Origin of the sequence: Streptomyces sp. NPDC090499, from assembly GCF_044769305.1 — a bacterium.
In the GTDB taxonomy this organism is placed as follows: Bacteria; Actinomycetota; Actinomycetes; order Streptomycetales; family Streptomycetaceae; genus Streptomyces.
Map to the genome: position 1 here is coordinate 55,606 of NZ_JBIVXP010000002.1, position 55,791 is coordinate 111,396.

A 55,791-nucleotide genomic window follows, 5' to 3' on the forward strand; every position below is an offset into this window, starting at 1 on the left:
TGGTCGACGCGGGTACGGAAGTAGCCGAGGCCGGCCGGGTCGATCCACGGGTAGTGGTGTTCGAAGGCGGCGATGCGGGTGCGCATCAGACCGGGTGCGGACAGTTCGGTGAGGGAGGCGGCGACCGCGTCCAGGGCGGGGCGCAGGCGGCAGAAGGTGACGTACCCCTCGACCGCGAAGCGCACCCCGGGCAGCACCCGGGAGCTGTCCCACAGCTGTTCGCGAGGGAGCCCGGCGGCCTCGCCGAGGCACAGCCAGCGCTCGATGCCGCCCTCGCCGTCGGCGGTGCCGTCGTGGTCGCGGATACGGCGCAGCCAAGGACGGCGCAGCTCGGGCCGGTCGAGTTTGGCGAGGATCAGGGCGTCCTTGACGGGGATGTGCCGCTGGTAGTGGAACCGGTTGGTGATCCAGCGGCGCAGTTCGGCCGGGGTCAACTCGCCCCGGTGCATGCGCTGGTTGAAGGGGTGGCGGTCGTGGTACCGGTCTGCGGTGACGGCGCGCAGCCGTTCGGTGAACTCCGCGACCAGCCAGGGGCCGGGGTCCGTCGCCGGGTGGACGGTGGTGGCAGTGACGGTCATGGTGGCCCGCCCAGGGCGGATCAGCGGTCGCCGAGTGCGTAGCCGGTCACTTCCAGGGCGGTCTCCACGATGTGGTAGCCAGGGCTCCGCCAGTCCTTTTCATCCGATGTCTGCGGGGCGGCGGGGGCCGGCTGACGGTCCTCGGAGGTCGTCTCGTTCATGGGGTGGGTACCTGCTTTCCTGAGGTTGGGGGGTCTCAGAGCGCAGAGTGAGACTTCTCGTTCACAGGGATCGATCGGGAAACCCACAGAGATGTTCACATCCCTGGACCGGGTTCAGCGATACGTCCGACGATGCGCACCAGAGTCTCGGCAGTGGCGGGTCCCGGTCAATGGTCCGGACCCATAACGTCGGATGCATTTCCGGCCAATCTCCGCCCGCGGCGGCTGACCCACCGGTCAGTTCCGGCGGATTCCGCGGTCAGGAATGCGTCGGGGCCGGTGATCGTTGACGATGGGAGTACCACCTGTCGACAACCTAAGGATCGAGAGCTCGTGAGCAGCAAGGTCCCCCCGAAAATCCTCAACAACGGCGTCGAGATGCCCCAGCTGGGCTTCGGCGTGTGGCAGGTGCCCGACGACGAGGCCGAGCGGGCCGTCGCCACGGCGCTGGAGGCCGGGTACCGCAGCATCGACACAGCGGCGATCTACGGCAACGAAGAGGGCACCGGCAAGGCGATCGCCGCGTCCGGCGTACCGCGCGAGGACATCTTCGTCACCACCAAGCTCTGGAACGCCGACCACGGGTACGAGGCCACGCTGCGCGCCTTCGACGTGTCGCTGGCGAAGCTGGGTCTGGACTACCTGGACCTGTACCTGATCCACTGGCCGCTGCCGGCCCGGGGCAAGTACACCGACTCGTACAAGGCGTTCGAGAAGCTGCACGCGGACGGCCGTGTCAAGGCGATCGGTGTCTCCAACTTCCTTCCGGAGCACCTGGAGCGGCTGATCGCGGAGACCTCCGTCATCCCGGCGGTCAACCAGATCGAGCTGCACCCGCACCTGCAGCAGCACGCGGCCCGGGAGTTCCACGAGGAGCAGGGCATCGCCACCGAGGCCTGGTCGCCGCTCGGCCAGGGCAAGGGCCTGCTGGAGGTCCCGGCGATCGTCGCGATCGCGCAGAAGCACAACCGCACCCCGGCCCAGGTCGTGCTGCGCTGGCACGTCCAGCTCGGCAACGTCGTGATCCCGAAGTCCGTGACCCCGTCCCGGATCAGGGAGAACATCCAGGTGTTCGACTTCGGCCTGGACACCGAGGACCTCGCGGCGATCAGCGCGCTCAACGAGGACCGGCGCATCGGTCCGGACCCGGCCACCTTCGACGTGGGCTGAGCCGGAGCCCGGCCCGCGAACGGCCGTTCCGCCCTGCACGGGGCGGGACGGCCGTTCGTGTTCCCGGACTCCCGCGCGGGGCGGGTCAGCCGGCGCGGACGTCCGCGTGCAGGACCTCGAACTCCTCCAGGCCGACCACGGTCACGCGCGCCTTGGCGGCGTCCGCGCGCCGGGCCTCGGCCTGTCCGGCACGCGAGGCGGCCATCGAGGCGCGGTCGACGAAGAGCGAGCCGGCCATGCCCCGGCCCCGCTGCCGGTCGACGAACAGGGAGCACTGGGCGAAGCCGGGCAGTCCTTCCAGCCGGGGGACCGCCGAGGAGCGGAAGGTCTCGGCGAACAGATCCGTGTCGGCAGGGTCGAACTCCACCCGGGTGGAACGCAGACCACCGCCCGTTCTCGGCTGCTGCACGGCACGGTAGACGGCGACCTCGTAGTTCTCGACGGCGACGGTGCCCGCGAACGGCTCCAGCATCGGCCTGCGCCGCTCGCGCATCACCTGGTCGCTGTTGCGCCGGGCCGCCTCGGTGCCCCACCAGCTGACCGCGAGCAGTTTGCCCAGCTCCCGGTCGATGAAGACGCCCGCGCCCCGGTACTCGGGACGTTCTTCGAGCAGTTCGCGCCCCTCGCTGTTCAGCGCCCTGACGGCCGCCTCGAGTTTCGCCGGATCGCCGGTGACGTACACCGCGCGTACGAACATGACCCCTCGCCTTCCAGGAGCCACCGGAGCCACCGCCGACCCTCCGCACGGCTCCTGCGCAAATATCCGGAATGTCCTGCCCCACCAGTCTTCCCCGGCTGACAAATCACCGCAATGCGCAAGAAATCACCGAGTTGACATCCAGGGGTTGACGCGGACATGCAGCCGGGTCCACCTTGTACGACACCCGGTCAGGAAACTTTCCTAACAGAAGGGGACCCCCCACAGTGCGCATCCGAACACTGACCCTTGCCGCGGCCTCCGGGGCCGCACTGCTCGCCGCCGGAGTACTGCCCGCGAGCGCGTCCGGCGCCGTCCCGAAGTCCGCCCAGGAGGGCTCGGTCAGCGCGGCCGACCTGCTCGCCAAGGTGACGTCCTGTTCCCAGATCTCCAGCGGCAAGTACAAGACCGACGACGAGACCTCGGCCACGATCCCCGTCTGCGGAAAGAACGGCGCGGTCTTCTGGAAGGCCGACATGGACATCGACTGCGACGGCCAGCGCACCACCAACTGCAACGAGGACCGCGACCCCTGGTACCAGGACGACACCGCGTTCCACCAGTCCGACGGCAAGCCGCTGAAGGCCGAGTCGCTGCCGTACATCGTGGTCCCCAGCTCCAGCAGCATCTGGAACTACTCCGGCGCCGGCATCAAGGGCGGCGGCGTGGTCGCCGTGATCTACAACAACAAGGTCGAGTACGCGGTGGTCGGCGACACCGGCCCCACGAAGATCATCGGCGAGGCGTCGTACGCCACCGCCAAGGCGCTCGGCATCGACCCCGACCCGGCGACCGGCGGCGCCGACTCCGGCGTGACCTACATCCTGTTCAAGAACTCCAAGGTGTCCCCCATAGAGAGCCACAGCGCGGCGGTGACCCTCGGCGACTCGCTGGCGAAGCAGTTCCTGGCGAACAACTGACCGAGGCGCTTCCGCCCTGCCGCCGGCCCGGGGAGGGCGGACGGCCCGGTACCGCACGGTACCGGGCCGTTGCGGCGCATCGCCTCCGGCCGCACGGAGCCGTCGCGGTGCTCGCCGCGGGCAGGATCCCGTCCGCCTGGAACGCCGGGGCCGACTACGTGTTACGTGTTCCCGGCGGCCCGGCCCGCGACAGCAGAGGGTGCCGTGGGTCCGGCGGCTGTCAGGAGCGCCTCCGCCGTCGCGGGGTCGGCCGGCAGGAACGCCTCCAGCTTCAGTTCGGCGAGTGTCACGTCGACGGCCGTGGCGAAGGTCGTCACGGTCGTCATCAGGCGCAGCTCGCCGTACGACGACCGCAGACGGAGCGGAACCGCGAAGCCCAGCGCCCCGGCGGACGGCTCCAGGTCGGGTACGTATCCGGTGAGTTCGGAGCGCAGCTCCTCCAGGTGACCGAGGCCGGCCAGGATGTGGCGCGCCCATTCGGCGAGGTTGACGATGCGGGGGGCCACGCCGTCGGGGTGCAGGGCGAGGCGGTAGATGTTCGTGCCCTCGCCCACCAGGTGGGCCGCCGCTCCCTCGGTGATCAGGCCGAACGCGGCGTTCGCGGCGATCAGGCCACCGCCGCGGTCCGCCACCAGCGCCGGATACGGCAGATGCCCGCGCAGGATGTGGTCGATCGCCGTGCGCACGGGAGCCAGCGCCGGGTCGCCGAACGCGCTCTCGGGGTAGGCGGGGGCGTATCCGGCGGCCGTCAGCAGTTCGTTGCGCTCCCGCAACGGCAGTTCCAGCGACTCGGCCAGGCGCACGACCATGTTCCGGCCGGGGACGGACCTGCCGGACTCGATGAAGCTGAGGTGTCGTTGGGTGGTGCCCGCCCTGAGCGCCAGCTCGAGTTGGCTGAGATGACGGCGGGTACGACGTTCGCGGAGCGCACGGGAGAAGTCCACCCGCCTGTTCTAACGGTGCCGGAGAGTCCCGGCCATTCCCTGCAGGGAATTGCCCCCGTTCCCGTCGCTCGTGAACATCGCCGACATGGACATCGGTGTACTGCTTCCGACCGGAACCGCCCAGTGGGGCCCGGCCGACGACCCTCGCGAGCTGGTCTCCCTCGGCCGCCGGGCCGAACGGCTCGGCTTCTCCTCGCTCTTCGTCAACGACTCCCTCGTCAGCCCACGCATCGAGGCGCTCACGATGCTGGCCGCGCTCGCTCCCGCGACCGGGAACGTGACGCTGGGTACGGCGGCACTGATGCCGTTCCTCCGTCGTCCCGTCCAGGCAGCCCAGTCCCTCGCATCGATCGACCTGCTGTCCGGAGGCCGACTCGTCGTGACCGTCGGCGCCGGCTTCCCCGGCCGCTTCGGACGGCCCCTCTACGCGCTGTCCGAGCTGCCGTGGGGCAGGCGCTTCGCCCGCCTGGACGAGACCGTCGCCCTGTGGCGGGCCCTGTGGGGCGGTGCCGGTGCCTTTCACGGCGAGATCCTCCGGTTCGACGACATCCCGCCCACGACCAAGCCGTTCCGGCCCGGCGGCCCGCCCGTCTGGCTCGGCGGCGCGACCCCTGCGGCGCTGGCCCGCACCGGTCGGATGTACGACGGTTGGCTGCCCTACCCACCCGATCCGGCCGACTACGCATCCGGCCTCCGCGACATCCACGGAGCAGCGGCCGATGCCGGACGCGCCGCCGCGGACATCACCCCCGCGCTGTTCGTCTCGGTACGGATCGACGACGACGTCGAGAGCGGCCGCCGCGCACTGGACGGCTACGCACGGGCCGCGTACGGCATGCCGCTGGAGGAACTGGAGAAGATCCAGGCAGTTGTCACGGGCTCCGCCGACCAGGTGCGCGAGCGCCTCGGACGGTACGTCGCAGCCGGCGCCCGGCACATCGTCGTACGCCTCGGCGCCCTGGGCCTCGCCTCCCACCTCGACCAGCTCGAACGAGCCGCAGACCTGATCCCGGCCGTACGCGCGGCGGCGGACCACACCTCCCTCTCCGGCGGCACCTGAGCCCGGCCGGGCCGGCTGCACCGGGTTCAGGGCGTGTCGTGCGGGCAGGCGCCGGTGGCTGCCGAGCGCCGGGTGGTCGTCCGGCTGAAGGTGGACCGGCTGTACGGCACGGTGCTCGGCCTCGACGGCCGGCACCGTCGCCTAGGCAGGCCGTACCGCCGTGTGCACCGTGCGGGCGCCGAGGACGAACAGGTCGGACCTGCGGTGCAGGCTCGCCGGGTCGGTGGGGTCGAGGAGGCGGTCCAGGGTGGCGCGGTCCTCGGCGTGGAGCTCGTCGGTGAGGGTGTCGCGGAAGCGGGAGAAGATCTCGACGGCGTAGGCGCGGGCCCGGTCGGAGGCGGGCGCGGGCAGGTCGATCAGGAAGCTGCGGGTACGCGCGTGCTTGAGGCCGGCGGAGGCAAGCAGTGTCGGCCAGTCCTCGGTCTCGGCGACCGAGCCGGGCAGTTCGGCGCGCATCTGCGCGAACCACTCCTCCTGCAGCGCGTCCAGGCGGGCCTGGAGCCCGGGGCGGCCGATGCCGATGTCGCGGGGCAGGAAACGGCTGGGCAGGCCCCCTTCGAGGACGGCCAGCGTGCCGCCGGGCGCCAGCCGCTCGGCGAATGCGGTGAGCGCGGCCCGCTGGTCGCCGAGGTGGTGCAGGCTGTGCCCGGCCCACAGCAGGTCGGCCGGGTAGTCCAGCTCGTCCAGCGCACCGGGAAGTTCACCGGCGAGCACGCCGAAGCGGTCGGCCACGCCCAGCCGCTCGGCGCGGGCCCTGGCCCGGTCGAGGAGCGGCTCGCTGCCGTCCACGGCCAGCACCCGCGCGCCCGGGAACGCCTCGGCGAACAGACACGACACCACTCCCGGCCCGCTGCCGACGTCGACGACCAGCCCCGGCTCGGTGACCTCCTTGCCGAGCCAGCTCAGCACACTCTCGTACAGCGGCGCGAAGAGCTCCGCCTGCGACTCCAGATGACCGGCCATCTCGGCCCAGTCGATGTCGGTGTGGGAGTGAGCGTGGTCGTGGTCGTGGGTGCGGGTGTGCTTGTGGGTGTCCGTGGTGTGGTGGTCGTGCGCCATGGGGTCAGCCTCTCGTCCGGGTGCCGCCAGGGTGCGACGGCGCACCGCCCGGAGGCCAGCCCTGTTGCCGGTGCGGCAAAAAACCGGATGCGGACGGCAAGGTGGACGCGCCACGATGAGCGCATGGACGACGAGCTGGTCGAGCGCTTCCTGACCGACGGTTTCGTGAAGATCGAGGGCGCGTTCCCGCAGCGCGTCGCCGAAGGGTGCGCCCGGCTGCTCTGGCGCGAGACGGGATACGACCCCGAGGACCCGGGCACCTGGAAGGACCCGGTGGTCTGGGTGGGCGGCAAGGCGGACGGCCCCTTCGCCGCCGCCCCCAACTCCCAGGCCCTTCATGACGCGTTCGACCTGCTGGTCGGTGCGCGCCGCTGGGACCCACGATATTCGCTGGGCGCCTTCCCGCTGCGGTTTCCGCACGAGGAGGAGCCGGACGACGCGGGCTGGCACATCGACACCAGTTTCATGCCGGAGGGCGCCACCGAGTGGTACGCCAACGTGTGGTCCCGTGAGCGGGCCCTGCTGATGCTGTTCCTGTTCAGCGAGGTGACCGAGGAGGACGCGCCGACCCGCATCCGGGTCGGCTCGCACCTGGACGTGCCGCGGATCCTGGAGCCGTACGGCGAGCGGGGCGCCACCCTCCACGAACTCGGCCAGAAGGTCGACGCGGCGTCCGCGCACCGCCCGCTCGCCTACGCCACCGGGCACCCGGGCGACGTCTACCTCTGCCATCCCTTCCTGGTCCATGCCGCCCAGCCGAACCACGGCACCCGTCCCCGTTTCCTGGCCCAGCCCCCGCTGTACCTGCGGGCACCGCTGGAGCTGGACCGCCCGGACGGCAACCACTCCCCGGTCGAGCGTGCGGTCCGCCGGGGCCTGTCCATGACGGACTGACCCCGGCGCACACCCGCGCCCCGAAAGGGGCGCGGGGCTGTACCTGTGTGCGGCTCCGCCGCGCGGGCGCGACCAGCCACCGACGGGCCCGCAGCTTCGATCCGACCTCACCCGGCGCTTACGACAACGGCGGGTACGCGTTCGCCATCAGCTGCTGGAACTGGGCGGAGAACCAGTGCCCGGACAGCGGCGCGTTCGGCAGGGCGCCCGACATGTTGTTGCCGTTGCGGGCGTTGCCCGTGTACGTCGGGTCGCACATCTGGTCGAAGCCCTTGCCCTCGTCGTTCGGGATGGCGGTGCTGGAGCCGTCGGACTCACCCGGAGGCTTCATCCAGACGTAGGCGTCGATCCCGGCTGCCGGACTGGCCTGCGGGCGCTCGCCGAGGCCGGCTCCGGCCTGGTTGCACCAGTTGCCGACGTGGATCCGGCGGTCGTAGCGGCCGCCGTCGACATACGCGTCCACGCTGGTGGTCGGGCCGGGGCCGGCCGGGCGGGCGCTGCCGCCCCAGCCGTTGCGGGAGGTGTCGATCAGCATGCCGATGCCGGAGTTGAAGCCGACCGAGACCAGTTCGGTGCGGAAGGCCTGGGCGAAGGACAGCTCGTCGACGTACCGGTTCCAGTCGACCCACTTGGACTGGCGCACGGAGGTGCCGTTCACCGTGTCGTTGATGGTGAAGTTGTTCTCCTTCAGGGCGCTGTAGTTGGCCGTGTTGGTGATGAAGCCCTGCACGTCGTCGACGGTCGCGCCCTCGCTGGTGGCCGCCTGCTTGAAGATGTTGGCCGCGGGGGCGAAGTTGTCGTCCCACCCGAGCCAGCCGTGGTGGCCGGCGTCGAGGTAGTTGTAGACGTTGGGGATCGCGCCGAGCTTGGCGAGGGCGTAGCCGACGCCCTTCACGTAGTTGCCGTTGGCCAGCATGGTGTTGCAGTTGGCGGTGGCGGTGGCGCGGCTGCCGGTGTTGGTGACCAGGTTGGGCAGCGAGTCGATCTCGATCGTGGTGACGATCCGCAGCGAGGCGTACTTGCTGTCGGAGAGGATCGCCGCGATCGGGTCGATGAACTGCGTCTTGTACTTGTCGATCTCCGTCGGGCCGAGTTCGCCGTTGGAGGCGAGGGCCGCGCAGTCGCGTCCGGGCAGGTCGTAGACGACCAGCTGGACCACCTCCTGGCCACTGCCCTGCTGGGCGAGCGCCGCGTCGAGGTGGGCGCGCAGGCCCATGCTGGTGCTGGTGCCGTTGATCGCGGCGATCCGGTCGAGCCAGACGCCGGTGGGCTGGTTGGAGATCCGGCTGCCGCCCGTCTCCGCGGCGGCCTTCGCGGACCACTCCGGGTTCACGTACACCTTGGCACCGGCGTACGGGTTGTCGACGCGGGTCCCGGTGCCACCGCCGTTGCCGCCACCGCCTCCCCCACCGCTGCCGTCGTCGACGTTGCAGGTGACGCCGTCGAGGGTGAAGGCGGTGGGGACCGCGTTCGTCCCGCTGTACGACCCGTTGAACCCGAAGCTGACCGAACCGCCGGTCGCCAGGGTGCCGTTGTAGGTCTCGTTGCTCGCGGTCACGGCGGTGCCGCTCTGCGCGATCTTGCTGTTCCAGTAGCTGGTCACCTGCTGGTTCCCGGCGTACGACCACTTCACCGCCCAACTCGACTTCGCGGCCGAGTTGTTGGTGACGGTGACGGCGGCGGTGAAGCCGGCGCCCCAGTCGTTCTGGATCTTGTAGTCGACGGTGCAGGGAATCGCGGAGATCGCCGCCTGGGCGGAGGGGGTCACGGCGACCGCCGGACCCGACACCCCGGCGACGAGCGCCAGGGCGGCCAGTACCGCTGTTCTGGTACGACTCATGAGTGCGGGTTCCTTCTTCTTCGGTGGGTGTGGCTACGGGTTGACGGCCCGTAGGTGGTCGCGCAGTCCGGCGCCGTACGCCGTGGGCGTGCCGCTGTAGTCGGAGATCAGGGACGGGCCCGAGGAGCAGTCCCAGGTGTTCCAGGTCCAGCCCAGGTAGGAGAGGCTGCGGTCGTCGAACCACTTCATGACCTGGTCGACGAAGGCGTGCGAGCAGGTGTTCTCGCCGATCTCCCCTGCAACCAGGGGAACTCGGGCCGCGACCGGAGCGAGCGTGGAGTTCCAGCAGCTCTCGCTCGCGCAGGTGTTGAAGTTGTAGCCGTGGTAGGCGGCGACGAGGTTGCCGGCCGGGTCGGTGGGCTTGTACGTCAGCCACTGACCGAGGTCGTTGGAGTACGCGAGCCCGCCGATCATGATGACGTTCTTCGCGCCGGCGCCCCGGACGGCGTCCACCAGGTCCTGCATGCCGGCGACCTGGTAGCCGATCCCGGAGCAGGTGCCGCCGTCCCGCCAGCACTCCCAGGCCTGGGTGACGGTCGAGGTCGCCCGGTCCGGGTACGGCTCGTTGAACAGGTCGAACACGGCCGCCTGGTCGTCCTTGAAGGTGCCGGCCACCGAGGACCAGAAGGACGGGCTGTACTGCGCGTCCGGCATCGGCTTCTGGCAGGTGGCGTGCACGTCGGAGCAGCCGGCCGAGTTTCCGGTGTACTGGCCGTAGGACCAGTGGAGGTCGAGGACCGGGGTCAGGCCGTACGACTCGACCCGGGTCACCAGCTCCTTGACGGCGTTGATGTAGTTGGCGCCCGCGTACTCGGGTTTGACGTTGGAAAGGCCCAGCCAGCACTCCTCGTTGAGCGGGATGCGGACCGTGTCGGCCTTCCAGTCGGCGATCGCCTTGATCGCCGCGTCGTCCACCGGGCCGTCCCAGATGCCGTAGCCCTGCACGCACATGAACTCGCCGCCGGAGCGGTTCACGCCGAGGAGGCGGTGGGCCGTGCCGCCGGCGTCCACGAGTTTGGTCCCGGAGACGTGCAGGGCCGGGGCCGAGCCGGTGGCGGGCGGCTGAGTCGGCGTCGGGGTCGGGGTGGGCTCCGCGTCGACGTTGCAGGTCGTACCGTTGAGCCTGAAGGCCGTCGGTACGGCGTTACTGCCCGACCACGAGCCGAGGAACCCGGCGCTGACGCTCGCGCCGGTGGCGAGGGAGCCGTTCCAGCTCTCGTTGGCGGCGGTGACCGCCGTACCGGACTGGGACCACTTGGCGTTCCAGCCCTGGGTGACCTTCTGGCCGTTCGCGAAGTCGAAGCCCAGGCTCCAACTGCTCACGGCGGCCATGTTGTTGGTGATGGTCACGGAGCCCTGGAAACCGGTGTCCCACTGACTCGTGACCGCGTACTCGACCGTGCACGCGGGTGTGGCGCCGGACGCCGACACCACCGGCACCAGCGCGGCCCCGACCAGGGCGGCCGCACCGGTGACGGCTAAAAGAACTGAACGCGGGGGGTGTCGCATGAGCGACTCCTTGCAGCTCGGGCACGTCGTGACGGACGCGTCGACTGAACGGAATCGCTCCCACTGGTGCGAAGGAAGGTAGCGCCAAGTGCGGGCAAAGACCAGGGGAGTTGCTTGACTTTTCTCCAGCGGGGTCCGTCGAATCTTTTCGACTCTTCAACGCCCTTGACCGCGCCATGCCACGTCTCCACTATGGGAGCGCTCCCACTGGTTCAAACCTTGACTTCTCCCCGAGCCGCAGGCGCAAGGAGGAACCAGCACATGCAACCCGGACATGCCTTACACCCCGGGCGGAGGCGCAGAACCGTGCGACGGTTGTGGACGGCCGTCGTCGCGGCCCTCGCCCTGCCGCTGTCCATGCTCGCCACGGGGACCACGCCCGCCCAGGCGGCGACGGTCCAGTGCAGCGTGGACTACGGGACCAACGACTGGGGCACCGGCTTCACCGCCGACCTCACGATCACCAACCGCGGTACGGACGCGATCAGCGGCTGGACGCTGACGTACGCGTACACGGGCAACCAGAAGCTGTCGAACGGCTGGAACGGCACCTGGTCCCAGTCCGGCACCTCGGTCACCGTGCAGAACGCGTCGTACAACGGCACGATCGCGGCCGGCGCGGCGGTGTCGACCGGCGCCCAGTTCTCGTACACCGGCAGCAACGCGGCGCCGACCGGCTTCGCGGTCAACGGCACGACCTGCGCCGGCGCGCACCAGCCGCCCATCACCGTGCTGACCAGCCCGAACGCGGGCGCGGTCTACACGCAGGGCGACGCGATCCCGCTGGCGGCGACCGCGGCGGCGGCCGACGGCGCGACGGTCAGCAGGATGGAGTTCTACGACGACACCACGCTGCTGGGCACCGACACGTCGGCGCCGTACACCCTCTCGGTCTCCAGCTTGGCCGTGGGCAGCCATTCTCTGGTGGCGAAGGCGTACGACAGCCTGGGCGCGTCCGCGTCCTCGACGCCGGTCGGCATCACGGTCGCCTCGGGCCCCGCGGTCGTGGCCTCGCCGGCCCAGCTGGGCATCCAGCAGGGCGCGACGGGCCGGTTCGGGGTGAGCCTCTCGAAACAGCCGGGCGCCGACGTGACCGTGTCCGTGGCCCGCACGGCCGGCAACACGGGGCTTTCGGTGAGCGCCGGTTCGTCGCTGACGTTCACGCCGTCCAACTGGAGCACCGCGCAGAACGTGACCGTGGCCGCGGACTCCGCGGGCACCGGCACCGCGACCTTCACGGCCTCGGCGACCGGCTACACCGCCGCCACGGTCACCGTGACCGAACTGGCCGCGTCGAGCGCGTACGACGCGCGGTTCCTGGACCTCTACGGGAAGATCACCAACCCGGCGAACGGCTACTTCTCCCCCGAGGGCATCCCCTACCACTCGGTCGAGACGCTGATCGTCGAGGCCCCGGACCAGGGCCACGAGACCACGTCGGAGGCGTACAGCTACCTTCTCTGGCTGCAGGCCATGTACGGCAAGGTCACCGGTGACTGGTCCAAGTTCAACGGTGCGTGGGCCCTCATGGAGAAGTACATGATCCCGACCCACGCCGACCAGCCGACCAACTCCTTCTACAACGCGTCCAGACCGGCCACCTACGCACCGGAGCAGGACACCCCGAACGAGTACCCGGCGAAGCTGGACACCTCGGTGCCGGTGGGCTCGGACCCGATCGCGGGTGAGCTGAAGTCCGCGTACGGCACGGACGACGTGTACGGCATGCACTGGCTGGAGGACGTCGACAACGTCTACGGCTACGGTGACACGCCCGGCGGCGGGTGCGAGGCGGGGCCGGCCGCGGACGGGCCGTCGTACATCAACACCTTCCAGCGCGGGCCGCAGGAGTCGGTGTGGGAGACGGTCCCGCAGCCGACCTGCGACGCCTTCAAGTACGGCGGCACGAACGGGTACCTGGACCTGTTCACCGGCGACTCGTCCTATGCCAGGCAGTGGAAGTACACGGACGCCCCGGACGCCGACGCGCGTGCGGTGCAGGCCGCGTACTGGGCCGACGTGTGGGCGAAGGAGCAGGGCAAGGGCACCGACGTCTCCGCCACCGTGGGCAAGGCGGCGAAGATGGGCGACTACCTGCGCTACGCGATGTACGACAAGTACTTCAAGAAGATCGGCAACTGCGTGGGCCCGACGACCTGCGCGGCCGGCACCGGCAAGGACGCCTCGGACTATCTGCTCTCCTGGTACTACGCGTGGGGCGGGGCGACCGACAGCAGCGCCGGATGGGCATGGCGGATCGGCTCCAGCCACGTGCACGGCGGCTACCAGAACCCGCTGGCCGCCTACGCACTGAGCTCGTACGCCGACCTGAAGCCCAAGTCGGCCACGGGGGCCGCGGACTGGGGTACCTCCCTGACCCGGCAGCTGGAGTTCTACCGCTGGCTGCAGTCGTCCGAGGGTGCCATCGCGGGCGGTGCGACCAACAGCTGGCAGGGGCGGTACGCGAGCCCGCCGTCCGGTACGTCGACCTTCTACGGCATGTACTACGACTGGGAGCCGGTCTACCACGACCCGCCGTCCAACCAGTGGTTCGGTTTCCAGGCCTGGTCGATGGAGCGGGTCGCCGAGTACTACCAGCAGACCGGCAACGCCACGGCGAAGGCGATCCTCGACAAGTGGGTGGCGTGGGCGCTGTCCAGGACCACGATCAACCCGGACGGCACCTACCTGATCCCGTCGACGCTCCAGTGGTCGGGGCAGCCCGACACCTGGAACGCGTCAAGTCCCGGCTCGAACAGCGGACTTCACGTCACGGTCGCCGACTACACGAACGACGTGGGGGTCGCCGCCGCGTACGCGAAGACGCTGACGTACTACGCCGCCAGGTCCGGTGACGCGGCGGCGAAGTCCACGGCCAAGGCGCTGCTCGACGGCATGTGGAACAACTACCAGGACAGCCTGGGGATCGCGGTGCCGGAGACGCGGGCCGACTACAACCGCTTCGACGACGGCGTGTACGTCCCGAGCGGGTGGAGCGGGAAGATGCCGAACGGCGACGCGATCAACTCGTCGTCGACGTTCGCCTCGCTGCGGTCCTTCTACCAGAACGACCCGGCGTGGTCGAAGATCCAGAGCTATCTGGCGGGCGGGGCCGCGCCCGTGTTCACGTACCACCGGTTCTGGGCACAGGCGGACATCGCGCTGGCCATGGGGTCCTACGCGGAGCTGCTGGAGTAGTCCGGCCGCCGGTTACCTCGTGGCTGGTCACACAGTTCCCCACGCCCCCTCGGGGCGCTCCGGTGGGCGGCCCCTACCCGCACCAGGGGCCGCCCTTCCCTCCTCCCGGACACGACTTCCTCCCGTACGAAGAACCCGTATCGCCACCGCCGTCCTGACCCTCGCCGCCGAGGCGGCCGCGTCCGGTCTGATCGACGAGTACCGGATCAGGGTCCACCCGGTACTCGTCGAGGCCCGCACCTTCGGCTCGCGAGTCGTCTGGCTCCGCTACCGCGTGACCAGCCCCCTTGACTCTCAAGCCGCTTGAGATCCCATAGTGGCGGCTGTGAACGAGCTCTACTCCATCGGGGACGTCGCCCGCCGCACCGGCCTGAGCGTGAGCGCGATCAGGTTCTACGCCGACGAGGGCGTCGTCACGCCCACCGGTCTCACCGACGGCGGCTTCCGGCTGTACGACGTGCACGCCATCGCCCGGCTCGAACTCGTGCGCACCCTGCGTGACCTGGGCGCCGGCCTGGACGACATCCGCCGGGTGCTGGCCGCGGAGACCACCCTGCACGACCTGGCCGTCACGCATCTGCGGCTGGTGGAGGACCAGTTGCGGCAGTTCCGGGCACGTCGTGCCGTGCTGCGGACCATCGTGCGGCAGCACAACACAGCGGAGCAGGTGAGCCTGATGTGCAAGCTCGTGTCGATGTCCGACGACGACCGGGACCGGCTCGTCGACCGGTTCTGGGACTTCGTGACCGACGGCCTGGATGTCCATCCCGGCTATGCCGAACGGCTGTACCGCCTGCGGCCGCACCTGCCTGAGGAGCCGTCCACCGAGCAGCTGGAGGCCTGGATCGAACTCGCCGAGATCGTGCAGGACAAGGAGTTCCGCACGGCACTGCGGGACTTCTTCCACCGCACCTTCGGCACCGAGCAGGGCAGGCTGATGGCGTCACCGGAGATGATGGCCCGCATCGAGCGGCATCGGACGCTTCTCCTGGAGGCACGGGCCTTCCAGCAGGCCGGCGTGCCCGCCGACTCACCGCAGGCCCGGGACATCGCCGAGCGGGTGGCCGCCGACTCGGCCGAGTTGGTCGCCGCCATGACAGGGGAGCACGACGTCGGCAGGGCCCGGCGCAGCATCGTCGAGTTCGACGGGAACGGCGAGGCGGCGCAGCGGCTGGCCGCGGTGACCGGTCTGAAGCTGCTGACCAGGTACCAGTCCTTGGTGGCAACGGTCAATGGCACGCCCGAGCCGGACCCGGAGCAGGCGGCGGCAATCCGGGAGTGGATGGCCGCCGCCCTGCGCCAGGGCGCGTAGTGAGTGTGATCGGTCCAGGAATGCCGCCCTCTCGGTCTCAGGGCGTGCAGACCACCGGCCGAGGTGCGGTCGGCATCTCGTCGCCGTTGCTCTGCGCCAACTTGGCGTTGATTCCAGTCGGTTGGGCGCGCAGTCTCAGTCGGCCACCGGTTTCCGGTACGCCCGTACGCCGAAACGGGGGTCGGGGCGGCGGCGGTCCTGGTCGGGCAGGGACGCCAAGCGCTCGGCGAAGTCCTCGGCGCGCGGGTCGTCGGGCGGGAGCATCGTGAACCAGCCGCGCCGCAGGTCGGCGAGGGTGGAGCGGGGGCTGCGGCCCTGGCCGACGCCGGTGAAGGCGGCCTGTCCGGCGGGCAGCAGGCCGCTCGCGCGGGCGTGCGCGGTGACGTCCGCGCAGGCGTCGGACGCCGGGCGGCGCGGGCGGGCGGCGAGGACGGCGTCGATGTCGCTGCCGACGTCGTGCGCGGCGGCCTTGTCGACGGTGGTGACGTACACCCCGCCGGGCCGCAGCACCCGCGCGCACTCGGCGACGACCGCCCGGACCGCGGCGCCGTCGGCCATGAGGTGGAGCAGCCAGACGGTCGTGGCGGCGTCGAACGTGGCGTCGGCGAAGGGGAGTCGGCGGCCGTCGGCGAGCAGCACCGATCCCGGCAGCCGGGCCGCCGCCATCCGGGCCATGCCGGGTGCGCGGTCCGCGCCGGTCACCCGGAGCGCGGGGCGGGCTGCGGCGAGCCGGCGGGTGACGATGCCGGTGCCGCAGGCGAGGTCGAGGAGACGGGCGGGGCGGGCGGGGCTGCCGAGGCTCTGGGGGATCAGGGTGAGAACGGCCGCCGCGGCAGCCGCCGCGCGGGCCTCGCCGCCGCGTGTCGCGTCGTAGGCCCCGGCTTCCTTGTCGTAGTCGAGCACACGGCTCAGTGTGCGCCGTGGCCTGGGGCGATGTCCTCCACCCTGTGGGCGAGTTCGAAGTCCTTGGCGGTGACGGCGCCACCCACGCTGTGGGTGTTCACGGTGAGGGTGACGGTGTTGTAGCCGAGGGTGAGGTCGGAGTGGTGGTCGAGTTCGTCCTGGATGTGGGCGATGTGCACGACCAGGGCGACGGCGGCGAAGTGCGAGTCGAGGCGGTAGGCGCGGGCGAGCCGGTCGCCGTCCAGCGACCAGCCGGGCAGCTCGGCCAGCCGGTCCTCGATCTCCTGCTGCGACAGCGGTGCGACGGCCATGGTGCGGCTTCCTTCCCGGGGACCGGCGAGTGGCGTGGGCGTAGCTGCGTTCAGCCTGCCATGGACAGGCCTTCCGGGCCGCGCGCCCGCAGGCGTGTCCGGTCACCGGCCGCGGTCCTCGGCTACGGTCGTCGGCATGACCCTTGTCGCCTCCGGCCCCGCCCCCGCCCGCACCACCGCACCCGACGGCCAGGGCGTGGGCCCGCTGCTGCGCGCGTGGCGGGAGCGGCGGCGGGTGAGCCAGCTGGAGCTGGCACTGCGTGCCGACTCCTCGGCGCGGCACATCAGCTTCGTCGAGACGGGCCGGTCGCGGCCGAGCGAGGAGATGGTGCTGCGCCTGGCCGAGCACCTGGACGTACCGGTGCGCGAGCGCAACGCGCTGCTGCTGGCGGCCGGTTACGCCCCGCACTACCCGGAGACCCCGCTGGACGACCCGGCGCTGGACGCGCTGCGCGACGGCATGGAGCGGCTGATCCGGGGCTACGAACCGTATCCGGCGCTGGTCGTGGACGCCACGTACACGGTGGTCGCCGCCAACCGGGGCATCGCGATGCTCCTGGCGGGTGTCCCGGAGTCGCTGCTGGCGCCCGCCCCGAACGCGATGCGGCTGACCCTGCACCCGGAGGGGCTGGCGCCGCGCATCCGCAACCTGCGCGAGTGGCGCGGGCATCTCCTGGAGCAGATGGAGCGCCAGATCGCGCTGCACCGCTCCGACGCGCTGCGGGAGCTGTACGAGGAGGTGGCCGCCTATCCGCTGCCGGCCGGCGCGGACGACGGGGAGTGCGCCGAACCCGGCGAGCCCGGCGAGCCCGTCGCGTACTTCGCGCTGCCGATGCGGATCGAGCACGCGGGGCGGGTGCTGTCGTTCGTGTCGTCGATCTCGACGTTCAACACGCCGATGGACGTGACGGTCGCCGAGCTGGCCATCGAGACGTTCCTGCCCGCGGACCCGGCCACCGCCAAGTACCTGAACTCGTTGGTAAGTTGACGGAAGCAGTTCTCTCGACCAGGTGTGCGACGCGGCATCGCGTGGCACACTGCTCCCCGTACTTGGGCACGTTGGGGAGGCGTGGCGTGAGTGAACGGCGTGCTGCGCCCACAGTGGGGCAGGTCGTGCTCGGCAAGCGGCTGCAGGAGCTGCGCGAGGCGGCCGGCCTGGGCCGCGACGAGGCGGCGCGGGTGCTGCGGGTGGCCCAGGCGACCGTGCGGCGGATGGAGATGGCCGAGGTCGCGCTGAAGATCCCGTACATCCAGGTGCTGCTGGAGACGTACGGGGTGGCCGAGGAGGAGCAGGCCGCGTTCGTACGGCTGGCCGAGGAGGCCAACCAGCCGGGCTGGTGGCAGCGGTTCCACGACGTGCTGCCGGACTGGTTCAGCCTGTACGTGAGCCTGGAGGGCGCCGCCCGGGTCATCCGCTCCTACGAGCCGCACTTCCTTCCCGGCCTGTTGCAGACCGAGGCGTACGCGCGGTCCGTGATGGAGTCCGGGACGATCGGCCACAGCGATCCCACGGCCGTGGAGCGGCACGTGGCGCTGCGCATGACCCGGCAGCGGCTGCTGGAGCAGGACGATCCGCCCCACCTGTGGGTGATCATGGACGAGACGGTGCTGCGGCGCCCGGCCGGCGGCGCCGAGGTGATGCGCGACCAGGTGGACAAGCTCCTCGCCTACCTCGAACGGGACCGGATAACCCTGCAGATCGCCGAGTTCGCGAGTGGCCCGCACCCGGGGACGTACGCGCCGTTCACGCTGTTCCGGTTCGGCGAGCCCGAGCTGCCCGACATGGTCTTCACCGAGTACCTGACCGGCGCCCTGTACCTGGACTCCCGCGACGAGGTCGGGGCGCACCTGGAGGTCCTGGACCACATGACGGCCCGCGCGGCCTCGGCACAGCGGACCGAGGACCTGCTGCGGGAGTACCGCGACAAGCTCTGAGCGGGAGAACCGCGACAGACCCTGATCCGAGGAGTACAGACTGTGAGCGCACCCGAGCCCGCCCCGACCTCGATCGACACGAGCCGGCCGCATCCGGCGCGGGTGTACGACTGGTGGCTGGGCGGCAAGGACAACTACCCGGTGGACGAGGAGCTGGCCCGGCGGATCCTCGCCGTGGACGGCACGGTGCTGCGCGGGGCGCGGGCCAACCGCCGGTTCATGCAGCGGGCCGTGCGGACCGTCGCCGAGTCCGGCACCCGGCAGTTCCTGGACATCGGCACCGGCATCCCGACCGAGCCCAACCTGCACCAGGTGGCGCAGGGCGTGGCGGCGGAGTCGAAGGTGGTGTACGCGGACAACGACCCGATCGTGCTGCGCCACGCGGAGGCACTGCTGCGCGGCACGGACGAGGGCAGCACGGCGTACGTGCACGCCGACGTCCGGGACGTCGGCACCCTGCTGGCCCAGGCGGCCGAGACCCTGGACTTCGAGGAGCCCGTCGCGCTGTCGCTGGTGGCGCTGACCCACTACCTCGACGACGACCCGGACGGCGACGACGTGTACGGGCTGCTGCGCAGGTACGTCGACGCGCTCGCTCCCGGCAGCCATCTGATCCTCTCCCAGGTCACCCCGGATCTCAGCCCCGAGGCGATGGAGCAGGCCGCGGCGAACTTCCGGCGCAGCGGTACGCCCTTCCACCCGCGTGCGCTGCCCGCCTTCTACCGGTTCTTCGAGGGCCTGGAGCTGCTCGGCCCGGGGGTGATCCCGGTCTCCGGCTGGCGCCCGGAGCCGGAGGACGTGGCCGTCCAGGCGGAGGGCATCGTGCCGGTGTACGGCGGGGTCGCCCGCAAGGTCTGACCCGTCCGGGCGCCCTGAACAGGTGCGTTCCCCGGCCCGCCCCTAGCGTCGAAGCGACGGGTGAGCGAGGGAGCGGACGTGACCGACACGCGGACACCGCCGAAGGAGCCGGGCGCGGCGCTGCTGAGCGCCGCCCGGTTCTTCCGGCCGGGCACGCCCGCGCCCGATCTGCACAGCGTGGCCCTGACCGGCGGCCGGGAGGCGGACGCCTTCTACCGGGACCGCTGGAGCCACGACAAGGTGGTCCGCTCCACGCACGGGGTGAACTGCACCGGCTCGTGCCGCTGGAAGGTGTACGTCAAGGACGGGATCATCACCTGGGAGACCCAGGAGACGGACTACCCGTCGGCCGGCCCCGACCGCCCCGGGTACGAGCCCCGCGGCTGCCCGCGGGGGGCCGCGTTCTCCTGGTACACGTACTCGCCGACCCGCGTCCGCCACCCGTACGTCCGGGGCGTGCTCCTGGAGCTGTACCGGGAGGCCAAGCGGCGGCTGAGGGACCCGGTGCTGGCCTGGGCGGACCTGCAGAACGACCCCGAGCGCCGCCGCCGCTACCAACGGGCGCGCGGCAAGGGCGGCCTGGTGCGGGCGAGTTGGGACGAGGCACTGGAGATCGTCGCCGCCGCGCAGGTGCACACGATCAAGACGTACGGCCCGGACCGGATCGCGGGCTTCTCCCCCATCCCCGCGATGTCGATGGTGTCGCACGCGGCCGGCGCCCGCTACCACTCCCTGATCGGCGCCCCGATGCTGTCGTTCTACGACTGGTACGCGGACCTGCCGGTGGCCTCGCCGCAGGTCTTCGGCGACCAGACGGACGTGCCGGAGTCGGGCGACTGGTGGGACGCGGCCTACCTGATGATGTGGGGCTCGAACGTCCCGGTGACCCGCACCCCGGACGCGCACTGGATGGCGGAGGCCCGCTACCGAGGCCAGAAGGTGGTGGTGGTCTCCCCGGACTACGCGGACAACGCGAAGTTCGCCGACGAGTGGCTGCACCCGCACCCGGGCACCGACGGCGCGCTGGCCCTCGCGATGGGCCACGTGATCCTCAAGGAGTTCTTCGTCGACCGCGAGACCCCGTTCTTCGCGGACTACGTACGGAAGTTCACCGACCTGCCGTTCCTGGTGACCCTCACCGAGCGGGACGGCGGGTACGTGCCGGGCAAGTTCCTGCGCGCCGCCGACCTCGGCCAGGACGGCGAGGGCGCCGAGTGGCAGACGGTCGTCCTGGACGCCGTCTCCGGCCGCGCGGTGGTCCCGAACGGCTCCCTCGGCTTCCGCTGGACGGACTCCGGCAAGGGCCGCTGGAACCTGGAACTCGGTGACATCGAACCGCAGTTGTCCTTGTACGGGAGTGAGGTGGCGGCCGGGGTCGAGGTGCTGCTCCCCCGCTTCGACACCGACGGCGGCGAGCACGGCCAGGGCAGCGGGGACGTCCTGCGGCGCGGGGTGCCGGCGACCCGCCTCGGCGGCGCGCACGGCCCGCTGGTGACGACCGTCCACGACCTGCTGCTCGCGCAGTACGGCGTGTGGCGGCACGGGCTGCCGGGCCGCTGGCCCACCCACTACGAGGACGCCGACGCACCGGGCACCCCCGCCTGGCAGGAGCGGCACACCTCGGTCCCGGCCGCCAAGTGCATCAAGATCGCGCGGGAGTTCGCGCGGACCGCCGAGCGGTCCAAGGGCCGCTGCATGATCCTGATGGGCGCCGGCACCAACCACTGGTTCCACTCCGAGACCATCTACCGTGCCTTCCTGGCGCTGCTCCAGCTGACCGGCTGCCAGGGCCGCAACGGCGGCGGCTGGGCGCACTACGTCGGCCAGGAGAAGTGCCGCCCGGTGACCGGCTGGGCCTGCCTGGCCTCGGCCAACGACTGGTCCCGGCCGCCGCGCCAGATGATCGGCACGGCCTACTGGTTCCTCAACACGGACCAGTGGCGCTACGACCTGTTCGGCGCCGACGTCCTGGCGTCGCCGCTGGGCGAGGGCAGGTTCGCCGGGATGACCGGCGCCGACTGCCTGGCGCTGTCGGCCCGTTCGGGCTGGATGCCGTCGTACCCGACCTTCGACCGCAACCCCCTCGCACTCGGCGAGGTGCCCGGCGACCCCGTGGCCAGGGCGGTGGCCGAACTCCGGTCGGGCACCCTGAAGTTCGCCTGCGAGGACCCGGACGCCCCGGAGAACTGGCCGCGGGTCCTGACCCTCTGGCGGGCCAACCTGCTCGGCTCCTCGGCGAAGGGCGCCGAGTACTTCACCAAGCACCTCCTCGGCACGCACTCCTCCCTGCGGGCCGAGGAGGCGGACCCGGGCCGGCGGCCCCGGGACGTGCGGTGGCGGGACGAGGCACCCGAGGGCAAGCTCGACCTGCTGCTCTCCCTGGACTTCCGGCAGACCTCCTCCACCCTGCTGTCGGACGTCGTGCTGCCTGCCGCCACCTGGTACGAGAAGCACGACCTGTCGTCGACCGACATGCATCCGTACGTGCACGCCTTCACCCCGGCCGTGGACCCGCCCTGGCAGGCCCGCACCGACTTCGACACCTTCAAGGCGCTCGCGGAGCGGCTGAGCGAGCTGGCCGTGCGCCATCTCGGGGTGCGCAGGGACCTGGTGGCCGTCCCGCTCCAGCACGACACCCCGGGCGAGACCGCCCAGCCCGGCGGGGTGGTACGGGACTGGAAGCGCGGGGAGTGCGAGCCGGTGCCCGGCCGGACCATGCCGAACCTGGTCGTGGTCGAGCGGGACTACCCGGCGGTCGGCGCCAGGTTCTCGGCGCTCGGCCCACTGGTGGAGCAACTGGGCCTGCCCGTGAAGGGGATCACCCTCAAGCCGGACCAAGAGGTCGCGCGTCTGCGGCAGTTGAACGGCACCGGATACCAGGGCCGGCCCGCCCTCGACACGGCGGTGAAGGCGGCCGACGCCGTCCTCGCGCTCTCCGGCACCACCAACGGCCGCCTCGCCACCCAGGGGTTCCGCACCCTGGAGCAGCGCACCGGGCAGGAGCTGGCCCACCTGGCCGCCGAGCACGAGGGCAGGCGGATCACGTACGCCGACACGCAGGCGGCACCGGTCCCGGTGATCACCTCGCCGGAGTGGTCGGGCAGCGAGTCCGGTGGCCGCAGGTACACGGCGTTCACCCTGAACACCGAGCACCTCAAGCCCTGGCACACGCTCACCGGCCGCCAGCACTTCTTCCTCGACCACGACTGGATCCACGAACTCGGCGAGGCGCTGCCCGTCTACCGGCCGCCGCTGGACATGAACAAGCTGTTCGGCGAACCACGTCTCGGCCCGGACGGGCAACCGGAGGTGACGGTCCGTTACCTCACCCCGCACAGCAAGTGGTCGATCCACTCCGAGTACCAGGACAACCTGTTCATGCTGGCGCTCTCCCGGGGCGGCCAGAACATCTGGATGTCCCCCGAGGACGCGGACGCCATCGGGGTCGGGGACGACGACTGGGTGGAGGCGGTCAACCGCAACGGCGTGGTGGTGGCCCGCGCGGTCGTCTCGCACCGGATGCCGGCCGGCACGGTCTACATGCACCACGCCCAGGAGCGCACGGTGGCCGTCCCGAAGACGGAGACCACCGGCATGCGCGGCGGCATCCACAACTCGCTGACCCGGCTGATCCTCAAGCCCTCGCACCTGATCGGCGGCTACGCCCAGCTGTCCTGGGCCTTCAACTACCTGGGCCCGACCGGCAGCCAGCGCGACGAGGTGACGGTGATCCGGCGCCGCGCCCAGGAGGTCGAGTACTGATGCGCCCGATGGCCCAGATCGCGATGGTCATGAACCTCGACAAGTGCATCGGCTGTCACACCTGTTCGGTCACCTGCAAACAGGCGTGGACCAACCGGCGGGGCATGGAGTACGTCTGGTTCAACAACGTCGAGACCCGCCCCGGCCAGGGCTATCCGCGCCGCTACGAGGACCAGGAGCGGTGGCGCGGCGGCTGGGAGCTGAACCGGCGCGGCGCCCTGAAGCTGAAGGCGGGCGGCCGGCTGCACAAGCTCGCCGGGATCTTCGCCAACCCGAGGCTCCCGGAGATCAAGGACTACTACGAGCCCTGGACGTACGAGTACCGCAACCTCACCGACACCCCGCTCGGCGACGACTACCCGGTGGCCCGCCCGGTCTCCCAGCTCGACGGCAAGCCCATGAAGATCGAGTGGTCCGCGAACTGGGACGACGACCTGGCCGGCGCCCCCGCCCACGGCGACCTGGACCCGATGGTCGAGCGCGCCCGCCGGCACGCCTCGGACAAGGTGCGGTTCGAGTTCGAGCAGACCTTCATGTTCTACCTGCCCCGCATCTGCGAGCACTGCCTCAACCCGTCGTGCGTGGCCTCCTGTCCGTCCGGAGCGATGTACAAGCGGACCGAGGACGGCATCGTGCTGGTCGACCAGGACCGGTGCCGGGGCTGGCGGATGTGCGTGACCGGCTGCCCGTACAAGAAGGTGTACTTCAACCACGCGACCGGCAAGGCCGAGAAGTGCACCCTGTGCTATCCGCGGATCGAGGCCGGCCTGCCGACGGTCTGCTCGGAGACCTGCGTGGGCCGGCTGCGCTACCTCGGGGTCGTCCTCTACGACGCCGACAAGGTGACGGCGGCGGCCGAGACCGAGGACGAGAAGGCGCTGTACGAGGCCCAGCTGGGCGTCTTCCTCGACCCGGAGGACCCGGCCGTGCGGCTGGCCTGCGCGGCGGCGGGCATCCCGGACGACTGGACGGAGGCGGCCCGCCGCTCCCCCGTCCACGCGCTGATCAGCAGGTACCGGGTGGCCCTGCCGCTGCACCCGGAGTACCGCACCCTGCCCATGGTCTGGTACATCCCGCCGCTCTCCCCCGTCGTCGACGCGCTCTCCGAGACCGGCCACGACGGCGAGGACGCCGACAACCTGTTCGCCGCGATCGACACCCTGCGCATCCCCCTCGCCTACCTGGCCGAGCTGTTCAGCGCGGGCGACCCCGCCCCGGTCCGCGCCTGCCTGGAGAAGCTCGCGGCGATGCGCTCCCACATGCGGGCGCTCAACCTGGGCGAGGACCCGGACCCGGCGATCGGCTCCGCGGTCGGCATGCGGCCGGAGGAGATCGAGGCGATGTACCGGCTGCTGGCGATCGCCAGGTACGAGGACCGGTACGTGATCCCCACGGCGGCCGTCGGCGACGCCCGCCGCCTGGAGGAGTCGGCGCTGCCCGACGGGTGCAGCCTCGACTTCGACGGCGGCCCCGGCATGGGCGGCGACGGCCCCTTCGGCCAGGACTCGGGGCGGAAACTGCTCCCTGTGGTGTCGGTGCAGAACTTCCACGGTCTGCGCAGACGGCAGACCGCCGACACTCCCGACGAGGCGAAGGAGGACTGATGCCCTCGGACGCGGTGTTCTACCAGGCGGCGGCGCTCTGTCTCACCTACCCGGACGACGACTTCGTCGCCCGGCTGCCGCTGCTGCGCGAAGCCGCCCCGCAACTGCGGGAGTTCACCGACCACGCGACGGTGACCCCACCGCAGGAGCTGGCCGCGCACTACGTGCAGGTCTTCGACTTCAAGAACCGGCACAGCCTCTACCTCAGCTGGTGGCGGGACGGCGACACCCGGCGCCGGGGCATGTCCCTCGTCCGGTTCCAGGACATCTACAAGGCGTACGGCATGGAGTTCACCGGCGAGGAGCTGCCGGACTTCCTGCCCGCCGTCCTGGAGTTCACGGCCCGCACCGGCAACACCGACCTGCTCACCGAGCACCGCGACTGCCTGTCACAACTCCGCGGCCGGCTCGCCGACTTCGGCACCCCCTACGCGTGCGTCCTGGACGCGGTCTGCGCCGCCCTGCCGACCGCGCCCGGCGGAGTACGCCCATGACCACCCTCCTGTGGGGCGCCGTTCCCTACGTCGCCCTCGCCCTCCTCGCCACCGGCCTCGTCTGGCGCTACCGCTACGACAAGTACGGCTGGACCAGCCGCTCCTCCCAGGTCTACGAGTCGCGGCTGCTGGACATCGCCTCCCCCGTCTTCCACTACGGCATCCTGTTCGTCCTGGCCGGCCACCTCGTCGGCCTGTTCGTCCCGGCCTCCTGGACCCGGTCGCTCGGGGTCGGCGAGCACACGTACCACCAGTTCTCCCTCTACGGCGGCACGCTCGCGGGCGTCCTCACGGTGGCCGGCCTGGCCCTCCTCGTGTACCGCCGCCGCACCCGGGCCCCCGTCCTGCGCGCCACGACGACGAACGACAAGGTCATGTACCTGGTCCTGGTCGCCGCGATCGTGCTGGGCATGACGGCGAAGCTGAGCCACGGCTCCGGCGACGGCTACGACTACCGCGCCACGATCGCCCCCTGGGCCCGCAGCCTCTTCACCCTCCGCCCGGACACCGCACTCATGGCGGACGTCCCGGTCCTCTACCAGGTCCACGCGGTCGTCGGCATGCTCCTCATCGCCCTGGTCCCCTACACCCGCCTGGTCCACATGTTCAGCGCGCCGGTGCAGTACCTGTTCCGCCCGTACCTGGTGTACCGCTCAAGGGACCCCCGGCAGCTGGGCCCCCGCCCGGAACGCAGAGGCTGGGAGACCACTCGCAACTGATCTCCCGCCCCGCCCGCAGCCATTCCTCTTTCCGCCGCAACGGCGATCAGCCACGACGGCGGAACCCTGCGGTGCCTCACCCGGCCGCACCCTTCTCGTCGTCCACGATCTCGGCGTCCACCACACCCTCCTCCTCGGCCTGGGGCGCCCGCTGTTCCTCGGCCGAACCGCCGGAGGCCGCCGCATACATGGCCTGCCCCATCTGCTGGCTCACGCTCGCCAGTTTCTCCACCCCCTGCCGCAGCTCCCCGGTGTCGGCGTCCCGCTCCAGCAGCGCCTTCAGCTCGGTGATCGCCGCCTCCACGTCGGCCTTGGTACCGACCGGCACCCGCTCCTCGTTCTCCCGCAGGAACTTCTCCGTCTGGTAGACGAGTTGCTCGGCCTGGTTCCGCGTCTCCGCGGCCTCGCGGCGCCTGCGGTCCTCCTCGGCGTACTGCTCGGCCTCCCGCATCATCCGGTCGATGTCGTCCTTGGGGAGCGCGGAGCCGCCGGTCACGGTCATCTTCTGCTCGCGGCCGGTCGCCAGGTCCTTCGCGGAGACGTGCATGATCCCGTTCGCGTCGATGTCGAAGGCCACCTCGATCTGCGGCACCCCGCGCGGTGCGGGCGGCAGGCCGGTGAGGTCGAAGACGCCGAGCTTCTTGTTGTACGCGGCGATCTCCCGCTCCCCCTGGTACACCTGGATGCCCACCGAGGGCTGGTTGTCGGCCGCGGTCGTGAAGATCTCCGAACGCCGGGTCGGGATGGTGGTGTTGCGCTCGATGAGCTTGGTCATGATGCCGCCCTTGGTCTCGATGCCCAGGGACAGCGGGGTGACGTCGAGCAGCAGCACGTCCTTCACGTCGCCGCGGATGACGCCCGCCTGGAGGGCCGCGCCGACCGCGACCACCTCGTCCGGGTTGACGCCCTTGTGCGGGTCCTTGCCGGTGAGTTCGCGGACCAGGTCGGTGACGGCGGGCATCCGGGTGGAACCGCCGACCAGGATGACGTGGTCGATCGCCGACACCTGCACGCCCGCGTCCTTGACGGCCTGGTGGAAGGGTTTCTTGCAGCGGTCCAGCAGGTCGGCCGTGAGCTCCTGGAACTGGGCCCGGGTCAGCTTCTCCTCCAGGTGCAGCGGCCCGTCCGCGGAGGCGGTGACGTACGGCAGGTTGACCGAGGTCTCCGTCGACGACGACAGCTCGATCTTCGCCTTCTCGGCGCCCTCGCGCAGCCGCTGCACCGCCATCTTGTCGTTGCCGAGATCGACGCCGTACTGCCCCTTGAACCGCTTCACGAGATGCTCGACGACCCGCTGGTCCCAGTCGTCGCCGCCCAGATGCGTGTCGCCGTTGGTGGCCTTGACCTCGATCACCCCGTCGCCGATCTCCAGGAGCGACACGTCGAAGGTGCCGCCCCCGAGGTCGAAGACGAGGACGGTCTGCTCCTCGCCCCGGTCGAGGCCGTAGGCGAGCGCGGCGGCCGTCGGCTCGTTGATGATCCGCAGCACCTTCAGGCCGGCGATCTCCCCGGCCTCCTTGGTGGCCTGCCGCTGGGCGTCGTCGAAGTACGCGGGTACGGTGATCACCGCGTCGGTGACGTCCTCTCCGAGGTAGGCCTCGGTGTCCCGCTTGAGCTTCTGCAGCACCCGCGCCGACAGCTCCTGGGCCCGGAAGCGGGTGCCGTCGACACTCCCGCTCTCCGGGAACCGCCAGGCCGCGTCGCCCATGTGCCGCTTGACCGAGCGCGCGGTGCGGTCCACGTTGGTCACCGCCTGCCGCTTGGCGACCTCGCCGACCAGTACATCGCCGTTCTTCGCGAAGGCCACGACCGACGGGGTGGTGCGCGCCCCCTCGGCGTTGGCGACGACGGTGGGCTCACCGCCCTCCAGCAGGGCCACCACCGAGTTCGTCGTACCGAGGTCGATACCGACCGCACGTGCCATGTCCGTCCCCTCTCCGCCCAGGGCGCTTCCCCGACTCCAGCACAAAACTTGAGCGAGCCGTTGTCAATGCCGGGTACCCCGTGAACGACGATGCCGCGCCCCCCGGAGGAAGGGGCGCGGCATCGCAGCAGGTACGGCGATCAGGCGAGCTTCGCGTCCAGGGTGATGGTGGTGCCGGTCAGGGCCTGGCTGACCGGGCAGTTCTTCTTGGCGTCCTCGGCGGCGGCGGTGAAGCCGTCCGCGTCCAGGCCGGGGACGGTGCCCTCGACGGTCAGGTGGATGCCGGTGATGCCGGTACCCGGCTGGAAGGTGACGTCGGCGTTGGTGACCAGCTTGGTGGGCGGGGTGCCGGCACCGGTCAGGGCGTGCGACAGCGCCATGGAGAAGCAGCTGGAGTGGGCGGCCGCGATCAGCTCCTCCGGGCTGGTCTTGCCGTTCGCCTCCTGGGAGCGCGAGGCCCACGTGACGGGCTGCTCGCCGATACCGGAGGAGTCGAAGGTGATGACACCGTTGCCCTCGGTGAGGCTGCCTTCCCAGACGGTGTGTGCGGTGCGCGTGGTAGCCACGGTTGTTCCTTTCGGCGATGAAGGCGAATGAACCGGTTCGCTCGCCCCCATCCGATCACATCAGGGCTCACCGCACCCGGAAGACCGGCCCACGGGGAGTGAACGGCAGGCGACGTCCGTCCGGGATCAGATAGGCGTGTTCGCGGCGGACCCGCAGGACGTCGCACCAGCCGTCGGTGATCACCAGGACCGGCGCGGCGGGCGGGAAGTCGTCGGCGCGCTGGAGCAGGTCGACGCCAGGCTGCAGGACGGTGCCGCCGCGGCCGTGCACGCGGACCCGGCCGGCGATCTCGGTGGTCGGGAGATAGCCGGCGTCGTGCGGGGCCGCGTCGCAGAAGACGACGCGCGCGGCCGGTACGTCACGGGCCTCGGCGTAGGAGGCGATCGCGCCGAGGGCCTTGCCGAGCAGGGTGCGGTCCATGGAGCCGGAGGTGTCGAGGACCACGCCGAAGGTGCACCGGGCGACCTCCTCGGGCGGGAAGTACCGGCCGGCACGGGGGATGTCCGGGGTGGACGACTGCCGGCGCGAGGGGCGGGCGTAGGACCGTACCGCCTCCGGGCGCGGCACGTACTCGTCGAACCAGCGGGCGAGCCGGGCGTCCCAGGGCAGCGGCGGATGGCTGAGCGCGCGGATCTCCTCGACCAGGCCGCCGGGCAGCAGGCCCCGGTCCTGGGTCTGGTGCAGGTCGAGTCCCTGGCACAGTCCGCGCCGGTAGAACTCGTCGAGGTCGACGTAGGCGCCGGGCGGCCCGAGCGGTGCGCCGAGCACGTCACCGCGGCCCTTGCCGCGCAGCGTGGCCAGGCGTCGCATCCTCCGCAGGTCGACGGCGATCCGGTCGTACACCTCCTCGGCCGACAGCCCCGTCAACTCCGGGTCGTACAGCAGCCCTTCGGGCATGGTGCCGACGTGCATCTCGACCAGCCAGCCGTTGATGACGTAGTCGCAGGCGATGTTGAAGAGGTAGTGGTCGCGGGCGCCGAGGCGGTCGCCGTGGCGCAGGGCGGCGTGCAGCATCTCGTGGGCGAGGACGAACCGCCACTCCTCCTCGTGCATGGTCCGCAGCGGGTTGACGTAGATCTCGCCGGCCTCGGGGTTGACCGCGGCGACGGCGATGTCGTGGGCGCGGGCCAGTTCGGCGTCGGCGACCAGTGTGATGCCGGCCGCGATGCCGCCGAGCAGCGGGTAGGAGGAGACGAACCAGCTCAGCGCCCGCTCCCAGGGGCGCTGCGGGGTCGGCGGCCCCGACATGGAGGTGCGGCGGCCGCCGGCCAGGTCCATCGCCCGGGACATGGTGCGGGTCAGCGCGTGCGCGAACCCGATCTGCCAGTCGGGGACCTGACCGGCCCACTTGCTCCAGGAGAGGAGGAGCTGGTCGGGCTCGCCGCCGTTCGTCCCGCCGCGCTCGTAGGCGGCCGGGATGCCGCCGGTCCGGCGCCAGCCGGCGGCGAGCCGCTCCTCGTCGCCCTCCGGGTAGGAGGCGGGCAGGTGGTCGGGGGCCTCGCCGATCGGGAAGGTCTCCAGGAAGCGGTTGACGACGGTGCAGCGGGCGGCGAGGTCGTAGCGGTCGGGCTGATCGCGCGGCCCGGTGGCGGCCGGGAGGTGGCCGAAGCCGAGATGGATGGTGCAGTGCGCCAACGCCCAGGCCCACTCGGCGGGTTCGGCCCGCCGGGTGGCGTGCGCGTGCAGGACTCCGTCGGAGTCGGCCCGTACCAGCCCGTCCCGGGGCCCGAGTTCGCACTTCTCGTGCCGGCAGATCGTGAACTCCACGGCCCGCAGGGCGGGGTTGGCGCGGAGGAGTTCGACGCCGGCCGCGAAGTTCTCGGCGGCCGGGTCCTGCTTCTTGCGGGCGGCGGGCGCCCGGCTCATCGCCGGGCCTCCACCAGCCGGGGCATGTCCCGGGCGGCCTCGATCAGGAACCAGGCGGGCAGCACCGGATTGCCGTCGGCGTCGGAGGCGATGACGGTCTGGGCGACCTCGACGGAGATCTCGGCGAGCTGTACGAGCAGCGACTTGGCCCGGTAGGCGGTCTGCCTGCCGTTCGCCGACATGTGCTCCTTGTCGACGGGCAGTTCCTTGACCAGCCGCCCACGGAACGACTCGGCGAGGTAGTAGAGCAGGTCGCGGTCCTCGGTCCGCGGCGGCCAGCCCGCGTCGCCCTTCAGGATGGCCTCGATCCCGAACCGGCTGCGCACGATCTTGACGTATCCGCAGAAGGCGGTGGCGTGGGCGGGGGTCAGCGTGCCGTGCGCCAGCACCTTCAGCGTCGCCTCGTCCAGGTCGCGTCCGAAGGAGTGCAGGGCGTCGGAGAGCATGTGCCAGGAGCGCGGGGTGGAGAACGGCTCCTCGGTCTTCGGCGGCTTGGACCACAGGTGGTCGGGCCGGTCGGTGAGGTGGTCCAGGACCCACGGGTGGATGCCGTTGGCCCCGGCCCAGGCGAGCCAGTCGTGCACGGAGGCCTCCAGGTGGACGTGGGCCAGCCGGTTGACGAGCGCGGAGGCGATGGGCCGGGCGAGGGCGTTGTCGGTGGACCTGTTCCCGGCGCCGATGACGATCGAGCCCTTGGGCAGCTCGTAGTTGCCGATGCGCCGGTCGAGGATCAGCGAGTAGAACGCCTTCTGCACGTCGGGGGTGGCCGCGTTCAGCTCGTCGAGGAAGAGGCAGTAGGGCTCATCACGGGCGATCGACTCGGGGGGACAGAACACCGACCGCCCGTCCCTGATCTGCGGAACCCCGATCAGGTCCTCGGGCGCGAGCTGCGTACCCAGCAGGCTCACGCACTCCAGCCCGAGCGACTCGGCGAACTCCCGCACCAGGGAGGACTTCCCGATGCCGGGGGCGCCCCAGATGAACACCGGCCGCACGGTGGCGAGGCCGAGGAGGAGTTCGGGGATACGGGAGGGCGTGACGGTCACGGCTGCCTGCAAGAGGCTGCTCCTTGGGGGTGTTCGAGAGGCTTACGACTCGAACAGTGTGAGCCGCGAACGAAAGGTACGCAGCCGATTTTCTGCCGCCGGGGACGCGCTCCGTCAGGGGCGCTGGGGCCCCGGCCGAAGGCTGGGGGAGGAACTGCGCGACCAGCCCCCACGCACCCGCGGCCAACGAACTACGCGGCCCTCTCCCCCTCCGCGGACAAGGGAACCTGGGGCCCGTCCGCCTCCCGCAGCCACCGCCGCAGCACCCCGTGCACCGCCTCGGCCCCCACCAGCTCCTCCCCCTCCGCCACCGGTTCGGACACACAGACCGGCGACAGCAGGAACGGCCGCCCCTGCGCGCCCCCCAGCCCTCCGTGCGACCCGATCTGCTCCTCGAACGCGAGGACTTCGCCGCTCTCCGGGTCGTACCAGGAGTTGACCATGATGTCGGCGGTGTGCGGAAAGGAGTGCGTGCGCCGTACGGCGTCGGCCGCGCCCGCCCCGAAACCCGCCAGCGGCCCCGCGTGGCCGTCCAGCCGGTCGAGCGGGATCTCCGCGCCGTACGCGCCGAGCACCACCCCGCCGTGCTCCTCGCTGCGCACCAGCAGGAACCCGATGCCGGGATGGTTGGCGAGGGTGGTGAGCAGCGCGGGGTGACGGGCGTCCAGCTCCTCCCTGGTCATGCGGTGCGGCACGTCCGGGAAGGAGACCAGGCCGAGGTTGCCGGAGGCGAGCACGACCGGTTCGGAGTGCCGGGTCGGGCGGTGCTTCTCGCCGCGCTCCTCGACCGGCCTGCGCAGCGCCGCGCGCACGGCGGCCCGCGCCTCCGTGCCGCTGTGGGTGCTCCCCCACTGCTTGACGCGTGGGGGGACCCCCATGGCCCTGCGCGGCACGTGCAGTCCGCAGCCGGCCCGGACCAGGTCGCCGAGGCCGAGTCCGTAGCGGGTGTGGAAGGTCTCGCCGGGGCTCTGGCCGTGGTCGGAGAGGACGACGATCCGGTACTGCCGGGGGGCGTGCTCGGCGGCCTTCTCGATCAGGGCGAGGGCGCGGTCCAGGCGTTGCAGCACCTTGTCGGCGTCCCGGCTGTGCGGTCCCGAGTGGTGGGCGACCTCGTCGTAGGCGACCAGGTCGGCGTAGACGGCGGTGCGGCCGACGAGGAGGTCGCCCATGACCGCGGCGGCGACGACGTCCCGTTCGACGACGGTCGCGAAGGCGCGGACGAAGGGGTAGAGGCCGCCCCGTTTGACGCGCGGGCGCTGCCTGCGGAGCCGGGCCGCGGTGGACTGGCCGATCTCGCGGCCGACCTCGGCGAAGAAGGAGAGCGCGGTGCGGACGGCGTTGGCCGGGTCGGCGAAGTACGCGAAGTAACCGGCGCGGGATCGGTTCTCCCGGCCGCGGCGGCGGGTGGCTATGGACAGCACGAGGGCCTGTTCGTCGGCGCCGCCGCCGAAGAGGTTGCCGCGGCTGGCGCCGTCCAGGGAGAGCAGTCCCCCGTCGGCGGTGCGCTCGACCGCCCGGCGCTGGAGTTCGGCGGCGCTGGTCGGCCGGTTGCAGACCATCACCTCGCGGCTGTCCTTCTCGTACCAGCGGAAGGCGGGGACGTCGAAGTTGGAGCCGTGCAGGATGCCGAGCTGGCTGGCGCCGGTCTGGCTGGACCAGTCGGTGCGCCAGGGGGTGAGCCGGTGGGTGGGCTGTGCCCCGCCCGCGCCCAGCCAGCCGGCGACGGTCGGCATCAGGCCCTTGGCGACGGCGGCGGTCAGCACGTCGTGGCCGACGCCGTCGAGCTGCAGGAAGACGGTGCCGGGGGTGGCCCGGCAGGGCGGCTGGGATCTGCGGCGGCGGATGGCGAGCCGGGAGAGCCGGTGGCGGTAGGCGTCGTCGTCGCGGACGGCGAGGGCACCGCCGGTGGCGGAGGCGACGGCGGACATCACGGCGGCCACGATCACGGCGGTCTCCGGCGCGGCCTCGCTCTGCCCGGAGGGGTTGATGCGCAGGGCGACGAGGAGCAGGGAGCCGTTGAGGAAGAAGACCAGCAGGCCGAGGACGAGGGCCGGCACGAGCAGCAGGAGCCGTACGAGGAGGGGCCAGACGACGGCCGAGAGCACACCGAAGGCGCCGGCGCCGAGGGCGGCGGTCATGGCGATGCGGGTGGCGCTGTCACCGTCGGGGGACTGGAGCTGGAAGTCGGGCAGGAGGCCGGCGAGGACCAGCATGGTGACGGTGGACACCGCCCACACCGTGACGCTCCGCCCGACCTGACTGACGATCCGCCGCCACCGCACGCCCCACCGACCTCACGTCCGCGCCCCGCGCCGGTCGCGGGTCTGCTCGCGCCAACACTGTCACATGCGGGCAGGCCGGAAACGGTCGGTCACGGTGGGTTCGGCACCGCCGGACACCGCCGCGGGAGCTGTCCGCCATGGCGGCGGACGCAGGGCAACCGATGTGTTCGAAGAGCCGGTGCGGGGTCGGTTCGCCTGATCCTCCGCGGCGGTGCTCGCCACGACGGCGGTGTCCGGCCGCACCGTGCTCACGCCTGCCCGACCGGCGGGGCACAGCTCCGCTGCTCGACGGCCCCGGGCCCTACCGGCCGTCGTACCCCGCCGTCGGCATGGACAGGCGGCGGTGGACCATGGCCTTCATCCGGGCGTCGTAGCGGGGTTCCGCGCGGCCCACCGTCTCCACCCGGACGCCGCGCCGCGCGCACTCCGCCATGAAGTCCTCGACCGACGACAGCGCGCTCTCCAGGACGCGTCTGCTCGGGGCGACGAAGAGGTCCAGGCCGGGCCGGACGCCGGTCCACAGGGCGCTGTGGTCGGGGCGCAGGCCGCGGACCAGGAGTTCGCGGGCGATGACGTAGCCGTGTTCCACGGCCCAGCGCGCGCACATCGCGTGCTGGCTGCGGGAGTCGACCAGGAAGGGGTCGATCTCCAGTTCCTCCAGGGGTGTCAGACTCGCGATCGCGGTCACCCGCACCGGCGCGATCCCGCCGGAGGCACCCCGTACCTGTCCCATGGCGTCCCCCCTCACCTCCGGGTTTCGCCGCCGACCCTACTCCTGCACGTAGGCTTCGGGGAGTCGCGCGAAGGAGGCAAAGAGGTGCCGGTGGAGATCACCTGGTGGGGTCACGCCACCTGCACGATCGAGGATTCGGGCATACGCCTGCTCACCGATCCTCTGTTCGCGCGCCGGCTCGCCCACCTGCGGCGCCGCCGGGGCGCCCCGCCGCCGCCCGCGGCCCGCCGCGCGGACCTCGCGCTCGTCTCCCACCTGCACGCGGACCATCTGCACGTCCCCTCGCTCGCCGGGCTGGCCCCGGGCACGCGCCTGCTCGTGCCCCGGGGCGCACCACGGACGGTCCCCGCGCTCCGTCGCCTCCGTCAGCTGCGGATCACCGAGGTGGGCGTCGGGGACGAGATACACGTCGGCCCGCTCGTCGTACGGGCCGTGCCCGCGCTGCACGACGGCCGCCGGCTGCCGGTGGGACCGCACCGCTCGCCCGCCCTCGGATACGTCGTCGAGGGTGCGGCGCGGACGTACTTCGCCGGGGACACCGGGCTGTTCGACGAGATGGCCGAGGCGGTCGGGCCGGTGGACGTGGCCCTGCTGCCGGTCGGCGGATGGGGCCCGTACCTCGGGGAGGGCCACCTGGACGCCGGGCGGGCGGCACGGGCGCTGGCGCGGCTGGCACCGCGCAGCGCGGTGCCGGTGCACTACGGGACCTACTGGCCGATCGGCATGGACGGGGTGCGCCCGCACGAGTTCCACGCGCCCGGCGACGAGTTCGTGCGCCTCGCGGCCGAGTACGCGCCGCAGGTGGCGGTGCACAGGCTCGGTCACGGGGAGAGCGTGCGGCTGGAGGTCGCGCGGTGAGACTGCTGGTGGTGATGGCGGCCGCCGCCGGCTCCACCGCGGCCACCTCGTCGTCGACCGAGTCGGCGCAGCAGGCGATCGGGTATCCGACGCTGTTCCTGCTGGTGCTGATCGGGGCGTTGGTGCCGGTGGTGCCGACGGGGGCGCTGGTGAGTTCGGCGGCGGTGGTGGCGTTCCATCAGACGGCGCCGTTCGCGCTGGCGCTGGTGTTCGTGACGGCGTCGCTGGCGGCCTTCCTGGGGGATGCCGCGCTGTACTGGCTCGGGCGGCGGGGGCTGCGGTCGAAGAACGGGTCGCGGTGGCTGGGGGCGATACGGGCGCGGGCGCCGGAGGAGCGGCTGGAGCAGGCGCAGGAGAAGCTGGCCGAGCACGGGGTCGCCGTGCTGGTGCTGTCCCGGCTGGTGCCGGCCGGCCGGATACCCGTGATGCTGGCGTGTCTGCTGGCGGAGTGGCCGTTGCGGCGGTTCGCGCGGGGGAACGTGGCGGCGTGCCTGGCGTGGGCGGTGACGTATCAGGTGATCGGGATTCTGGGTGGGTCGCTGTTTCCGGAGCCGTGGGAAGGGGTGGTGGCGGCGGTGGGGCTGACTGTCGTCATCGGTGTGGCGCCGAGTGTGTGGCGGCGGGTTCGGGCTGCCGGGTGACGCTGCCTTGCGGGGCGCGGGTGCGTCGTGGTTGCCCGCGCGGTTCCTCCCCCGGCGCCCCTGAAAGGGCTCGCTAGTCGAGGGCGTTTCGGGCTGAGGTCCGCTCCAGGACCCTCGACCCTCCCACCGGCAGGTCCCAGAGGTCCTCCCTGGCCAGCTCCGCCCGCTCCCAGGCCGCCCGCACCCGCGTCAGCGGTTCCAGGACCGGCTCTGCCGAGAGGATGAAGGTGCCCCAGTGCATGGGGGCCATCCGCCGTGCCCCGAGGTCCTGTGTCGCCCGTACCGCCTCCTCCGGGTCCAGGTGGACGTCGCTGAGCCACCAGCGGGGGTCGTAGGCGCCGATGGGCATCAGGGCGAGGTCGATGCCGGGGTAGCGGCTGCCGATGCGGGAGAACCAGTGGCCGTAGCCGGTGTCGCCGGCGAAGTAGACGCGGCCGCCGTCGGGGGCGGTGAGGACCCAGCCGCCCCAGAGGCTGCGGCAGGTGTCGGTGAGGGTGCGCTTGGACCAGTGGTGGGCGGGGACGAAGTCGAAGCGGACCCCGGACAGTTCGGCCGCCTCCCACCAGTCCAGCTCGGTGACGGTGGTGAAGCGGCGGCGCCGGAACCAGCGGCCGAGCCCGGCCGGCGCGAACACCGGTGTGTCGCGCGGCAGGCGGCGCAGGGTGGGGGCGTCCAGGTGGTCGTAGTGGTTGTGGCTGATGACGACCGCGTCGACGCGCGGCAACGTCTCCCAGGGGACACCGACCGGGGTGACGCGGGCGGGGGTGCCGAGGATGCGGTGGGACCAGACCGGGTCGGTGAGGACGGTCAGGCCGCCTGTCCGGACGACCCAGCTGGCGTGTCCTGCCCAGGTGACGGCGACGGTGCCGGGGTCGGTGCGGGGCAGCGGGCCGGGTTCGCAGGGCAGCCGGCCGACGTCGGCGAGGCCCTCCCGGCCGGGGCGGACGGAACCCTCGCGGGCGAACCGGGCCATGGCCTTGAGGCCGGGCAGCGGGGCGGTCAGGCGGTCGTGGAACGTCCGCGGCCAGACCCGGAGTTCGCCCAGCGGGCGGGGGTCGGCGAGCGGCGGGAACGGCTGCGTGCGGGTGGCGGCGGCATCGGCTTCACCGGTGGCCGGGGCAGGCGTCGTGGTGGCGGTCGTCGTCGTGGACCCCGGCTCATGCGTCTGCTGCGTCATCGAGGAGGCTCCCATCGCTGAGCGTCGTCGCGGAGATCGTCGAGTACCGACCCCAAGGACATCAACGCGCGTTGCACGTGTGGCAGTTCCAACGGTGCGGGTGACGTGAGGCATTCCAGGCGCTCGGCGTCGGTGCCGCCCAGCAGCGGGCCGGTGGCGAACCGGACGCGCAGCGCGCCGAGGTCGTCGCCGAAGCGGTGGCCGCCGGGCGCGGGCATGCCGAGGCGGGCGGTGAGGAAGTCCTCCAACTCCTGTGCGTCGCCGACCCCGTGGGCGCCGAGGGCGGCGCGCAGCGGTTCCAGGTCGGCGTACAGGTGACGGCCGGCCTGCGGGGGCCGGGCCAGGGCTCCGCCGGCGACGACCGCGGCGTGCGCGGCGGCGGCCACGCGCGCGTGCAGCCGTACGACGGCCTCCCGGCGCGCGGTGACGGGCACGGGTTCGTCGAGCGCGTACCGCGTGGCGACCGCGACCGGTCCGGCCAGGCGGGCGCCCAGCGCCGTGAGGATGTCGAGCACGCGCGCGTGCAGTGCCGTACCGGTGGCGCCCTCCGGGAACCGGGCGACGGCGGCGGGCCAGCCGGCCGGCAGCAGGGCGCCGGCCAGGTCGGCGACGACGGTGACCCGGTCCGGGAGCATCTCGGCGGGGCTGAGCAGCACCGTGGCGTCCGGGGAGTGCAGGGTGTCGCGCCAGGTCTCGTCGCTGACCAGGTGCAGTCCGGCGCCGGCCGCGGCCTCCACGGTCTCGTGCAGCAGTTCGGGCGGGGCGACGGTGGCGGTGGGGTCGTCGGCGACGGAGAGCACGAGCAGCCGGGGGTCGCCGCCCTCGTCCCGGACCCGGCGCACGGTCTCCAGCAGCGCGTACGGGTCGGGGGCGCCGCCGGACTCGGCCGGGGTGGCCACGTGGAAGACGGGCCGGCCGAGGAGCCGGGCGTAGGGCGCCCACCAGGCGGCGCAGGGGCGCGGCACCAGGACGTCGCCGCCGAGCGCGGCGGTGAGCGCGAGGAGCAGGGCGGGGGCGCCGGGTCCTGCGGTCACCCGGCCGGGCGGGGCGGACAGCCCGCGGCGTTCCCAGTAGCCGCGGGCCGCGTCCAGCAGCGCCGGTCCGCCGCCGACGGGTTCCTCCGCGCCCAGGTTCGCGGCGGCCGCGAGGACGGCTGCGAGTTCGGGCAGGACGGGCAGGCCGTCGTCGGGCAGGGGCGGGCCGTAGCGGACGGGTCCGTGGCCTTCGGGTGACGCCGGTCCGCGCTGCTCCGTGGCGCTGCCGTCCGCCGGTCCGTGGGCCCCGGGATCCGTCCGCCGCATGTCCGCCTCCGCGCAGTCCGTGGTGCCGTGTGCTGTCCGGTCCGGGCCGTGTTCGCCGGAGCGGTCGCGCCGGGATACCCGGCGGTGTGCCCGGTCACCCGTCCGCGCCGGACCTCCCGGCCCACAGCCGGTACGCCCGCCCGCCCCACAGCCGGTACGCGGCGCCGCAGCAGGCCGCCGCGATCAGCATCCCGCCCGCCACCAGCGCCGGTACGGACGTGCTGTAGGCGCCCCCGTCCCCGGCCGCCACCCCGTGCTGCACCCCCGTCGCGGGGCACGAGCCGTCGCCGTCCCGGGCCGCGCCGCACTCCTGCCCGCCGACGTCCCCGCCCCCGCCGCCGCACGGCTGCTGCCCTCCGGAACAGGGCCGCTCGCCGTTCCCGTGCGGGACGGCACCGTCCTCGCCACGGGGGTCCGCGGCACCGACGTCACCGCGGGCGGCCGCGTCGCCGTCACCACGGTCACCGCCCAGGGCCGTGCCGTCGTCACCACGATCACCGGGAGCGTCCGTACCGGCGTCCCCACGGACCCCGCCGCCCTCGTCGCCGCGGGCCGACATGCCGTCGCCCCCGCGCGGGGCCGTACCGCCGTCCCCGCCGGGGACCGTCCCGCCGTCCACCGGGGGCACCGAGCCGTCGTCGATCCCGGGCACGGCCGCGCCCCCGACCTCCGGCACGGCCGCGCCCCCGACCTCCGGCACGGCCGCGCCCCCGACCTCCGGCAGGGCCCCGCCGCCGGCCTCCGGCGGGGCGCCGCCGCCCTGGAGGAACGTGCCGCCGGCCTCGGGGGAAGCCGCACCGCCGCCGTCCGGCGTGACGGCCTGCGGCGCGTTCCAGGTCCGTCCCTGCTGTCCGCCCGCCGCCGGGCAGGTCCCGTCGACGGTCCGGGTGCCGTCCTGCCCGGCGCCCGCCGCGTCCCGGGCCACGTCACCCGCGGCCGCGTCCCCCTCCGTGTAGGTCGCCGGCCGGTCGCCCGAGCGGACCGGTGCGGGTGCCTGCCCGCCGCCGCGGCCGCCGGCGCCCGTCGCGCAGGTCACGGAGACGGTGGCCACGGCGCCGGGCCGGGCGCTGCCGGGGCTGGTCCCCGCGGCGGGGCCGGCAGCCGCGACGGCCGTGCCGGTGGCGCCGAACGCGGCACCCGCCAGGACGGCGACGGACAGGGTGCGAACGGTGCGGCGCATGGGACGAGCTCCTTGCACGGACGGCTCGGAGGCACGGGGTCCGTACCCCCGCAGCCATCACAGCCCGGCCCACGCCGGGCCGCGCGCGGCCGGACCCATTCGCGGGACACTCGCCCCCTTTCGGGTGACGTCACGGCCCCGTCCCGGCGGGTCGGGAACGGCCGGGGGAATCCCCGTGTCGGCCACCTGTCCCCGGGTACGCGGTCCGCACCCCCTGACGTACCTGGAGGGAGAACGTGCAGCGAGGTGTACCGCGCTGCGCCGGTGCCGGGAACCGGTGAGCGGCAGGGAGTGAGCCGGGCCCGGAGAACGGACGAAGGCGCACGCCCTCGGGCCGCCCGCCCGTCGGCGTGCCCCGGAGGGAGTGAGCATGATGCGTGTCGCTTTTCTGTCCGCGCCCGAGGGCGTCGAGCAGGTGGAGCTGACCGAGCCGTGGAAGGCGGTCTCCGACGCCGGGCACGAACCGGTGCTGGTGTCGACGGAGCCGGGGCGGATCCAGGCCTTCGACCACCTGGACAAGGCGGAGACGTTTCCGGTGGACGAGGTGGTCGGCGAGGCGTCGGCGGACTCGTTCGGGGCGCTCGTGCTGCCCGGCGGGGTGGCGAACCCGGACATCCTGCGGACGGACGACGGGGCCGTGGCGTTCGTGAAGGGCTTCTTCGACGGCGGCCGCCCGGTCGCGGCGATCTGCCACGCACCGTGGACGCTGGTCGAGGCGGACGTGCTGCGCGGCCGGACGCTGACTTCCTGGCCGAGTCTGCGGACCGACATCCGCAACGCGGGCGGGACCTGGGTCGACGAGCAGGTCAAGGTCTGCGACAGCGGCCCGAACAAGCTGGTCACGAGCCGTAACCCGGACGATCTCAAGGCGTTCTGCGAGGCCTTCCTCGACGTGCTCGCCGAGTGATCAACGACCGGGCGGCCGTAACCAGGGGGCCGTGGCCTCAGCCGGCGGCGCCCGGCGTCGCCGTCTCGGCGCAGTTCCGCTCCCGGGCACCCTCCCGGGTCCGGCCGGCGGCGACGACACGGCGCGGGTTGCGCCGCAGGTACTCGCCCTCCAGCTGGGCCATGCGCTCGTTGTGGGCGCGCAGCGCGTCGTTCGAGCCGTACAGCAGGGTGTCGTGGCGCGTCCGGTGGATGGTCTCCAGCTCCTTCATGAGCTGCTGGTCGTCCAGCCGGCTGGGGTCGACTCCGGTCATGGTGGTACCCCGCTCGTCGTGTGGGTCCCGGCGGTCCGGATTCCTGCCTCCACTGTACGAACATCCGGCCCGGCGGGCCTCCCTGGGACGGCGGCCCGCCGCGCGGCCCTACCGCACCCGCTCCACCCGGCGCTCGTCCCACACCGGCTCCGCGGTCTCGCGGACCCGGCCGTCGCTGCCGAAGACCAGGTAGCGGTCGAAGGAGCGGGCGAACCAGCGGTCGTGGGTGACGGCGAGCACGGTGCCGTCGAAGGCCTCCAGGCCTTCCTGGAGGGCTTCGGCCGACTCCAGGTCCAGGTTGTCGGTCGGCTCGTCCAGGAGCAGTGCCGTCACGCCCTGCAGCTCCAGCAACAGGATCTGGAACCGGGCCTGCTGGCCGCCCGACAGTCGTTCGAAGTTCTGTTCGGACTGCTGGGTGAGTTCGTAGCGGCGCAGCCGGGACATCGCCGCGCCGCGGTCCTGGGAGTGCTCCGTCCACAGGATGTCCAGCAGGTTCCGGCCCTCCAGCTCGGGGTGGGCGTGGGTCTGCGCGAAGTGTCCGGGCACCACGCGCGCGCCCAGCTTCCACAGCCCCTCGTGTGCCACCTCCTCGCCGGCCAGCAGCCGCAGGAAGTGCGACTTGCCGGATCCGTTGGAGCCGAGGACGGCGACCCGTTCGCCGTAGAAGACCTCCAGGTCGAAGGGTTTCATCAGGCCGGTGAGTTCGAGCTGTGCGCAGGTCACGGCCCGTACGCCGGTACGGCCGCCCTTGATGCGCATCCTGATGTCCTGCTCGCGCGGCGGCTCGGGCGGCGGCCCGGCCTCCTCGAACTTGCGCAGCCGGGTCTGGGCGGCCGCGTACCGGGACGCCAACTCGTGCGAGATGGATGCGGCCTGACGCAGGCTCAGCACCAGCTTCTTCAGCTGGGCGTGCTTCTCGTCCCAGCGTCGGCGCAGCTCCTCGAAGCGGGCGAAGCGTTCGCGGCGGGCCTCGTGGTAGGTGGCGAAGCCGCCGCCGTGCACCCAGGCGTCGGCGCCGGTCGGCGAGGGCTCCACGGAGACGATCTTCTCGGCGGCGCGGGCGAGGAGTTCGCGGTCGTGGGAGACGAACAGGACCGTCTTGCGGGTCTCCTTGAGCTGCTGTTCCAGCCAGCGCTTGCCGGGCACGTCGAGGTAGTTGTCCGGCTCGTCGAGCAGCAGCACCTCGTCGGTGCCCCGGAACAGGGCCTCCAGCACCAGCCGCTTCTGCTCGCCGCCGGAGAGGGTGCGCACCTGCCGCCACTGGGCCTTCTCGTACGGCACCCCGAGGGCAGCCGTGGTGCACATGTCCCAGAGCGTCTCGTGCTCGTAGCCGCGCACCTCGGCCCAGTCGGCGAGGGCCTGCGCGTACCTCAGCTGGGCCGCCTCGTCGTCGACGGTCATGAGGGCGTGCTCGGCCTTGTCGACGGCCTGCGCGGCCGTGCGGATGCCGGGCGGCGCGACGGAGACGAGGAGATCACGCACGGTCGTCTCGTCCCGTACGGAGCCCACGAACTGGCGCATCACGCCGAGGCCGCCGCTGACGGTCACGGTGCCGCCGTGCGGCTTCAGCTCGCCGGAGATCAGCCGCAGCAGGGTGGTCTTGCCGGCGCCGTTGGGCCCGACGAGGGCGACGGCGGCGCCCTCACCGACCCGGAAGGAGACATCGCCGAGCAGGGCCCTCCCGTCGGGGAGGTAGTACTCGAGGTGTGCGGCTTCCAGATGTCCCATGGTCAGGGATTCTGCGGGGCGGGCCCGGGATGGGGCAAACCGTTATCAGGCCGCCGTCCTCGGGTGCGGGCCCGGTGGGGGCTGGTCGCGCAGTTCCCCGCGCCCCTGTCAGGGGCGTCCACTGGGCGCCCCTGAAAGGGGCGGGGAACTGCGCGAGCAACCACGACGCACCCGCGGCCGAAAACGGCGCCCCCTACTCCACCGGCTCCCCCGTCGGCCCGCTCGCCCCCGTCGGCTCCACGACCGCGCCCTCCCAGGAGAGCGCCTTCCAGCCGTCGGCCGGGGTGCCCTCCAGGATCACCACGCCCGTGTTGGCGAGGAGGCGGGACGCCGCGTAGGGCACGTCGACGTTGTCGGCGCGGGCGGCCGTCCAGAGGCGGATCACCGCGCCGTGGCTGACCATGGCGACCGTCCCGGCGCCGCTCGCGGCGGCCTCGGCGACCACCGCGTCGTAGCGGCCCAGGACCTCGTCCCCGGTCTCTCCGCCGGGCATCCGCGGCGCGGTGTCCCCGGCCGCCCACGCGAACACGGTCCGCATGTACTCCTCGCCCCGCCCGGAGTGGCCGGGCAGCATCTCCAGGTCGCCGGCGGACACCTCGCGGATGCCGTCGCGGACGACGGGGTCGAGGCCCCGGGCGGCGGCCAGCGGGGCGGCGGTGAGCCGGGTGCGGGTCAGGGTGGAGACGTAGACGGCCTCGATGTCCTCGTCGGCGAGGGCTTCGGGGAGGGCCGCCGCCTGCTGCTCGCCGAGGGCGGTCAGACCGGGGCCCGGCACCGCGGTGTCCAGGAGGAAGTCGACGTTGGTCGGGGTCTGCCCGTGGCGTATGAGGAGCAGGCGCATCCAGGGGTTCCTCTCACTCGGCTCACTCGCCCGCGGCGCGGGCCGGCAGGAAAGTGCCACTTCAGGGTAACCGGACCCGCATGAGCCCAGACGTCGACCTCACCGTCCCGAAGCCCGGCCGGCACGCGCTGCGCGACCGGCTGCTCGCCCTCGACAGCCGTCTGTTCGAGATCGCCGCCGAACGGAACTGGCCGTTCGCCGAACCGGTGCTGCCCCGGCTGAGCCGGAGCGCCAACCACGGGGTGCTGTGGTTCGCGACGGCCGCCGCGGTGGCCGCGACCCGCACGCCCCGGGCGCGCCGGGCCGCCGCCCGCGGCCTGGCCTCGCTCGCCCTGGCCTCCCTGACCATCAACACCCTCGGCAAGCGCTCGGTGCGCCGCCCGCGCCCGCTCCTGGACCCGGTGCCCGCGGTACGGCACCTGAAGCGGCAGCCGATCACCACGTCCTTCCCCTCCGGGCACGCCGCGTCGGCGGCCGCCTTCGCGGCCGGGGTCGCCCTGGAGTCCCCGGCGTGGGGCGCGGTGGTGGCGCCGGTGGCGTTCTCCGTCGCCATGTCGCGGGTGTACACGGGTGTGCACTTCCCGAGCGACGTGCTCGCGGGCGCGGCGCTGGGGGCCGGTGCCGCGTTCGCCGTGCGGGGGCTGGTGCCGACCCGGGCGCAGACCGGTCCGCCGCCCCGGCCGCGTGCCGAGGCCCCGGCACTGCCGGACGGCGAGGGGCTGGTGGTGGTGGCCAACCGGGCCTCCGGCAGCGCCGACCGGATGCGGGTGCTGCACCGCGAGCTGCCGGCGGCGGAGCTGGTGGAGTGCGAACCGGGCGAGGTGCAGGAGGAGTTGGCGAAGGCGGCGCTGCGGGCGCAGGCGCTCGGGGTGTGCGGCGGCGACGGCACCGTGAACGCGGCGGCGGAGATCGCGCTGCGCCACGGGCTGCCGCTCGCCGTGCTGCCCGGCGGCACCCTCAACCACTTCGCCCACGACCTGAGCGTGGAGGACGGCCGGGGCATCGGCCGGGCCGTGCGCGAGGGCGAGGCGGTCCGGGTGGACGTCGGCCGCTTCACCTCCGGCGGCCTGGAGGGCGTCTTCCTGAACACGCTGAGTCTGGGCGTTTATCCGGAACTGGTCCGGGAGCGGGAACGCTGGACGCACCGGATCGGCGCCTGGCCCGCCGAGGTGCTCGCCGTGCTGCGGGTACTGCGCACGGACCGGCACCCGCTCCGGGTCGAACTGGGCGGCGAGACCCACCCGTTGTGGCTGCTGTTCGTCGGCAACTGCCTCTACCACCGGCTGGCCCTGACCCCGGGCCGCCGTACCGACCTGGCGGACGGGCAGCTCGACGTACGCGTGGTGCACGGCGGCCGGCATCCCGCGCTCCGGCTGCTCTCCGCCGCCCTCGCGGGCCCGCTCACCCGGTCCCCCGCCCACGCCGAGGCCCGGGTGCGCCGGCTGCGGCTGACCGGCATCGCGGCCGGCACTCCGCTCGCGTACGACGGGGAAGTCACCGACGTGGCGGGCGAGATGACCGTGGAGAAGCTGCCGGAGGCACTGACCGTGTACCGGCCGATGCCCTGACCCGTAGCACGCTCATGACGAACCGTCAGTCCACATGGTAAAACGCGAGTCTCAACATTCGGCATGCGCGCGTAGCGTTGCGGAATACCGCGGGACGGGGCCGTCCGGCCCCGTCCGCCGGTGTGACGCGAAGGGGTTGAGCCATGTCGAAGCCACAGGAGACCGCCGTGTACACGCACGGTCACCACGAGTCGGTGCTGCGTTCCCACACCTGGCGCACCGCCGCCAACTCCGCCGCCTACCTGCTCGGTTCGCTCAAGCCCCACATGCGGATCCTGGACATCGGCTGCGGACCGGGGACGATCACCGCCGACCTGGCGGAGCTGGTCCCGGACGGCCGGGTGACCGGCGTCGACCACGCGCCGGGCATCCTGGAGCAGGCCCGCGCGACGGCCGCCGGGCGCGGGCTGACGAACGTGGACTTCGCGGTCGCCGACGTGCACGCGCTGGACTACCCGGACGACACCTTCTGCGTGGTCCACGCCCACCAGGTGCTCCAGCACGTGGGCGACCCGGTGCAGGCGCTGCGCGAGATGCGCCGGGTCACCAAGCCGGGCGGTTTCATCGCCGTACGCGACTCCGACTACGCGGCGATGACCTGGTACCCGGCGGTGCCCGGCCTGGACGACTGGTCCGAGCTGTACCGGCGGGTGGCCCGCGCCAACGGGGGCGAGCCGGACGCCGGGCGGCGGCTGCGGTCCTGGGCGCTGGCGGCGGGGCTGACCGACATCACGGCCACCTCCGGTACCTGGACGTACAGCACGGACGAGGAGCGGGCGTGGTGGGGCGGGCTGTGGGCGGACCGTACGGTCGCCTCCGCCTATGCCGACCGGGCCACGGAGGGCGGTCACGCGACCGCGGAGCAGCTGGCGGCGGTCTCGGCGGCCTGGCGGGAGTGGGCGGGCCGGGAGGACGGCTGGTTCGCCGTACTGCACGGAGAGATTCTCTGCCGCAAGTGAGCGAGTTCCGCGGGATTCGGGAACAGGTGGTGACTCCGCCGACGGCGGCGGGGTCAGTCGCGGGGCAGCAGCGGTCCCAGCGGCCCGAGGTCCAGGTTCAGGTCCTCGGGCCGCAGTCCGTACCGGTCGCGCAGCTCGGCCATCCGGTCCTCCAGCAGCATCAGGGTGAGCCCGATGCGCTCCTCCTGCTGCTCGGTGAGGTCCCCGGTGTCGACGCGGCGCAGTGCCTGCCGTTCCATCAGCTGGCGCAGCAACTCCACGACGGTCAGCACGAGTTTCACCAGATCACGCTCCACCGTGTCCGGTTCGAGGTCCAGCCGGTTGCGGTGTCTGCTCACGTCGGCTCACCCCAGGGTGCGGGCACTTGGGCGCTGACCGAGCTGATCAGTGCGTTGAGGTCGATGCGGACGAGGTCGACGTCCGCGATGCGCAGGGTGACGTCGCCGGTGATGACGACCCCGCCGGCCAGCAGCCGGTCGAGCAGGTCGACCAGGGCCACCTGACGGCGTTCGACGACGGTCACCGCTGCTCCCCCGCCCGCACCGGCGCCGGCGGTCCGGTGACCGGCTCGGTGGTCGGCTCGGTGGTCGGCTCGGCGGTCGGCTCGGTGAAGGAGTAGGCCGCCCACGGCCCGGTGAGTTCCACCCGCATCGCAGGCGTCTCGTCCTTCGTACGGTCGACCAGTTCCACGAATTCCTCGGAATCCGCGCGGGACACCAGATAGGCGGCGTTCAACAGGTTCTGCCCGGGGACTCCCGAAAGCGTCGCGTTCTGCGGAGGGTGCAGCCGGCATGCCTCGGCGCGCCCGGAAAGCCGTTCGTGCAGAGTGCGCGCGAATTCCTCGGCGGCCCGCCGCTTCTCCTCGTGAGCCCGCGTGTCCGTCCGCCGCTGCCGCAGATACTCCCGCCCGGTGGCGGGCCGGCCGGCGGGCGGGGGCGGCTGCTCGGGCGGGTCGGCGTACAGCTTCACACCCCACTCGACCCGCCCTTCCAGCCGGTCGAGGGTGTGCAGGAAGTCGGCCTCGCGGGCCTCCATCATGGTCCGTACGCCGCTGTCGTCCCGGAAGACCGTGGCCAGCCGGAGCGGCAGCGGCGTGGTGACCGTGGTGAGCGCGTCGATCACGCCCTGGTGGGCACGGGCGGTCGCGGCCAGCCAGTCCAGGTCCTCCAGGTGGTCCCGCAGCGGCTCCTCGGCGAAGTCGCCCTCCGGGACGGTACTGACGACGGCGACCAGCCCGTGGTGCCTGAGCAGCCCCGGCGGGACCCCGGCCACGCCGGAGAGCTGGGTCTGCAGGGCCGCCGCGAACGGACGGCAGACGGCGTACACGTACCGGAGTCCGCCCTGTGCGGTCATCTGTCCTCCTCCTGGCGCTGTCCTCGGCCGGCCTCCAGTGCCTCCAGGGCGGCCAGCCGCTCCCGCAGCTCGTGGTTCTCCCGGGTGAGCTGGTCGCGCCGGGCGCGGGTGGACAGCTCCGGGTCGTGTTCCCACCAGTCGATGCCCATCTCCTTCGCCCGGTCGACGGAGGCGACGACCAGGCGGAGCTTGACGGTGAGCAGTTCGATGTCGAGCAGGTTGATCCTGATGTCCCCGGCGATGACGATGCCCTTGTCCAGGACGCGCTCCAGGATGTCGGCGAGGTTGGCGCCCCCGCCGTCACGTCCGTAGGGCTCGGGCAGCCGGGCGGCCATCGTCATCGACGGCTCCCGGAACCGGCGTACTCGTCTTCTTCCTCTTCCTCGGCCTCGTACTCGTCCTCGGGCTCTTCCTCGGCCTGGTCGTCGTCCCGGTACTCCTCATCCTCCCCCTGCTCGGCGTCCTCCGCCTCGTCGTAGGGCTCCTCGTCCTCGTACGACTCCTCGTCCGACTCCTCGTCCGGCGTCTCGTTCTCCGCTTCCTCCTCGGCCACCGCGTCGTCGTGGCTGCGGACCACCTCGCCGTCGCGGATCTCGCCGCGCCAGCCGTCGTCGACCTCTCCCTTGATGGAGATGTGGCGGGCGTAGTGCTTGAGGTCGAGGCGGGTCCGGCGGCCCGAGGCGCGCCAGACGTTGGCGGTCTTCTCGAAGAAACCGCTCGGGTAGTACTCGATCACCAGCAGCACCCGGGTGAGGCTGTCGCCGAGCTCGTGGAAGGTGACGACGCCCTTGTGACTGCCCTTGGCCCCCTGAGCCGACCACTGGATGCGGTAGTCCGGGATCTGTTCGACGGTCTTGCCCTTCCAGCTCCGGCTGGACCACCAGATCTTGCCCTGCCAGTCCGACGAGGTGTCGTCGGCACGGCTGGCGCTCTTCACGCCCTTGGCGAAGGTGCTGAAGTCCTGGTAGCGGGTCCACTGGTCGTAGGCGGTGCGCACCGGCACGCCGACGTCGACGGACTCGATGATGACGGTCGGCTTCTGGCCGCCCCCCTTGCCTTTGCCCTTGCCGCCCCCCAGGCCCTTCACCTTGTCCATGACGGTGTCCTTGGCGTGGGTCAGGCCGAGCTCCAGGGCGGAGCGCACCGGACCCTTGCCCTCGGCGACCTTGCGGCCGGCGTCGAGTGCGAGCCTGCCGAAGCCGGGGCTGTTCCCCTCGGCTATGTCGTTGAGCTTGCCGGTGGCCTCGCCGAGCTTGCGGCCGGCGCCCGACAGCAGGCGTTCGGCCTGGGCGGCGAGGTACTCCTGCAGTTCCGCCTTCAGACGGTCGGCGGCCTCGGAGCGGGCCGCGTCCCCGATCGGTCCGGTGTTCATCGGTCCCCGCCTCCCTTCGACCGGGCCTGGCCGGCCTTCTTCCTGGCGGCCGCCCGGCCCTGCGCGGCCTTCTTCGACGGCGCCTTCTTGGCGGGCGGCTTGCCGGCCGACGCCTTCCTGGCGGCAGCCTTCTTCGCGGGGGCCGTGCGGTCCCGTGCCGTGCGGTCCGGTGCCGTGCGGTCCCGTTCCGTGCGCTCCCGTGCCTTACGGTCCGGTGCCCTGCGGTCCGGTGCCTTCCGCTCGGGCTGGTCCTCGCCCTCGTCCTCGCGCTCGTCCTCGCGCTCGTCCTCACCCTCGTCCTCGTCCTGCTCTTCCGAATCCTCGCGGTCGGCTTCGCTCTGCTCCGCCGGCTCCTCGTCGTCGTCCGGGCCGCCGCTGCCGGGCACGACGCCCGCCAGCTGGTCGCGCACCTCGGCGGTACGGCCGTGCAGCCGGTCGGCGAAGGCGTCGAGCTGCCGTTCGACCATGGCATCGGACGCGGCCTTGCCGACCCCGCGCAGGTCGTGGCGCAGCTGCTCCCCGATCTCCTTGAACTGCGGGTTGTCGCGCAGTTGCTGGTTGGCCAGGTCGAGCACTGCCTTCGGGGTCAGGTTCAGCTTCTTGCCGGCCACCAACGACCCTACGGCGCAAGCCAGTTTCAGCTTCCTGGTGCGGCCCAGCAGGTATCCGGCCCCGATCGCGAGGCCCAGTCCCATGCGGTTCATGTATGCGTCCCATTGCCGTGCCCCGCGTCTCTGCGCAGGGCGGTCTCCAGCCGGTCGAGAAGTTCGTCCTCGGCCTGGTCGAACTCCTCCTCGTCGATCTCACCGGCCTCCAGCCGCTCTTCCAGCCGGGCCAGTTCGGCCCGGATCGCGGCGGGGTCGTAGTAGATCCGCTCCGCCTCCTGCACCACCTGCTCGATGACCCAGGCGCTGCCGCGCACGGGCGCGAAGGGCAGTAGCAGCAGCTCCTTGACCAGTCCCATGGGCGCCTGCTCCTTCTGTTTCTGGGCCTTGCCGGCTGTTCCTCGGCCGGCCCGCTACCTCTCGGCCCGGCCGGCCGTGCTGACCGCCGGTTCGGCGGGCCCCGGTTCGACGAAGCTGTACGGCGGGAGCGGTCCGTTGACGCTCAGGTCGAGGTGCGGATGGCTCTTGCGCAGCCGTTCGACCCCGGCCAGGAAGGTCTCGGCGGAGTGCCGGTCCACCAGGAAGGACACGTTGACGAGCCATCCGGTGGAGCCGGGCCCCACGCCGACGGCGGCCGACTCGGGTTCGAGCGCCTGCCGTACCTCGGCCGCGTCCTCGGCCTCCCGGGCGCGTACGGCGCCCACCACCAGTTCACCGAGCCGCAGCCGGCTCTCGTAACTCCCGCCGCCCGCCTTCCGGTTGGCCTCGGCCAGGGCGCGCAGCTCGGGGTTCTCGGACATGACGCGGTGCAGCACCGCGTCTTCGATGTGGCTGGCCTTGACGTTGTACTCGACCTTGCCGTCGAGGGTGCGCAGCCGTTCCCGGTAGTGGTCGGCGCGTTCGGCGAGGACGCCGGTGACGGCGCCGTCGTCCGGGGCCACGCTGCCGAACCGCATGGGCAGCACGCAGCCGCCGCCCCCGGCCTCCGCCAGCACGTTCTGGTGGGCGAGCAGGTCCCGGCGCTTGGGCCGGAGTCCCTCGGGGGCCTCACTGACCAGTGCGGCCAGGTCACCCTCCGTGAGCACCCGCACCCGGCCGGGCGGGTCGCCGACCCCGTCCATGCCCTCGGGCAGGGCGGGATGTCCGGCGGCCGTGATGCCGTAGACGTACGTACTCACTCCTGCTCCTCCCTCTCCTTGTGGCGGGCCGGGGCCCTGCGGGCGCGCGGCCGGGACTCTGTCTCACCCGAGCCCGAGTGTTCGTCGCGGGCCTGCTGGAAGGCGTCCGAGACCGTCTGGGCGGCGCCGGCGAGCGCGCCCTTCGACTTTCCCCGGGCGCCGGACTCGGTGACCTGGCCGACGATGTCGGGCAGGCCGGGGTCCTTGTGCGGGCCCGACTCGAGGTCGAGCCGGTTGCAGGCCTCGGCGAAACGCAGATAGGTGTCGACGCTGGCGACGACGACCCGTATGTCGATCTTCAGGATCTCGATGCCGACCAGGGAGACCCGCACGAACGCGTCGATGACCAGCCCGCGGTCGAGGACGAGTTCGAGCACGTCGTAAAGACTGCCGCCGCCTGCGCCGCCGGTCTGCTGTGCCGGTACAACGGTCATGCCGTTCCGACCTCCTTCGCGTGGTGCCTGTCCGTGGGTGCCGACGGGCGGCCTAACGGCCGCCGGGCCGGTGCGGGTCGGCGCGCCCGCGTTCGTAGCGGCTGACGCGCCGGTAGCCGGTGAGCTGTCCCTGCGGGTCGAGTTCGACCTGGTAGCTCGCCATCAGGCTCATGGTGTCGGGCACCCTGGACAGTTCCAGGACTTCGATCTCCAACGCCCAGCCGTCCTCGCTCTGTTCGAAGGACGACACGGACTCGGCGGCCATACCGGTGAGCTCCGCGAGCTGGGCGCGCGCCTGGCTCAGTACCGCCATGGGGCTCGGCCGGTCCGGTGCCGCGTCGGGTCCGTCGTCACGTTTACGGTCGTTCCGTGCACCCTGCGTGTGTGACGTGTTCTCTGTGTTCGTCATGGCCACCTCGCAGACCGAGTGGCCGAAGGAATAGCGGTCAAACATCGACATTTCGGACATTACGCAGCACATCACTCAACGCATCCGCCCGCCGCCGGACCGGACCCGGCGACGGGGCGCCCGGCCCGGCCCGCACGGTGCAGGGGGCCACCACGGTCAGGGCACAGGCGCTGCGCCCCAGGTCGAGGGCCGGCCGGCCGGGACGGCCGCCGACGCGGGGGCGGGAGCAGGTAGGGACCCGCAGTGGTCGACGAGGCCGGCTCCGGTCCATTCCTTCGCGGCGCCGTCGCCGCCCGGAAAGCGCAGGTTGCCGGGCCGGTGGCCCGCCCGCACCGGCCGCACCTCGCCCTTGGTCACCGCACGACCGCCTCCTCGACCAGCAGCCGCCCGGCCGCCGCGATGGCGTCGGCGTCGATGCCCGCGGCGTGCAGCTGTTGGTCGGGGGCGGCCGAACCCGGCATGGTGCGGACGGCGAGCCGTACCAGCCGCGGCACCGGCCTGCCGTCCGCGAACGCCTCCGCCACCGCGTCGCCGAGCCCGCCCTCCTCGTGGTGGTCCTCGACGGTGAGCAGGCAGCCGGTCTGCTCGGCGGCGGTGCGCAGCGTCTGCCGGTCCACCGGCTTCACGGAGTAGAGGTCGACGACCCGGATCCGGATGCCGTCCTCGGCGAGCGCGTCGGCGGCCTTCAGCGCCTCGTGCACGGTGACCCCGGCGGCGACCACGGTCAGCCGGTCCTCCTCGGAGGAGCGCAGCACCTTGCTGCCGCCGACCGGGAACTCCTCGTCCGGGCCGTAGATCACCGGGCCCGCCCCGCGCGAGGTACGCAGGTAGCGGATGCCGTCGAGCCCCGCCATGGCGGCGACGAGCCTGGCGGTCTGGTTGGCGTCGCACGGGTAGAGCACGGTCGAGCCGTACACCGAGCGGAACATCGCCAGGTCCTCCAGACCCATCTGGGAGGGCCCGTCCTGCCCGATGGCCACGCCCGCGTGCGAGCCGACCAGGTTGATCCCGCTGCCGCTGACGGAGGCCATCCGCACGAAGTCGTAGGCCCGGCTGAGGAAGGCGGCGAACGTGGCGGCGTACGGCACCCACCCGCGGGTGGCCATGCCGACGGCCCCGGCCACGAGTTGCTGTTCGGCGATGTAGAACTCGAAGTAGCGGTCGGGGTGTTCCTTGCCGAAGAGCTCGGTGCGGGTGGAGTCGCCGACCTCGCCGTCCAGCGCGACGACGTCGGCGCGGGCATGGCCCAGCGCGACCAGCGCCTTGCCGAAGGCATCGCGGGTGGGAACCTCTTCCCCCAGGTCGTAGCGCGGGAGTTCGAGCGCGCCCGTGGGCACCGAGTGCAGCGCGCGGGCCGCCGGCGGCTCCTTCACGTGGACGCGGAGATCCCGTACCCCGCCGAGTTCGGCGATGGCCTCCTCGGGGTCCGGCAGCGGCTTGCCGTGCATGCCCTCGCGGTCCTCGACGGCGGCGACGCCCCGGCCCTTTCGGGTGCGGGCGAGGATCACGGTGGGCTGTCCGGCGGTGGCCGCGGCCTCGACGCAGGCACGGTCGACGGCGTCCACGTCGTGCCCGTCGATCTCCACGGTGTGCCAGCCGAAGGCCTGGAAACGGCGGGCGTAGGCGTCGAGGTCGTGGCCTTGCCGGGTGGGGCCGCGCTGGCCGAGCCGGTTGACGTCCACGATCGCGGTCAGGTTGTCGAGGTGCTCGTAGCCCGCGTGTTCGGCGGCCTCCCACACGGAGCCCTCCGCCAGCTCGCTGTCCCCGCACAGCACCCAGACCCGGTAGCGGCCGTGCTCCAGGCGCTTCCCGGACAACGCGATGCCGACGCCCACCGGCAGGCCCTGGCCGAGGGAGCCGGTGGCGGTCTCCACCCACGGCAGCCGGCGCGGGGTCGGGTGTCCCTCCAGGTGGCTGCCGAGTTTGCGGAAGGTGAGCAGTTCGGCGTCGTCGATGGCACCGGCCGCCTTGTAGGCGGCGTACAGCAGCGGTGAGGCGTGGCCCTTGGAGAGGACGAAGCGGTCGTTGCCGGGGTGGTCGGGCCGCTCGAAGTCGTAGCGCAGGTGGCGGGCGAACAGGACCGCCATCAGATCGGCGGCGGACATCGACGAGGTCGGATGCCCGGACTCGGCCGCGGCGGCCGCCCGCACGCTGTCCACGCGCAACTGCTGGGCGAGTTCGACGAGGTCGGCGGTGTTCATGAGGCTCCTTCCGGAGGACGGTCCGTGACGGATTCGGGGACCTTCGGCAATTCGGGCGAGGCCGTGTCCAGCGGCACCGGCCAGGACCGTACGAGGCCCGACCGGACGCCCTGGCGCGGCAGTACGGCATCAGGCAGCCGGTGGTCGGCGGCGACCCGGCCCCGGGGCATGGCCGCCAGGTGACGGCCGCGGGCCACCGGCCCGGCGGGCGGCCCGGACAGGGGCACCCCGAGCGGGTCGGCGGCAGCCTGCCCGCCGCCGGGGCCGACGGTGAGCAGCCGCATCGCGGCGACCCGGGGCAGCAGCGGCAGATACAGGGAGTGGTCAGTGGGGTTCGGCAGGGTGACCCCGGCACGGCCCCTGGCCGACCGCGCAAGCGTACGGGCCGCGCGATACCCGGCGAACCCGGCGCCGACGATCACGATCCGGGGTCGACGGCTCACGGTGCGCCTCCGGGGATACGACGAGGTCCAAGGCCACCCACGTAACCGTAGGCTCGACCTCGAAACACCGCGCGCCGAAGCCGCGCCCGCTGCGGCGGGCGCCTCGGGGGCGCCGGGCGAGGAACTGCGCGCGGCCGCCCCCACCGCCCCGCGGCGAACGGCTACCGCCACGGAAAAGGCACTCTCCGGTCACCCCCGCCGATTACGGTCACCCACGGTGATTCAGGTCAACCCCGGTGATGCGGCGACTCCGGATCCGCACCCGGCCGGCCCGGCACCCCCGGCACCCCCGGCGGCTCCGCCGGAATCGGCGGATACGGCAGCCCCAGCCCGCTGGGCGGTGCCCCGGGCGCCGTCCCCCCGATCACCCGGTGCGGTGCGTGCGGCCTCTTCGGCCGCCCCGCCTCCCGCAACGCGTGAGCGACCGCGCCCAGGATCACCGCGGTGACCAGCGCCGCGGCCCACGCCGGCAGCAGGATCGCCCACGCCAGCCCCACGGCCAGCGCCAGCGCGGCCCCGGCGTACAGGGCGACCGCGCCGGACGCGCCGTACAGCACGGCGGCCCGCCGCCGCTTGCGGCCTTGTTCGCGCAGTTCGTCCCGGACGGTCTCGCGCGCGACCTGTGCCAGCTCGTCGACGAGATCCTTGTCCAGATGTTCGAGATGATCCAGGTGTTCCATGGCATGCGGGTACCCGCGCCGGAATTGCCGTAACAGGAGATCACCGGAGGCGACACCATCCCGGCCCACGGCAACTAGGCTCGTGCCCATGGAGATTCTGGGCGCCTCCCTGCGCATCTGCGTCGACGACCTCGATACCGCGATCCCGTTCTACGAACGTCTCTCCGGCGGCAGAGCCCAGCGTTTCGAGCGCGGCGGTGTCCAGGTCGCCGCGGTCGGCTCCTTCCTCCTGATGAGCGGGCCGGAGGCGGAGCTGGAGGTGCTGCGCAAGGTGGCCGCGACGATCGCGGTGCAGGACGTCGACGCGGCCCGCCGGCTGCTGGACGACCTCGGCGCCCGCATCCTCGCGGGGCCGGTGGCCACGTCCGCCGGCCGCACCCTGCTCGCGATGCACCCGGACGGCTCGCTGTTCGAGTACGTCGACCAGCACCGGGGCTGAACCGGGAGCGGACCGGGGCCGGTCACAGGCCCTGCGGACGCATCCGGAAGTCATACCGGGCGGGCAGCGGCTCGTCCCCGAGCCGCGCCCACAGCCGGTCGAGCGCGTCCGAGCCCTCCCGCAGGTCGGCCACCTCGAACCCGGCGTCGAAGACGGCGCGGGCCGCGGCCGGCCGTCCCTCCGCGAGCAGCAGTTCCGCCTCCAGGAGCCGGAACCGGCCGCGCTCCCGGATCGCGGGCAGCAGCGCCTCCCACACGGCGCGGGCGTCCGCGGTCCGCCGTACCCGCAGCAGCGCCTCGACGGACTCGCGGCCGAGTGCCGCGCAGGCCGCCGTCCAGGTCTCGCCGTCGTCGCGGCGCTCCCGGCACAGGTCGTCGAAGGCGTCGGCGTACCGTTCCGCGGCCCGCTCGTACTGCCCGTGCTCCTGGTCGGCGACGGCGAGGCAGCGCAGCAGCGGCCAGAGCGACGGGGCGAGCGGGAGAGCCCGCTCCCAGCTGCGGACGGCCTGGGCGCGGTCGCCCGCGTGCCACTGGGCGACGCCCAGGTGGTACTCGGTGTGCGGGGTGGCGGGGGCGGTCTCCAGCATGTCCCGCCAGTGCGGGGCGACCAGGGTCGGTCCCGGCGGCCGTACCCGGCGGGGTTCGGGCAGGGTGCCGGTGCGCAGCAGCTCCCGCCAGGGCGCCTGTTCCTCGGTCAGTGTCGGCTCGGGGAACGGCGTGCCGGGCAGCTTCCAGTCGGTGCGCAGCACTTCGAGGGCGCCCCAGCCGGAGCCGGTGGCGAGGAGTTCACCGGGTTCGGTGTCGGCGTACGGCTTCCAGGCGGCGCGAGCAGCGTCCAACCCGGCGCGCGGCAGGGCGAGTTCCAGCCGCTCCTCGACGT

General features: G+C 72.5%; 54 protein-coding genes and 1 pseudogene (2 of these 55 cut by a window edge). 19 read left to right on the forward strand and 36 right to left on the reverse strand.

Translation table 11 applies throughout. The annotated features are described in order from the left end of the window. Positions 1–578, reverse strand: the 5' portion of a protein-coding gene (gene pqqC, locus ACIQVL_RS08600) for a pyrroloquinoline-quinone synthase PqqC (RefSeq protein WP_403474846.1). It extends 184 nt beyond the left edge of the window; the window shows 578 of its 762 coding nt (coding positions 1–578); it begins with the start codon at positions 576–578; its stop codon lies beyond the left edge, outside the window. Positions 579–598: 20 nt separating this feature from the next. After that, positions 599–739 carry a pyrroloquinoline quinone precursor peptide PqqA gene (locus ACIQVL_RS08605; protein ID WP_403437784.1) on the reverse strand — a complete coding sequence of 47 codons (141 nt, stop codon included), beginning with the start codon at positions 737–739 and terminating at the stop codon, positions 599–601. Positions 740–1,072: 333 nt separating this feature from the next. On the opposite strand from ACIQVL_RS08605, the gene ACIQVL_RS08610 reads away from it, so the two are divergent. Next, on the forward strand, positions 1,073–1,909 hold the full coding sequence (locus ACIQVL_RS08610) for an aldo/keto reductase (RefSeq protein ID WP_403437783.1): 837 nt from the start codon (positions 1,073–1,075) through the stop codon (positions 1,907–1,909). An 85-nt stretch (positions 1,910–1,994) separates the two neighbouring features. On the opposite strand, the gene ACIQVL_RS08615 is transcribed toward ACIQVL_RS08610, so the two are convergent. Beyond that, complete coding sequence (locus ACIQVL_RS08615; RefSeq protein WP_403437781.1) at positions 1,995–2,606, reverse strand: hypothetical protein; 612 nt, start codon at positions 2,604–2,606, stop codon at positions 1,995–1,997. A 227-nt stretch (positions 2,607–2,833) separates the two neighbouring features. On the opposite strand from ACIQVL_RS08615, the gene ACIQVL_RS08620 reads away from it, so the two are divergent. Beyond that, positions 2,834–3,526: a glycoside hydrolase family 75 protein gene (locus tag ACIQVL_RS08620; protein ID WP_403437779.1), complete on the forward strand. Its 693-nt coding sequence runs from the start codon at positions 2,834–2,836 to the stop codon at positions 3,524–3,526. Positions 3,527–3,687: 161 nt separating this feature from the next. On the opposite strand, the gene ACIQVL_RS08625 is transcribed toward ACIQVL_RS08620, so the two are convergent. Beyond that, a complete protein-coding gene (locus tag ACIQVL_RS08625; protein WP_403437777.1) occupies positions 3,688–4,470 on the reverse strand; it encodes a helix-turn-helix domain-containing protein in 783 nt (260 codons plus the stop codon). Between the two features lie 85 nt (positions 4,471–4,555). On the opposite strand from ACIQVL_RS08625, the gene ACIQVL_RS08630 reads away from it, so the two are divergent. Next, positions 4,556–5,530, forward strand: a complete 975-nt coding sequence (locus ACIQVL_RS08630; protein WP_403437775.1) for an LLM class flavin-dependent oxidoreductase — start codon at positions 4,556–4,558, stop codon at positions 5,528–5,530. Between the two features lie 141 nt (positions 5,531–5,671). On the opposite strand, the gene ACIQVL_RS08635 is transcribed toward ACIQVL_RS08630, so the two are convergent. Then, entirely contained in the window at positions 5,672–6,589 is a 918-nt protein-coding gene (locus ACIQVL_RS08635) for a class I SAM-dependent methyltransferase (RefSeq protein WP_403474847.1), read from the reverse strand. 123 nt (positions 6,590–6,712) lie between these two features. On the opposite strand from ACIQVL_RS08635, the gene ACIQVL_RS08640 reads away from it, so the two are divergent. Further along, positions 6,713–7,483: a phytanoyl-CoA dioxygenase family protein gene (locus ACIQVL_RS08640; protein ID WP_403437771.1), complete on the forward strand. Its 771-nt coding sequence runs from the start codon at positions 6,713–6,715 to the stop codon at positions 7,481–7,483. A 118-nt stretch (positions 7,484–7,601) separates the two neighbouring features. Here the strand turns inward: ACIQVL_RS08640 and ACIQVL_RS08645 are convergent, their stop codons facing one another. Further along, positions 7,602–9,323 carry a glycoside hydrolase family 6 protein gene (locus ACIQVL_RS08645; RefSeq protein ID WP_403437769.1) on the reverse strand — a complete coding sequence of 574 codons (1,722 nt, stop codon included), beginning with the start codon at positions 9,321–9,323 and terminating at the stop codon, positions 7,602–7,604. A gap of 33 nt (positions 9,324–9,356) precedes the next feature. Next, positions 9,357–10,832 carry a cellulose binding domain-containing protein gene (locus ACIQVL_RS08650; RefSeq protein ID WP_403474848.1) on the reverse strand — a complete coding sequence of 492 codons (1,476 nt, stop codon included), beginning with the start codon at positions 10,830–10,832 and terminating at the stop codon, positions 9,357–9,359. 261 nt (positions 10,833–11,093) lie between these two features. On the opposite strand from ACIQVL_RS08650, the gene ACIQVL_RS08655 reads away from it, so the two are divergent. Beyond that, positions 11,094–14,030, forward strand: coding sequence for a glycoside hydrolase family 48 protein (locus tag ACIQVL_RS08655; protein ID WP_403437765.1), 2,937 nt, complete (start codon positions 11,094–11,096; stop codon positions 14,028–14,030). Between the two features lie 325 nt (positions 14,031–14,355). After that, positions 14,356–15,342, forward strand: a complete 987-nt coding sequence (locus ACIQVL_RS08660) for a MerR family transcriptional regulator (protein WP_403437762.1) — start codon at positions 14,356–14,358, stop codon at positions 15,340–15,342. 135 nt (positions 15,343–15,477) lie between these two features. On the opposite strand, the gene ACIQVL_RS08665 is transcribed toward ACIQVL_RS08660, so the two are convergent. Both ACIQVL_RS08665 and ACIQVL_RS08670 read right to left on the reverse strand, forming a co-directional pair. Continuing rightward, positions 15,478–16,245 (reverse strand): class I SAM-dependent methyltransferase, encoded by a 768-nt coding sequence (locus tag ACIQVL_RS08665; protein WP_403437760.1) that lies wholly within the window; start codon positions 16,243–16,245, stop codon positions 15,478–15,480. A 5-nt stretch (positions 16,246–16,250) separates the two neighbouring features. Beyond that, positions 16,251–16,556: a 4a-hydroxytetrahydrobiopterin dehydratase gene (locus ACIQVL_RS08670; protein WP_403437758.1), complete on the reverse strand. Its 306-nt coding sequence runs from the start codon at positions 16,554–16,556 to the stop codon at positions 16,251–16,253. Between the two features lie 136 nt (positions 16,557–16,692). Between ACIQVL_RS08670 and ACIQVL_RS08675 the strand changes: the two genes are divergently transcribed. The 7 genes from ACIQVL_RS08675 to narI all read left to right on the forward strand — a co-directional run bounded on the left by ACIQVL_RS08675 (position 16,693) and on the right by narI (position 25,928). After that, the gene (locus tag ACIQVL_RS08675; RefSeq protein WP_403474849.1) at positions 16,693–17,544 is read left to right on the forward strand and encodes a helix-turn-helix domain-containing protein; all 852 of its coding nucleotides are present in this window, start codon (positions 16,693–16,695) and stop codon (positions 17,542–17,544) included. Between the two features lie 86 nt (positions 17,545–17,630). Then, the gene (locus ACIQVL_RS08680; protein ID WP_403437754.1) at positions 17,631–18,491 is read left to right on the forward strand and encodes a helix-turn-helix domain-containing protein; all 861 of its coding nucleotides are present in this window, start codon (positions 17,631–17,633) and stop codon (positions 18,489–18,491) included. 42 nt (positions 18,492–18,533) lie between these two features. Next, positions 18,534–19,349: an SAM-dependent methyltransferase gene (locus tag ACIQVL_RS08685; protein ID WP_403437751.1), complete on the forward strand. Its 816-nt coding sequence runs from the start codon at positions 18,534–18,536 to the stop codon at positions 19,347–19,349. Between the two features lie 78 nt (positions 19,350–19,427). Then, the gene (locus ACIQVL_RS08690) at positions 19,428–23,111 is read left to right on the forward strand and encodes a nitrate reductase subunit alpha (protein WP_403474850.1); all 3,684 of its coding nucleotides are present in this window, start codon (positions 19,428–19,430) and stop codon (positions 23,109–23,111) included. After that, positions 23,111–24,715: a nitrate reductase subunit beta gene (gene narH, locus ACIQVL_RS08695; RefSeq protein WP_403474851.1), complete on the forward strand. Its 1,605-nt coding sequence runs from the start codon at positions 23,111–23,113 to the stop codon at positions 24,713–24,715. Before ACIQVL_RS08690 ends, narH begins: the two co-directional genes overlap by 1 nt. Continuing rightward, complete coding sequence (gene narJ, locus ACIQVL_RS08700; protein ID WP_403437744.1) at positions 24,715–25,209, forward strand: nitrate reductase molybdenum cofactor assembly chaperone; 495 nt, start codon at positions 24,715–24,717, stop codon at positions 25,207–25,209. Before narH ends, narJ begins: the two co-directional genes overlap by 1 nt. Continuing rightward, positions 25,206–25,928: a respiratory nitrate reductase subunit gamma gene (gene narI, locus ACIQVL_RS08705; RefSeq protein WP_403474852.1), complete on the forward strand. Its 723-nt coding sequence runs from the start codon at positions 25,206–25,208 to the stop codon at positions 25,926–25,928. Before narJ ends, narI begins: the two co-directional genes overlap by 4 nt. 76 nt (positions 25,929–26,004) lie before the next feature. Here the strand turns inward: narI and dnaK are convergent, their stop codons facing one another. From dnaK to ACIQVL_RS08735, 6 genes are all read right to left on the reverse strand, one after another. Then, complete coding sequence (dnaK, locus tag ACIQVL_RS08710) at positions 26,005–27,852, reverse strand: molecular chaperone DnaK (protein ID WP_403474853.1); 1,848 nt, start codon at positions 27,850–27,852, stop codon at positions 26,005–26,007. A 140-nt stretch (positions 27,853–27,992) separates the two neighbouring features. Then, positions 27,993–28,418 carry an OsmC family protein gene (locus ACIQVL_RS08715; RefSeq protein ID WP_403381393.1) on the reverse strand — a complete coding sequence of 142 codons (426 nt, stop codon included), beginning with the start codon at positions 28,416–28,418 and terminating at the stop codon, positions 27,993–27,995. A 67-nt stretch (positions 28,419–28,485) separates the two neighbouring features. After that, entirely contained in the window at positions 28,486–30,285 is a 1,800-nt protein-coding gene (locus ACIQVL_RS08720) for a hypothetical protein (protein WP_403474854.1), read from the reverse strand. Further along, positions 30,282–31,343, reverse strand: coding sequence for an ATP-binding protein (locus ACIQVL_RS08725; protein WP_403474855.1), 1,062 nt, complete (start codon positions 31,341–31,343; stop codon positions 30,282–30,284). The genes ACIQVL_RS08720 and ACIQVL_RS08725 overlap by 4 nt, the downstream gene beginning before the upstream one ends. Before the next feature lie 179 nt (positions 31,344–31,522). After that, positions 31,523–33,568 carry an alkaline phosphatase family protein gene (locus tag ACIQVL_RS08730; RefSeq protein WP_403475210.1) on the reverse strand — a complete coding sequence of 682 codons (2,046 nt, stop codon included), beginning with the start codon at positions 33,566–33,568 and terminating at the stop codon, positions 31,523–31,525. Positions 33,569–33,914: 346 nt separating this feature from the next. Continuing rightward, positions 33,915–34,346: a hypothetical protein gene (locus tag ACIQVL_RS08735; RefSeq protein WP_403437733.1), complete on the reverse strand. Its 432-nt coding sequence runs from the start codon at positions 34,344–34,346 to the stop codon at positions 33,915–33,917. A gap of 84 nt (positions 34,347–34,430) precedes the next feature. Between ACIQVL_RS08735 and ACIQVL_RS08740 the strand changes: the two genes are divergently transcribed. Beyond that, positions 34,431–35,204, forward strand: a complete 774-nt coding sequence (locus ACIQVL_RS08740) for an MBL fold metallo-hydrolase (RefSeq protein ID WP_403474856.1) — start codon at positions 34,431–34,433, stop codon at positions 35,202–35,204. A gap of 14 nt (positions 35,205–35,218) precedes the next feature. Next, the gene (locus ACIQVL_RS08745; RefSeq protein ID WP_403475211.1) at positions 35,219–35,845 is read left to right on the forward strand and encodes a DedA family protein; all 627 of its coding nucleotides are present in this window, start codon (positions 35,219–35,221) and stop codon (positions 35,843–35,845) included. 73 nt (positions 35,846–35,918) lie between these two features. Here the strand turns inward: ACIQVL_RS08745 and ACIQVL_RS08750 are convergent, their stop codons facing one another. From ACIQVL_RS08750 to ACIQVL_RS08760, 3 genes are all read right to left on the reverse strand, one after another. Beyond that, positions 35,919–37,022, reverse strand: coding sequence for an MBL fold metallo-hydrolase (locus ACIQVL_RS08750; RefSeq protein WP_403474857.1), 1,104 nt, complete (start codon positions 37,020–37,022; stop codon positions 35,919–35,921). Further along, a complete protein-coding gene (locus tag ACIQVL_RS08755; protein WP_403474858.1) occupies positions 37,019–38,323 on the reverse strand; it encodes an aminotransferase class I/II-fold pyridoxal phosphate-dependent enzyme in 1,305 nt (434 codons plus the stop codon). Before ACIQVL_RS08755 ends, ACIQVL_RS08750 begins: the two co-directional genes overlap by 4 nt. Positions 38,324–38,417: 94 nt before the next feature. Beyond that, entirely contained in the window at positions 38,418–39,503 is a 1,086-nt protein-coding gene (locus ACIQVL_RS08760) for a hypothetical protein (protein ID WP_403474859.1), read from the reverse strand. 373 nt (positions 39,504–39,876) lie between these two features. Between ACIQVL_RS08760 and ACIQVL_RS08765 the strand changes: the two genes are divergently transcribed. Further along, the gene (locus ACIQVL_RS08765; protein WP_403438003.1) at positions 39,877–40,410 is read left to right on the forward strand and encodes a type 1 glutamine amidotransferase domain-containing protein; all 534 of its coding nucleotides are present in this window, start codon (positions 39,877–39,879) and stop codon (positions 40,408–40,410) included. 37 nt (positions 40,411–40,447) lie between these two features. On the opposite strand, the gene ACIQVL_RS08770 is transcribed toward ACIQVL_RS08765, so the two are convergent. The 3 genes from ACIQVL_RS08770 to ACIQVL_RS08780 all read right to left on the reverse strand — a co-directional run bounded on the left by ACIQVL_RS08770 (position 40,448) and on the right by ACIQVL_RS08780 (position 43,271). Then, positions 40,448–40,702 (reverse strand): DUF6158 family protein, encoded by a 255-nt coding sequence (locus ACIQVL_RS08770; protein WP_403437723.1) that lies wholly within the window; start codon positions 40,700–40,702, stop codon positions 40,448–40,450. A gap of 108 nt (positions 40,703–40,810) precedes the next feature. Then, a complete protein-coding gene (locus tag ACIQVL_RS08775) occupies positions 40,811–42,430 on the reverse strand; it encodes an ABC-F family ATP-binding cassette domain-containing protein (RefSeq protein ID WP_403474860.1) in 1,620 nt (539 codons plus the stop codon). A gap of 193 nt (positions 42,431–42,623) precedes the next feature. Continuing rightward, positions 42,624–43,271: a histidine phosphatase family protein gene (locus ACIQVL_RS08780; protein WP_403437717.1), complete on the reverse strand. Its 648-nt coding sequence runs from the start codon at positions 43,269–43,271 to the stop codon at positions 42,624–42,626. A gap of 80 nt (positions 43,272–43,351) precedes the next feature. Here ACIQVL_RS08780 and ACIQVL_RS08785 point away from each other — a divergent pair, with 80 nt between their 5' ends. After that, complete coding sequence (locus ACIQVL_RS08785; protein WP_403437714.1) at positions 43,352–44,839, forward strand: bifunctional phosphatase PAP2/diacylglycerol kinase family protein; 1,488 nt, start codon at positions 43,352–43,354, stop codon at positions 44,837–44,839. 143 nt (positions 44,840–44,982) lie between these two features. Continuing rightward, the gene (locus ACIQVL_RS08790) at positions 44,983–45,798 is read left to right on the forward strand and encodes a class I SAM-dependent methyltransferase (protein WP_403437712.1); all 816 of its coding nucleotides are present in this window, start codon (positions 44,983–44,985) and stop codon (positions 45,796–45,798) included. Positions 45,799–45,851: 53 nt separating this feature from the next. Here the strand turns inward: ACIQVL_RS08790 and ACIQVL_RS08795 are convergent, their stop codons facing one another. From ACIQVL_RS08795 to ACIQVL_RS08860, 14 genes and pseudogenes are all read right to left on the reverse strand, one after another. Beyond that, entirely contained in the window at positions 45,852–46,136 is a 285-nt protein-coding gene (locus tag ACIQVL_RS08795; protein WP_403437710.1) for a gas vesicle protein K, read from the reverse strand. Continuing rightward, entirely contained in the window at positions 46,133–46,321 is a 189-nt protein-coding gene (locus ACIQVL_RS08800) for a gas vesicle protein (RefSeq protein ID WP_403437709.1), read from the reverse strand. The genes ACIQVL_RS08795 and ACIQVL_RS08800 overlap by 4 nt, the downstream gene beginning before the upstream one ends. Beyond that, the gene (locus tag ACIQVL_RS08805) at positions 46,318–47,151 is read right to left on the reverse strand and encodes a GvpL/GvpF family gas vesicle protein (protein WP_403474861.1); all 834 of its coding nucleotides are present in this window, start codon (positions 47,149–47,151) and stop codon (positions 46,318–46,320) included. The genes ACIQVL_RS08800 and ACIQVL_RS08805 overlap by 4 nt, the downstream gene beginning before the upstream one ends. Beyond that, a complete protein-coding gene (locus ACIQVL_RS08810) occupies positions 47,148–47,492 on the reverse strand; it encodes a gas vesicle protein (protein ID WP_403437707.1) in 345 nt (114 codons plus the stop codon). Before ACIQVL_RS08810 ends, ACIQVL_RS08805 begins: the two co-directional genes overlap by 4 nt. Then, positions 47,489–48,523, reverse strand: coding sequence for an SRPBCC family protein (locus tag ACIQVL_RS08815; protein ID WP_403437706.1), 1,035 nt, complete (start codon positions 48,521–48,523; stop codon positions 47,489–47,491). The genes ACIQVL_RS08810 and ACIQVL_RS08815 overlap by 4 nt, the downstream gene beginning before the upstream one ends. Further along, positions 48,520–49,227, reverse strand: coding sequence for a DNA primase (locus tag ACIQVL_RS08820; protein WP_403474862.1), 708 nt, complete (start codon positions 49,225–49,227; stop codon positions 48,520–48,522). Before ACIQVL_RS08820 ends, ACIQVL_RS08815 begins: the two co-directional genes overlap by 4 nt. Continuing rightward, entirely contained in the window at positions 49,224–49,487 is a 264-nt protein-coding gene (locus ACIQVL_RS08825) for a gas vesicle protein GvpG (RefSeq protein WP_403437704.1), read from the reverse strand. Before ACIQVL_RS08825 ends, ACIQVL_RS08820 begins: the two co-directional genes overlap by 4 nt. A 54-nt stretch (positions 49,488–49,541) precedes the next feature. Next, positions 49,542–50,306, reverse strand: a complete 765-nt coding sequence (locus ACIQVL_RS08830) for a GvpL/GvpF family gas vesicle protein (protein WP_403474863.1) — start codon at positions 50,304–50,306, stop codon at positions 49,542–49,544. Continuing rightward, the gene (locus tag ACIQVL_RS08835; RefSeq protein WP_403437700.1) at positions 50,303–50,740 is read right to left on the reverse strand and encodes a gas vesicle structural protein GvpA; all 438 of its coding nucleotides are present in this window, start codon (positions 50,738–50,740) and stop codon (positions 50,303–50,305) included. The genes ACIQVL_RS08830 and ACIQVL_RS08835 overlap by 4 nt, the downstream gene beginning before the upstream one ends. A 52-nt stretch (positions 50,741–50,792) precedes the next feature. Then, positions 50,793–51,149, reverse strand: a complete 357-nt coding sequence (locus ACIQVL_RS08840) for a gas vesicle protein (protein WP_403437699.1) — start codon at positions 51,147–51,149, stop codon at positions 50,793–50,795. Between the two features lie 156 nt (positions 51,150–51,305). Beyond that, on the reverse strand, positions 51,306–51,506 hold the full coding sequence (locus ACIQVL_RS08845) for a hypothetical protein (RefSeq protein WP_403474864.1): 201 nt from the start codon (positions 51,504–51,506) through the stop codon (positions 51,306–51,308). After that, positions 51,503–53,350 carry a transketolase gene (locus ACIQVL_RS08850; RefSeq protein ID WP_403474865.1) on the reverse strand — a complete coding sequence of 616 codons (1,848 nt, stop codon included), beginning with the start codon at positions 53,348–53,350 and terminating at the stop codon, positions 51,503–51,505. Before ACIQVL_RS08850 ends, ACIQVL_RS08845 begins: the two co-directional genes overlap by 4 nt. Beyond that, positions 53,347–53,610: pseudogene (locus tag ACIQVL_RS08855) on the reverse strand (NAD(P)/FAD-dependent oxidoreductase); the annotation flags it as partial. The gene ACIQVL_RS08850 and the pseudogene ACIQVL_RS08855, both read right to left, overlap by 4 nt. Before the next feature lie 410 nt (positions 53,611–54,020). Further along, positions 54,021–54,473: a phage holin family protein gene (locus ACIQVL_RS08860; protein WP_403474866.1), complete on the reverse strand. Its 453-nt coding sequence runs from the start codon at positions 54,471–54,473 to the stop codon at positions 54,021–54,023. A gap of 88 nt (positions 54,474–54,561) precedes the next feature. Between ACIQVL_RS08860 and ACIQVL_RS08865 the strand changes: the two genes are divergently transcribed. Further along, positions 54,562–54,912 (forward strand): VOC family protein, encoded by a 351-nt coding sequence (locus ACIQVL_RS08865; RefSeq protein ID WP_403437696.1) that lies wholly within the window; start codon positions 54,562–54,564, stop codon positions 54,910–54,912. A gap of 22 nt (positions 54,913–54,934) precedes the next feature. Here the strand turns inward: ACIQVL_RS08865 and ACIQVL_RS08870 are convergent, their stop codons facing one another. Next, positions 54,935–55,791: the 3' end of a DUF5107 domain-containing protein gene (locus ACIQVL_RS08870; protein ID WP_403474867.1), read on the reverse strand. Its footprint extends 1,063 nt past the window's final position; 857 of the gene's 1,920 nt are visible here — the last part of the coding sequence; its start codon lies off the right edge, out of view — the gene reads right to left on this strand; the stop codon is at positions 54,935–54,937.

Coding starts and splice junctions, on each gene's coding strand:
- ACIQVL_RS08605 (WP_403437784.1), bottom strand. CDS start 739: ATGAACGAGACGACCTCCGAGGACCGTCAGCCGGCCCCCGCCGCCCCG.
- ACIQVL_RS08615 (WP_403437781.1), bottom strand. CDS start 2,606: ATGTTCGTACGCGCGGTGTACGTCACCGGCGATCCGGCGAAACTCGAG.
- ACIQVL_RS08630 (WP_403437775.1), top strand. CDS start 4,556: ATGGACATCGGTGTACTGCTTCCGACCGGAACCGCCCAGTGGGGCCCG.
- ACIQVL_RS08635 (WP_403474847.1), bottom strand. CDS start 6,589: ATGGCGCACGACCACCACACCACGGACACCCACAAGCACACCCGCACC.
- ACIQVL_RS08640 (WP_403437771.1), top strand. CDS start 6,713: ATGGACGACGAGCTGGTCGAGCGCTTCCTGACCGACGGTTTCGTGAAG.
- ACIQVL_RS08645 (WP_403437769.1), bottom strand. CDS start 9,323: ATGAGTCGTACCAGAACAGCGGTACTGGCCGCCCTGGCGCTCGTCGCC.
- ACIQVL_RS08650 (WP_403474848.1), bottom strand. CDS start 10,832: ATGCGACACCCCCCGCGTTCAGTTCTTTTAGCCGTCACCGGTGCGGCC.
- ACIQVL_RS08655 (WP_403437765.1), top strand. CDS start 11,094: ATGCAACCCGGACATGCCTTACACCCCGGGCGGAGGCGCAGAACCGTG.
- ACIQVL_RS08670 (WP_403437758.1), bottom strand. CDS start 16,556: ATGGCCGTCGCACCGCTGTCGCAGCAGGAGATCGAGGACCGGCTGGCC.
- ACIQVL_RS08675 (WP_403474849.1), top strand. CDS start 16,693: ATGACCCTTGTCGCCTCCGGCCCCGCCCCCGCCCGCACCACCGCACCC.
- narH (WP_403474851.1), top strand. CDS start 23,111: ATGCGCCCGATGGCCCAGATCGCGATGGTCATGAACCTCGACAAGTGC.
- narJ (WP_403437744.1), top strand. CDS start 24,715: ATGCCCTCGGACGCGGTGTTCTACCAGGCGGCGGCGCTCTGTCTCACC.
- narI (WP_403474852.1), top strand. CDS start 25,206: ATGACCACCCTCCTGTGGGGCGCCGTTCCCTACGTCGCCCTCGCCCTC.
- dnaK (WP_403474853.1), bottom strand. CDS start 27,852: ATGGCACGTGCGGTCGGTATCGACCTCGGTACGACGAACTCGGTGGTG.
- ACIQVL_RS08720 (WP_403474854.1), bottom strand. CDS start 30,285: ATGAGCCGGGCGCCCGCCGCCCGCAAGAAGCAGGACCCGGCCGCCGAG.
- ACIQVL_RS08735 (WP_403437733.1), bottom strand. CDS start 34,346: ATGGGACAGGTACGGGGTGCCTCCGGCGGGATCGCGCCGGTGCGGGTG.
- ACIQVL_RS08745 (WP_403475211.1), top strand. CDS start 35,219: ATGGCGGCCGCCGCCGGCTCCACCGCGGCCACCTCGTCGTCGACCGAG.
- ACIQVL_RS08750 (WP_403474857.1), bottom strand. CDS start 37,022: ATGACGCAGCAGACGCATGAGCCGGGGTCCACGACGACGACCGCCACC.
- ACIQVL_RS08755 (WP_403474858.1), bottom strand. CDS start 38,323: ATGCGGCGGACGGATCCCGGGGCCCACGGACCGGCGGACGGCAGCGCC.
- ACIQVL_RS08760 (WP_403474859.1), bottom strand. CDS start 39,503: ATGCGCCGCACCGTTCGCACCCTGTCCGTCGCCGTCCTGGCGGGTGCC.
- ACIQVL_RS08765 (WP_403438003.1), top strand. CDS start 39,877: ATGCGTGTCGCTTTTCTGTCCGCGCCCGAGGGCGTCGAGCAGGTGGAG.
- ACIQVL_RS08770 (WP_403437723.1), bottom strand. CDS start 40,702: ATGACCGGAGTCGACCCCAGCCGGCTGGACGACCAGCAGCTCATGAAG.
- ACIQVL_RS08775 (WP_403474860.1), bottom strand. CDS start 42,430: ATGGGACATCTGGAAGCCGCACACCTCGAGTACTACCTCCCCGACGGG.
- ACIQVL_RS08780 (WP_403437717.1), bottom strand. CDS start 43,271: ATGCGCCTGCTCCTCATACGCCACGGGCAGACCCCGACCAACGTCGAC.
- ACIQVL_RS08785 (WP_403437714.1), top strand. CDS start 43,352: ATGAGCCCAGACGTCGACCTCACCGTCCCGAAGCCCGGCCGGCACGCG.
- ACIQVL_RS08790 (WP_403437712.1), top strand. CDS start 44,983: ATGTCGAAGCCACAGGAGACCGCCGTGTACACGCACGGTCACCACGAG.
- ACIQVL_RS08805 (WP_403474861.1), bottom strand. CDS start 47,151: ATGACCGCACAGGGCGGACTCCGGTACGTGTACGCCGTCTGCCGTCCG.
- ACIQVL_RS08810 (WP_403437707.1), bottom strand. CDS start 47,492: ATGACGATGGCCGCCCGGCTGCCCGAGCCCTACGGACGTGACGGCGGG.
- ACIQVL_RS08815 (WP_403437706.1), bottom strand. CDS start 48,523: ATGAACACCGGACCGATCGGGGACGCGGCCCGCTCCGAGGCCGCCGAC.
- ACIQVL_RS08820 (WP_403474862.1), bottom strand. CDS start 49,227: ATGAACCGCATGGGACTGGGCCTCGCGATCGGGGCCGGATACCTGCTG.
- ACIQVL_RS08825 (WP_403437704.1), bottom strand. CDS start 49,487: ATGGGACTGGTCAAGGAGCTGCTGCTACTGCCCTTCGCGCCCGTGCGC.
- ACIQVL_RS08835 (WP_403437700.1), bottom strand. CDS start 50,740: ATGACCGTTGTACCGGCACAGCAGACCGGCGGCGCAGGCGGCGGCAGT.
- ACIQVL_RS08840 (WP_403437699.1), bottom strand. CDS start 51,149: ATGACGAACACAGAGAACACGTCACACACGCAGGGTGCACGGAACGAC.
- ACIQVL_RS08850 (WP_403474865.1), bottom strand. CDS start 53,350: ATGAACACCGCCGACCTCGTCGAACTCGCCCAGCAGTTGCGCGTGGAC.
- ACIQVL_RS08860 (WP_403474866.1), bottom strand. CDS start 54,473: ATGGAACACCTGGATCATCTCGAACATCTGGACAAGGATCTCGTCGAC.
- ACIQVL_RS08865 (WP_403437696.1), top strand. CDS start 54,562: ATGGAGATTCTGGGCGCCTCCCTGCGCATCTGCGTCGACGACCTCGAT.